The 50963-nt window shown below is 66.4% G+C and carries 51 protein-coding genes and 1 tRNA gene; 32 read left to right on the top strand and 20 right to left on the bottom strand.

All coding sequences use genetic code 11. The features are described from left to right. Positions 1-186 precede the first annotated feature (186 nt). Positions 187-684 carry a methylated-DNA--[protein]-cysteine S-methyltransferase gene (locus tag A5779_RS22390; protein WP_064885720.1) on the bottom strand — a complete coding sequence of 166 codons (498 nt, stop codon included), beginning with the start codon at positions 682-684 and terminating at the stop codon, positions 187-189. Continuing rightward, the gene (locus A5779_RS22385) at positions 681-2174 is read right to left on the bottom strand and encodes a DNA-3-methyladenine glycosylase 2 family protein (RefSeq protein WP_064885741.1); all 1494 of its coding nucleotides are present in this window, start codon (positions 2172-2174) and stop codon (positions 681-683) included. The genes A5779_RS22390 and A5779_RS22385 overlap by 4 nt, the downstream gene beginning before the upstream one ends. 87 nt (positions 2175-2261) lie before the next feature. On the opposite strand from A5779_RS22385, the gene glsA reads away from it, so the two are divergent. Next, a complete protein-coding gene (gene glsA, locus A5779_RS22380) occupies positions 2262-3545 on the top strand; it encodes a glutaminase A (protein WP_064885718.1) in 1284 nt (427 codons plus the stop codon). Here glsA and A5779_RS22375 read toward each other — a convergent pair. After that, positions 3542-5146: an adenylate/guanylate cyclase domain-containing protein gene (locus A5779_RS22375; RefSeq protein ID WP_064885716.1), complete on the bottom strand. Its 1605-nt coding sequence runs from the start codon at positions 5144-5146 to the stop codon at positions 3542-3544. The two genes, glsA and A5779_RS22375, sit on opposite strands and share 4 nt — an antisense overlap. 46 nt (positions 5147-5192) lie before the next feature. On the opposite strand from A5779_RS22375, the gene nucS reads away from it, so the two are divergent. Next, positions 5193-5864: an endonuclease NucS gene (gene nucS / locus A5779_RS22370; RefSeq protein ID WP_064885740.1), complete on the top strand. Its 672-nt coding sequence runs from the start codon at positions 5193-5195 to the stop codon at positions 5862-5864. After that, positions 5864-6145 carry an Rv1322 family protein gene (locus A5779_RS22365; RefSeq protein WP_064885714.1) on the top strand — a complete coding sequence of 94 codons (282 nt, stop codon included), beginning with the start codon at positions 5864-5866 and terminating at the stop codon, positions 6143-6145. The genes nucS and A5779_RS22365 overlap by 1 nt, the downstream gene beginning before the upstream one ends. Here A5779_RS22365 and mce read toward each other — a convergent pair. Then, the gene (mce, locus tag A5779_RS22360; protein WP_064885712.1) at positions 6142-6618 is read right to left on the bottom strand and encodes a methylmalonyl-CoA epimerase; all 477 of its coding nucleotides are present in this window, start codon (positions 6616-6618) and stop codon (positions 6142-6144) included. The genes A5779_RS22365 and mce overlap by 4 nt on opposite strands. An 82-nt stretch (positions 6619-6700) precedes the next feature. Here mce and A5779_RS22355 point away from each other — a divergent pair, with 82 nt between their 5' ends. From A5779_RS22355 to A5779_RS22345, 3 genes are read left to right on the top strand one after another with little or no spacing between them, the layout of a single operon-like run. Further along, positions 6701-7882: an acetyl-CoA C-acetyltransferase gene (locus tag A5779_RS22355; protein WP_064885710.1), complete on the top strand. Its 1182-nt coding sequence runs from the start codon at positions 6701-6703 to the stop codon at positions 7880-7882. 55 nt (positions 7883-7937) lie between these two features. Next, positions 7938-8321: a DUF3817 domain-containing protein gene (locus A5779_RS22350; protein ID WP_110777595.1), complete on the top strand. Its 384-nt coding sequence runs from the start codon at positions 7938-7940 to the stop codon at positions 8319-8321. 13 nt (positions 8322-8334) lie between these two features. Continuing rightward, positions 8335-9243 (top strand): tetratricopeptide repeat protein, encoded by a 909-nt coding sequence (locus tag A5779_RS22345; RefSeq protein ID WP_064885708.1) that lies wholly within the window; start codon positions 8335-8337, stop codon positions 9241-9243. A gap of 84 nt (positions 9244-9327) precedes the next feature. Here A5779_RS22345 and glgB read toward each other — a convergent pair whose 3' ends face one another. Next, positions 9328-11535 (bottom strand): 1,4-alpha-glucan branching protein GlgB, encoded by a 2208-nt coding sequence (gene glgB / locus A5779_RS22340; protein WP_064885736.1) that lies wholly within the window; start codon positions 11533-11535, stop codon positions 9328-9330. A gap of 7 nt (positions 11536-11542) precedes the next feature. After that, entirely contained in the window at positions 11543-13639 is a 2097-nt protein-coding gene (locus tag A5779_RS22335; RefSeq protein WP_064885706.1) for an alpha-1,4-glucan--maltose-1-phosphate maltosyltransferase, read from the bottom strand. A gap of 200 nt (positions 13640-13839) precedes the next feature. On the opposite strand from A5779_RS22335, the gene A5779_RS22330 reads away from it, so the two are divergent. The 3 genes from A5779_RS22330 (at position 13840) to A5779_RS22320 (ending at position 18100) form a co-directional block, all read left to right on the top strand. Then, positions 13840-16431 (top strand): glycosyltransferase family 1 protein, encoded by a 2592-nt coding sequence (locus A5779_RS22330; protein ID WP_064885704.1) that lies wholly within the window; start codon positions 13840-13842, stop codon positions 16429-16431. Further along, positions 16428-17276, top strand: a complete 849-nt coding sequence (locus A5779_RS22325) for a Vgb family protein (protein WP_064885702.1) — start codon at positions 16428-16430, stop codon at positions 17274-17276. Before A5779_RS22330 ends, A5779_RS22325 begins: the two co-directional genes overlap by 4 nt. Before the next feature lie 98 nt (positions 17277-17374). Next, positions 17375-18100, top strand: coding sequence for an MspA family porin (locus A5779_RS22320; RefSeq protein WP_064885699.1), 726 nt, complete (start codon positions 17375-17377; stop codon positions 18098-18100). A gap of 4 nt (positions 18101-18104) precedes the next feature. Here the strand turns inward: A5779_RS22320 and A5779_RS22315 are convergent, their stop codons facing one another. From A5779_RS22315 to A5779_RS22305, 3 genes are all read right to left on the bottom strand, one after another. Next, positions 18105-19547: a neutral zinc metallopeptidase gene (locus tag A5779_RS22315; RefSeq protein ID WP_064885697.1), complete on the bottom strand. Its 1443-nt coding sequence runs from the start codon at positions 19545-19547 to the stop codon at positions 18105-18107. 93 nt (positions 19548-19640) lie between these two features. After that, positions 19641-21683, bottom strand: coding sequence for an ATP-dependent DNA helicase (locus A5779_RS22310; RefSeq protein ID WP_064885695.1), 2043 nt, complete (start codon positions 21681-21683; stop codon positions 19641-19643). After that, on the bottom strand, positions 21680-22993 hold the full coding sequence (locus A5779_RS22305) for a nicotinate phosphoribosyltransferase (protein WP_064885693.1): 1314 nt from the start codon (positions 22991-22993) through the stop codon (positions 21680-21682). Before A5779_RS22305 ends, A5779_RS22310 begins: the two co-directional genes overlap by 4 nt. A gap of 65 nt (positions 22994-23058) precedes the next feature. Between A5779_RS22305 and clpS the strand changes: the two genes are divergently transcribed. The 11 genes from clpS (at position 23059) to rdgB (ending at position 30427) form a co-directional block, all read left to right on the top strand. After that, positions 23059-23373 (top strand): ATP-dependent Clp protease adapter ClpS, encoded by a 315-nt coding sequence (gene clpS, locus A5779_RS22300; protein ID WP_055116122.1) that lies wholly within the window; start codon positions 23059-23061, stop codon positions 23371-23373. 6 nt (positions 23374-23379) lie between these two features. Beyond that, positions 23380-23958: an oxidative stress transcriptional regulator AosR gene (aosR, locus tag A5779_RS22295; protein WP_064885691.1), complete on the top strand. Its 579-nt coding sequence runs from the start codon at positions 23380-23382 to the stop codon at positions 23956-23958. Positions 23959-23964: 6 nt separating this feature from the next. Beyond that, on the top strand, positions 23965-24999 hold the full coding sequence (locus A5779_RS22290; RefSeq protein WP_064885689.1) for a P1 family peptidase: 1035 nt from the start codon (positions 23965-23967) through the stop codon (positions 24997-24999). Positions 25000-25003: 4 nt separating this feature from the next. Continuing rightward, complete coding sequence (locus A5779_RS22285) at positions 25004-25420, top strand: M67 family metallopeptidase (protein WP_064885687.1); 417 nt, start codon at positions 25004-25006, stop codon at positions 25418-25420. A 20-nt stretch (positions 25421-25440) separates the two neighbouring features. Then, positions 25441-25713, top strand: coding sequence for a MoaD/ThiS family protein (locus tag A5779_RS22280; RefSeq protein WP_064885734.1), 273 nt, complete (start codon positions 25441-25443; stop codon positions 25711-25713). A gap of 2 nt (positions 25714-25715) precedes the next feature. Then, the gene (locus A5779_RS22275) at positions 25716-26687 is read left to right on the top strand and encodes a cysteine synthase (protein WP_064885685.1); all 972 of its coding nucleotides are present in this window, start codon (positions 25716-25718) and stop codon (positions 26685-26687) included. Positions 26688-26697: 10 nt separating this feature from the next. Next, complete coding sequence (locus tag A5779_RS22270) at positions 26698-27363, top strand: rhomboid family intramembrane serine protease (RefSeq protein ID WP_064885683.1); 666 nt, start codon at positions 26698-26700, stop codon at positions 27361-27363. A gap of 4 nt (positions 27364-27367) precedes the next feature. Beyond that, positions 27368-28192, top strand: a complete 825-nt coding sequence (gene murI, locus A5779_RS22265) for a glutamate racemase (protein WP_064885681.1) — start codon at positions 27368-27370, stop codon at positions 28190-28192. A gap of 64 nt (positions 28193-28256) precedes the next feature. Further along, positions 28257-29024: a cyclic nucleotide-degrading phosphodiesterase gene (locus A5779_RS22260; protein ID WP_064885679.1), complete on the top strand. Its 768-nt coding sequence runs from the start codon at positions 28257-28259 to the stop codon at positions 29022-29024. A 17-nt stretch (positions 29025-29041) separates the two neighbouring features. After that, on the top strand, positions 29042-29821 hold the full coding sequence (rph, locus tag A5779_RS22255; protein ID WP_055116103.1) for a ribonuclease PH: 780 nt from the start codon (positions 29042-29044) through the stop codon (positions 29819-29821). Then, positions 29822-30427 (top strand): RdgB/HAM1 family non-canonical purine NTP pyrophosphatase, encoded by a 606-nt coding sequence (gene rdgB, locus A5779_RS22250; RefSeq protein ID WP_064885676.1) that lies wholly within the window; start codon positions 29822-29824, stop codon positions 30425-30427. Between the two features lie 193 nt (positions 30428-30620). On the opposite strand, the gene A5779_RS22245 is transcribed toward rdgB, so the two are convergent. Further along, a complete protein-coding gene (locus A5779_RS22245) occupies positions 30621-31850 on the bottom strand; it encodes a multidrug effflux MFS transporter (protein ID WP_064885674.1) in 1230 nt (409 codons plus the stop codon). Positions 31851-31901: 51 nt separating this feature from the next. Between A5779_RS22245 and A5779_RS22240 the strand changes: the two genes are divergently transcribed. After that, complete coding sequence (locus A5779_RS22240; RefSeq protein ID WP_236734850.1) at positions 31902-32354, top strand: MarR family winged helix-turn-helix transcriptional regulator; 453 nt, start codon at positions 31902-31904, stop codon at positions 32352-32354. A 10-nt stretch (positions 32355-32364) separates the two neighbouring features. Here the strand turns inward: A5779_RS22240 and A5779_RS22235 are convergent, their stop codons facing one another. After that, positions 32365-32727, bottom strand: a complete 363-nt coding sequence (locus A5779_RS22235) for a DUF3817 domain-containing protein (RefSeq protein WP_064885671.1) — start codon at positions 32725-32727, stop codon at positions 32365-32367. Next, positions 32724-33104: a hypothetical protein gene (locus A5779_RS22230; RefSeq protein WP_064885670.1), complete on the bottom strand. Its 381-nt coding sequence runs from the start codon at positions 33102-33104 to the stop codon at positions 32724-32726. Before A5779_RS22230 ends, A5779_RS22235 begins: the two co-directional genes overlap by 4 nt. A gap of 79 nt (positions 33105-33183) precedes the next feature. Between A5779_RS22230 and A5779_RS22225 the strand changes: the two genes are divergently transcribed. Further along, complete coding sequence (locus A5779_RS22225) at positions 33184-33882, top strand: DUF6882 domain-containing protein (protein WP_064885669.1); 699 nt, start codon at positions 33184-33186, stop codon at positions 33880-33882. On the opposite strand, the gene A5779_RS34805 is transcribed toward A5779_RS22225, so the two are convergent. After that, positions 33879-34007, bottom strand: coding sequence for a hypothetical protein (locus tag A5779_RS34805; RefSeq protein WP_269085849.1), 129 nt, complete (start codon positions 34005-34007; stop codon positions 33879-33881). The two genes, A5779_RS22225 and A5779_RS34805, sit on opposite strands and share 4 nt — an antisense overlap. A 3-nt stretch (positions 34008-34010) precedes the next feature. Here A5779_RS34805 and A5779_RS22220 point away from each other — a divergent pair. Further along, positions 34011-34094, top strand: a tRNA-Leu gene (locus A5779_RS22220). 45 nt (positions 34095-34139) lie between these two features. On the opposite strand, the gene A5779_RS22215 is transcribed toward A5779_RS22220, so the two are convergent. Further along, positions 34140-34886 (bottom strand): potassium channel family protein, encoded by a 747-nt coding sequence (locus A5779_RS22215; RefSeq protein ID WP_064885732.1) that lies wholly within the window; start codon positions 34884-34886, stop codon positions 34140-34142. 201 nt (positions 34887-35087) lie between these two features. Between A5779_RS22215 and A5779_RS22210 the strand changes: the two genes are divergently transcribed. Further along, positions 35088-35717 (top strand): nitroreductase family protein, encoded by a 630-nt coding sequence (locus A5779_RS22210; RefSeq protein WP_064885730.1) that lies wholly within the window; start codon positions 35088-35090, stop codon positions 35715-35717. Positions 35718-35740: 23 nt separating this feature from the next. Here A5779_RS22210 and A5779_RS22205 read toward each other — a convergent pair whose 3' ends face one another. Further along, the gene (locus tag A5779_RS22205) at positions 35741-38569 is read right to left on the bottom strand and encodes a cellulase family glycosylhydrolase (RefSeq protein ID WP_236734849.1); all 2829 of its coding nucleotides are present in this window, start codon (positions 38567-38569) and stop codon (positions 35741-35743) included. A gap of 141 nt (positions 38570-38710) precedes the next feature. On the opposite strand from A5779_RS22205, the gene A5779_RS22200 reads away from it, so the two are divergent. From A5779_RS22200 to A5779_RS22185, 4 genes are all read left to right on the top strand, one after another. Beyond that, the gene (locus A5779_RS22200; RefSeq protein WP_064885668.1) at positions 38711-39391 is read left to right on the top strand and encodes a TetR/AcrR family transcriptional regulator C-terminal domain-containing protein; all 681 of its coding nucleotides are present in this window, start codon (positions 38711-38713) and stop codon (positions 39389-39391) included. Positions 39392-39498: 107 nt separating this feature from the next. Continuing rightward, on the top strand, positions 39499-39915 hold the full coding sequence (locus A5779_RS22195) for a hypothetical protein (protein ID WP_207549104.1): 417 nt from the start codon (positions 39499-39501) through the stop codon (positions 39913-39915). A gap of 54 nt (positions 39916-39969) precedes the next feature. Then, entirely contained in the window at positions 39970-40338 is a 369-nt protein-coding gene (locus A5779_RS22190) for a SpoIIAA family protein (protein ID WP_064885667.1), read from the top strand. 31 nt (positions 40339-40369) lie between these two features. Beyond that, the gene (locus A5779_RS22185; RefSeq protein ID WP_064885724.1) at positions 40370-41116 is read left to right on the top strand and encodes an alpha/beta fold hydrolase; all 747 of its coding nucleotides are present in this window, start codon (positions 40370-40372) and stop codon (positions 41114-41116) included. Between the two features lie 41 nt (positions 41117-41157). On the opposite strand, the gene A5779_RS22180 is transcribed toward A5779_RS22185, so the two are convergent. Both A5779_RS22180 and A5779_RS22175 read right to left on the bottom strand, forming a co-directional pair. After that, entirely contained in the window at positions 41158-42048 is an 891-nt protein-coding gene (locus tag A5779_RS22180; protein WP_064885666.1) for a hypothetical protein, read from the bottom strand. Continuing rightward, on the bottom strand, positions 42045-43826 hold the full coding sequence (locus tag A5779_RS22175; RefSeq protein WP_064885665.1) for an ATP-binding protein: 1782 nt from the start codon (positions 43824-43826) through the stop codon (positions 42045-42047). The genes A5779_RS22180 and A5779_RS22175 overlap by 4 nt, the downstream gene beginning before the upstream one ends. A 112-nt stretch (positions 43827-43938) precedes the next feature. Between A5779_RS22175 and A5779_RS22170 the strand changes: the two genes are divergently transcribed. Then, positions 43939-44868 (top strand): hypothetical protein, encoded by a 930-nt coding sequence (locus tag A5779_RS22170; RefSeq protein ID WP_064885664.1) that lies wholly within the window; start codon positions 43939-43941, stop codon positions 44866-44868. 100 nt (positions 44869-44968) lie between these two features. Here the strand turns inward: A5779_RS22170 and A5779_RS22165 are convergent, their stop codons facing one another. The 3 genes from A5779_RS22165 to A5779_RS22155 all read right to left on the bottom strand — a co-directional run bounded on the left by A5779_RS22165 (position 44969) and on the right by A5779_RS22155 (position 48903). Beyond that, on the bottom strand, positions 44969-46801 hold the full coding sequence (locus tag A5779_RS22165; RefSeq protein WP_064885663.1) for a fatty acyl-AMP ligase: 1833 nt from the start codon (positions 46799-46801) through the stop codon (positions 44969-44971). A gap of 92 nt (positions 46802-46893) precedes the next feature. Next, a complete protein-coding gene (locus A5779_RS34620) occupies positions 46894-47442 on the bottom strand; it encodes a DUF4333 domain-containing protein (protein ID WP_236734848.1) in 549 nt (182 codons plus the stop codon). Between the two features lie 27 nt (positions 47443-47469). Beyond that, positions 47470-48903, bottom strand: a complete 1434-nt coding sequence (locus A5779_RS22155; protein WP_064885662.1) for a neutral zinc metallopeptidase — start codon at positions 48901-48903, stop codon at positions 47470-47472. 98 nt (positions 48904-49001) lie between these two features. Here A5779_RS22155 and A5779_RS22150 point away from each other — a divergent pair, with 98 nt between their 5' ends. The 3 genes from A5779_RS22150 to ahpD all read left to right on the top strand — a co-directional run bounded on the left by A5779_RS22150 (position 49002) and on the right by ahpD (position 50895). Then, a complete protein-coding gene (locus tag A5779_RS22150; RefSeq protein WP_064885660.1) occupies positions 49002-49652 on the top strand; it encodes a nucleoside/nucleotide kinase family protein in 651 nt (216 codons plus the stop codon). Between the two features lie 119 nt (positions 49653-49771). Next, complete coding sequence (locus A5779_RS22145; protein WP_055116075.1) at positions 49772-50359, top strand: peroxiredoxin; 588 nt, start codon at positions 49772-49774, stop codon at positions 50357-50359. Between the two features lie 2 nt (positions 50360-50361). Continuing rightward, positions 50362-50895: an alkyl hydroperoxide reductase AhpD gene (ahpD, locus tag A5779_RS22140; protein ID WP_064885658.1), complete on the top strand. Its 534-nt coding sequence runs from the start codon at positions 50362-50364 to the stop codon at positions 50893-50895. Positions 50896-50963 lie beyond the last annotated feature (68 nt).

Below are 50963 nucleotides of genomic sequence, written 5' to 3'. Positions count from 1 at the left end.
CGGAAGCTAAGCCTGCCAGCGCCGATGATACTACCCTCTCGGGTGGAAAAGTAGGACACCGCCGAACACAAATTAAGTCCCGAGCCCTCCAATTTCGATTGGAGGGCTCGGGCATTTTTGTATGTCGGGACTTTTTACTAGAGGCGCGTTTTCAATTCGATAATCGAAAACGCGCCTCAGTGTCGGTTAATTGAAAAGTGCCGGCATTGTGCGGCTCTTCTCCAATTCCAGCAATGCTCGCTTGCGGTCGAGTCCGCCGCCGTATCCGGTGAGGCTGCCATTGGCGCCGATCACCCGATGGCACGGCACGATGATTCCGATCGGATTGTGCCCATTGGCCAGTCCGACCGCGCGTGATCCGCTCGGAGATCCGATCTGCCGCGCGATCTCGCCGTAAGAGCAGGTTTCCCCGTACGGGATGGTTTGCAGGGCCTCCCACACCCGGCGCTGAAACTGGGTGCCCACCATGTCCAGTTCCAGTTCGAATTCGGTGAGGTCGCCGACGAAGTAGGCGGTCAGTTGGTCGACGGCGTCGGGGAATGCTGCGTCGTCGCGCTCCCACCCTTCGCGGCTCGGTTCATACGTCTGATCGACCATCCGGAGATGCCTGAGCCGGCCATCGCGGCCGGCCAGCGTGAGTAGACCGACCGGGCTGTCCATCGTGCGGTACTGCAGTGTCGTCATGACTTCTCCTCTGGATCGTGCGGGGGCCATTCGTTCACCGCGTGGTCCAGGGTGGTCCACAGGTGTTGTGTCGCATAGGCGCGCCACGGGCGCCACTGCGTGCTGTGCTCCACGAGGCCGTTCGCCGGCATGCCCAAGTGTTCGGCAGCAGCGCGCACCCCGAGATCGGTGGCAGGGAAGGCATCTGGATCACCGAGGCCACGCATCGCGATCACCTCTGTCGTCCACGGCCCCACCCCGGGAAGCGCAAGCAACTGCTCGCGGGCGCGGTCCCAATCGCAGCCGGGGCCCAGGACCAGATCGCCGTCGGCGATGGCCTGAACCATGGCCGCCACCGTCCGTCTTCGTGAGGCCGGCATCGCGAGATGCGCTGGATCCAGCCCGACGAGATCCGTGACGTCGGGAAAGACGTGGGTCAAACCGCCCGTATCACCGGAGATCGGTGTTCCGTAACCGGCGACCAGGCGACCCACATGCGTACGTGCAGCCTTGATCGAGACCTGTTGGCCGATCACCACCCGGAGCGCCAGTTCGGTTTCGTCGACTGTGCGGGGAATGCGTTGTCCGGGCGCCTTGGCCACCACCGCCGCGAGCGCTGGATCCACCTGCAGCGCTTCCACGACCGCCTCCGGGTCGGCATCCAGGTCCAACAGCCGTCGACACCGCGCAATGGCAGCCGACAGGTCACGGAAATCGTCGAGCACCAACAGGCAGCGGACATGGTCTGGTTGAGGTGCCAGGCCGACCACGCCATGACCGTGCGGCAGTCGCAGGGTGCGCCGGAACTGCCCGTCGCGGACCTCCTCCAACCCCGGCACCGCACTGGCCGCCAGATGGCCGAACAAACCTTCGTAGGAGAACGGGGTCCGCACCGGCAGCCGTAGTGACACAACACCGGGAGCGGCGGACACCGCGGTGGTGAATTTGCTCCGGGCCCGTTGGCGAAGCTGGGTGGGCGTGAGATCGCACACCGCGCGGACGGTGTCGTTGAACTGCCGGATGCTGGCGAAACCCGCGGCGAACGCGACATCGGCGAACGGGATCTCAGTGGTTTCGATCAGGACCCGAGCCGTCTGGGCGCGCTGGGCCCGAGCCAGGGCCAGGGGATTGGCACCCAGCTCGGCCTGCAGGATGCGTTGCAGCTGCCGACTGGTGTACCCGACGCGGGCGGCGAGCCCCGTCACCCCTTCGCGGTCCACGATGCCGTCGGCGATGAGCCGCATGCACCGCGCGACGATGTCGCCGCGCACGTTCCATTCCGGGGAACCGGGCGAGGCGTCGGGACGGCACCGTTTACAGGCCCGGAACCCGGCCGCCTGGGCGGCCGCCGCGGTCGGATAGAACCGCATGTTCCGGGCGAAAGGTGGGCGCACCGGGCAGCTGGGACGGCAGTAGATACCTGTGGTGAGCACGGCGGTGACGAACCAACCGTCGAACCGTGCGTCCTTGGATTGGACTGCCCGGTAGCAGCGGTCGAAATCTTCGTGCATGCGTTCCACGATGGCACGGTATCCAGCGCTGCACTAGCGGAAAAACGACATGGTCGTGGGGCTTGGCTCGCGGTTAGACTTCGTCCTGTGGCCGAGCTGGTGCAGCAGTACCTGGACCGGATTCGTGCCGAGCAGATCGATACGCGGGATGGTGCCCTGGCAAACTACATCCCCGAACTCGCCAACGTCGACCCCGAGGGTTTCGGGCTCAGCCTGTCGTCCTCGGACGGCTATGTCTACGAATCCGGCGATGCTGCACTCGAATTCACCATCCAGTCGATTTCGAAACCGTTCACGTATGCCCTGGCGCTGGACCTGATCGGCCAGGATGCGGTGGACGCCAGGATCGGGGTGGAACCCTCCGGTGAAGCGTTCAACGAGATCAGCGTCGACGATGTGACCAAGACACCGAAGAACCCGATGATCAACGCTGGTGCGATTGCAGCGGTTTCGCTGGTCCCCGGAGCGGGTCCCGATGAGCAGTTCGACCGCATCCACGACTTCTACTCGGCATGTGCGGGCCGACGACTCGAGATCGACATGGATGTCTATGACTCGGAGAAGGCCACGGGCAATCGCAACCGCGCGATCGCCTACATGTTGGCCAGTTTCGGTGTGCTGGACGGTGATCCGGATGACGTGCTGGATGTGTACTTCCGGCAGTGTTCGGTCAAGGTGACCAGTACCGACCTGGCGCGCATGGCCGCCACGTTGGCGCGGGGTGGGCTCAATCCGTTGACCGGGAGACGGGTGATCGACGCACACGTGGTGCGCCGCACCCTCAGTGTGATGGTGACCTGCGGGATGTACGACGCGACAGGCGATTGGGTCAGTGCCGTGGGCATGCCCGCCAAGAGCGGCGTCGGCGGTGGCATCGTGGCGGTGCTGCCCGGCCAACTCGGCATCGGCGTCTACTCGCCGCGTCTGGATGCTCGCGGTAACAGTGTGCGCGGCGTACAGGTGTGCCGAAACCTGTCTTCGCAGCTGGGATTGCACTTCCTCAGCGTCACTCGTGAGTCGTCATCGACCTTGCGGGCCGTGTTCGACGCAGGCCCGGGCATCCGGGTCTACGAGGTCCAGGGAGACCTCTTGTTCGCCGGAGCCGAGCAGGTGCTGCGGACCGCCGACCATGACCGTGGTCGGTACGACGTGGCCGTGCTGGACGTCACCCGCGTCGACGACATCAACGACGCTGCCCGCGGCATGCTCACCGGGATGCGGGCCAACCTGACCGCAGCTGGCAAGGAGGCCTATCTCGTCGACCCTGACGGTCGTGTGGTGCCTGCCGACCGGCACGACGATTACGACGCCATCGTGTTCCGCACCCTCGACGAGGCGGTGAATGCGGCGCTGCGGAGGTGTGCAGGCTAGGTCGGCACGGCGACGCGGGTCGGCTCACCGAGGCCTCGCAGGGGGACCGACTCGCCCAGTGACCAACGAGCCCTTTCGGTTTCAGATGCGTTGGCGATGGTGTCCGATGAGGCCACCAGGTGCCCGGGCACCTGCTTGGAGAAATCGCACAACCGTGACGCCTCGTTGACCGGCTCGCCGATCACCGTGTATTCGAAGCGTTCCTTGGCGCCCACGTTGCCCGCCACCACCTGGCCCGCCGCGACCCCGATGCCTGCCTTCAGCTCGGGAACCTCGGCACGCAACCGTTGCGCGATCGCCCGTGCGGCTCCAAGGGCTTCGTCCTCGGCGTTGGGAAGAGAGACCGGCGCGCCGAACACCGCGAGGATGGCGTCACCCTCGAACTTGTTGACCAGGCCGCGGTGATTGTCGACTTCATCGACGATGACGGCGAAGAATCTGTTGAGCAGATCGACGACCTCGACCGCGGGCCTGGTGGTGACCAACTGGGTCGAGCCGATGACGTCGACGAAAATCACTGCGGCGTGGCGTTCCTCGCCGCCGAGGACAGGCTTCTCCTGTTCGGCCAGTGCGGCGACTTCCCGGCCGACATGGCGGCCGAACAGATCGCGCACTCGCTCGCGCTCGCGCAGCCCGTGCACCATGGAGTTGAATCCCCGTTGCAGCTGGCCGAGTTCGGTGCCGTCGAACACCACGAGGTTGGTGTCCAGATCACCCTGCTCGACGCGATTGAGCGCGGCACGCACCACCCGAATCGGGGTCGCGGTCAGGTAGGACAGGATCCACATCAGCAGGAATCCGAACACCAGCGCAAACGAGCCGAGACCGATGACGGCGTAGGCGAATTGGACCGGTGTCAGGTTGTTGAGCGTCACGGCGAACACCGCAGCCAGCATGATGCCCAGGATGGGAACGCCCGAGCTCAGCGCCCATACCACCATGGTGCGACCCATGATGCCCTGCGCCAGCCGGACCGGCGGCGGGCCCGCTTCCAGCGCCTGCGCGGCGACCGGCCGCAGTGCGAACTCGGTGAAGAGATGGCAGCTGACCGACACCACGATGCCGGGAAAACTGATGCCCAGCAGGAACTTCGGAATGTAATTGGTGTCGACCAGACCGTAGAGCGTCGTCAACAACGCGGTGCCCACGCCCCACAGGATCAGCAGCACCCGGGTGAGCCGGAACGGGGCGAGGAAGGTGTTCCGCTGATCCGCGACGGTCGGTGGGCGTTCCTCGATGGCCCAGCGCACGTTGTCGATCACCCGGGTCGTCGCCCAGAACACCCCGACGATCAACGCCGTTCCCATGTAAGCGGGTGCCACGATGAAGGTGATCCAGCGGACCGACGGGTCGAACACAGCCGGCGATGGGAACAACAGGGTGACGATGATCATCGAGATGCCGATACCGAGCAGGTTCCCGAGGATCACGAATGCCGTCAGGATGGCCTGAATGCGCACCCTGCGCCGACGCTGACTCTCCGATACCCGGCCCAATACCCACGATCCGTATTCCGGGGTGTCCGGGATCCGGCTGTTCTGGCGGGTGACACCCTCAAGGACGCGGCCCAGCCGTCGTGCCAGCGATTTGTCGGAGTTCATTGTGGCGTCAGCCTAGTTCGTTCGCCATGCCCTTAAGGTGGATCGGGTGCGCCTCGTGATTGCCCAGTGCACCGTCGACTATGTCGGGCGGCTGACCGCTCACCTTCCATCGGCCCGCCGGCTGTTGTTGTTCAAGTCCGACGGTTCGGTCAGTGTCCATGCCGATGATCGCGCCTACAAGCCGCTGAACTGGATGAGTCCGCCGTGCTGGCTCACCGAGGATGACGGCGACGGGGTGCCGGTGTGGGTGGTCGAGAACAAGGCCGGTGAGCAGCTGCGCATCACGGTCGAAGACGTCGAGCACGACTCCAGCCACGAACTCGGAGTCGATCCCGGACTGGTGAAGGACGGTGTGGAAGCGCACCTACAGGTGCTCTTGGCCGAACACGTCGAGCTGTTGGGCGCCGGCTACACGCTGGTGCGCCGGGAGTACCCGACCGCGATCGGTCCGGTGGATCTGATGTGCCGCGACGAGCTGGGCCGCTCGGTGGCGGTGGAGATCAAGCGCCGCGGCGAGATCGACGGGGTTGAGCAGCTGACCCGCTATCTCGAGCTGCTCAACCGCGATACCGTGCTAGCTCCGGTGGCCGGTGTGTTCGCTGCCCAGCAGATCAAACCGCAGGCCCGGACGCTGGCCACTGACCGCGGAATCCGCTGCGTGACTTTGGATTACGACCAGATGCGGGGTATGGACAGCGACGAATACCGGCTGTTCTGATGCGCCGTCGGCGTCGTGAGGATCGGCGGTTCGCGCCACCGCCGATGTCACGTCGCGTCGAGACGGGGCCCGACGGTTACGACTACGAGGTGCGGGTGGTTACCGCCTCACGTGCGGTGAAGGTCTATCGATGCCCCGGATGCGACCACGAGATTCGTGTGGCCACCGCGCATGTGGTGGTGTTGCCGGTCGATGTCGGCGATGTCGATGACCGCAGGCACTGGCACACCGCCTGCTGGGCGAATCGGGCCAATCGCGGCCCGACGAGAAAGTGGTCCTAGTGCTCTGAATCCGCGGCCGGTTCGACCAGTTCGATCAGCACGCCGCCGGCATCCTTGGGGTGGATGAAGTTGATGCGCGAGTTCGCCGTGCCCTTGCGGGGAGCTTCGTAGAGCAGCCGAACTCCCTGGCTCCGCAGGCGCTCACTCAGTGCGTCGATGTCGCTGGTCCGGTAGGCCAGCTGCTGCAGACCGGGGCCGCTGCGATCGATGAACTTGGCGATCGTCGACTTCTCGTTCAGCGGGGCCAGCAGCTGGATCTGGGCGCTGCCCTTGGCGGCGCCGCGAACCGAGAGCATGGCCTCACGCACACCCTGGTCTTCGTTGATCTCCTCGTGGAGGACAATCATGCCGAGGTGGTCGTGGTACCACTTGGCCGCGGCATCGAGATCGGGAACGGCGATACCGACGTGATCGATCGCCGTCACCAGCGCAGAAGCGAGTGCGGGACGGGCATCAACCTGTTCGGCGGTCATAACGCAACGGTAACCTTTACCTGAACGTTTGCGTATGTGTGATCGCCCACACAGCTCTTGGACCATGGCTTTGGAGGAAAGAATGACCACGTCGGTGATTGTTGCTGGAGCGCGTACTCCGGTTGGCAAGTTGATGGGCTCGCTGAAGGATTTTTCCGGCAGTGACCTGGGCGCGATCGCGATCCGCGGCGCCCTCGAGAAGGCGAAGGTCGACGCTTCGCTGGTGGACTACGTGATCATGGGCCAGGTGCTGACCGCCGGCGCCGGTCAGATGCCCGCTCGCCAGTCCGCCGTAGCCGCAGGCATCGGCTGGGATGTGCCGGCCCTGTCCATCAACAAGATGTGCCTGTCGGGCATCGATGCGATCGCGCTGGCCGACCAGCTGATCCGCGCCGGCGAATTCGAGGTCGTGGTCGCCGGTGGGCAGGAGTCGATGAGCCAGGCCCCGCACCTGCTGCCCAAGAGCCGTGAGGGCTACAAGTACGGCGATGCGACGCTGGTCGACCACTTGGCCTACGACGGTCTGCACGACGTGTTCACCGATCAGCCCATGGGCGCACTCACCGAGCAGCGCAACGACGTCGACAAGTTCACCCGCGCCGAGCAGGACGAGTTTGCTGCTCAGTCGCACCAGAAGGCCGCCGCGGCATGGAAGGACGGGATGTACGCCGACGAGGTGGTGCCCGTGTCGATCCCGCAGCGCAAGGGTGACCCGATCGAGTTCGCCGAGGACGAGGGCATCCGGGCCAACACCACCGCCGAATCGCTGGGCGGCCTGCGTCCGGCCTTCCGCAAGGACGGCACCATCACTGCCGGCTCGTCGTCGCAGATCTCCGACGGTGCGGCTGCGGTAGTCGTGATGAGCAAGGCCAAGGCGCAGGAGCTGGGCCTGGAGTGGCTGTGTGAGATCGGTGCCCACGGTGTGGTGGCCGGCCCGGACTCCACGCTGCAGAGCCAGCCCGCCAACGCGATCAAGAAGGCCGTCGAGCGCGAGGGCATCAGCGTCGATCAGCTGGACGTCCTCGAGATCAACGAGGCGTTTGCTGCGGTGTCGCTGGCCTCGACCAAGGAGCTGGGCGTCGACCCGGCCAAGGTGAATGTCAACGGCGGCGCGATCGCCATCGGCCACCCGATCGGGATGTCCGGTGCGCGCATCACCCTGCACGCCGCGCTGGAACTGGCGCGTAAGGGGTCCGGCTACGCGGTGGCCGCGCTCTGCGGTGCCGGTGGCCAGGGCGATGCCCTGATCCTGCGTCGCCCGTAGTTAACCGACGACTCAAAACGACGCTGCGTAGTAGCTGGCCGTCACTTCGGGCACAATGGCGGCCATGACACGCTCGTTCGACCTGCGCACGGTTGCCGGCTGGTTCCGGCTCATCGCCCTCGCTGAGGCGGTGAGCTGGGCCGGCCTGCTGGTCGGCATGTATTTCAAGTACCTGGGCAGTCCGCGCACCGAGATCGGTGTCAAGGTGTTCGGGCCGATCCACGGGGGCGTCTTCGTCGCCTTCGTGGTGGCCGCCCTGTTGGTTGGTATTGCCTGCAAGTGGGGCGTGGGCACCTGGTTTCTGGCGTTGCTGGCCAGCATCGTGCCACTGGGCAGTGTGATCTTTGTCATGTGGGCGGATCGGACTGCCCGCATCGAATCGGGCGAGGCTCCCGCGCTGGTGGCACAACCGGGCGGGACTGTTCCGGAAACGACGTGACAGACTTGATGGCGTGACTCGTCCACGACCTTCTGTGGGGCCGGCGCTGGCCGGCGCTGTTGACCTCTCGGCACTCAAGCAGCGGCCCGCGGCGGGCGCCGGCGGTGGCAGCCCCAGTGCGCCCGGCGGCCCGAATGTCACCGAGGTCAACGAAGCCAACTTCGAAGCCGAGGTGCTGGTCCGCTCCGGTCAGGTGCCGGTGGTGGTGCTGCTGTGGTCGCCGCGCAGCGATTCCAGTGCCGCGCTGGGGGAGACCCTGGCCGGTCTGGCTGACGCCGACAACGGCAAATGGTCCCTGGCGCTGGTCAACGTCGACACCACCCCGAGGGTGGCGCAGATGTTCGGCATCCAGGGCGTGCCCACCGTGGTTGCGCTTGCCGGAGGCCAGCCGATCGCCAGCTTCCAGGGCTCTCAGCCAGCCGACGAACTCCGTCGCTGGGTCGATTCGCTCCTCGACGCGACCGCGGGCAAGCTGACAGGGTCCGGTGACGGTGACGACGAGGCGGAGCAGGTCGATCCCGAGCTCGCTGCGGCCCGTGCCCACCTGGACGAAGGGGACTTCCCCGCCGCGGCCGCCGCGTATCAGGCGATTCTCGATGCCCAGCCCAACCATGCCGAGGCCAAGGGCGCGGTGCGACAGATCGCGTTCCTGCAGCGGGCCAGCGCGCAGCGCCCCGATGCCGTTGCCGTCGCCGACGCTGCTCCCGACGACATCGACGCCGCCTTCGCCGCGGCCGATGCCGAACTCCTGGCTCAAGAGGTGTCGGCCGCCTTCGATCGGCTCATCGCACTGATCAAGCGCACCGCCGGCGACGACCGGACCAAGGTGCGGACCCGTCTCATCGAGCTGTTCGACCTGTTCGACCCCGCCGATCCCGAGGTGGTGGCCGGCCGTCGCAATCTGGCCAACGCGCTCTACTGAGCACTTTCGCCGAGCAGACACAAAACTGCCCCTTTTCGCGTGAAAAGGGGCAGTTTTGCGTCTGCTCGGCGGTGGAGTCGCGCGTCAGGCGGGCTCGAACCACAGCATCGCCAGCGGCGGCAGAACCATCACCGCAGAGGCTGGGCGGCCGTGCCACGGCTCGTCTGTGGCCTGCACCGCGCCCATGTTCCCGATACCGGACCCGTTGTAGATCGTCGCGTCGGTGTTGAGCACCTCCTGCCAGTCACCGGCATGAGGTAGACCGAGCCGGTATTCGCTGTGCTCGCTGCCGGCGAAGTTCACCACGCAGGCCAGCACGGAACCGTCGGCACCGAACCGAAGGAAGCTCAGCACGTTGTTTGCGGAGTCGTTGGCGTCGATCCACGAATAGCCCTCGGGGCTGGTGTCGCGGCTCCACAACGCCGGGTGGCGCGCGTAGATCCCGTTGAGATCGCGCACCAGGCGTTGTACGCCGCCGGAGAAGCCTTGCTCGTCGAGCTGGAACCAGTCCAGCCCGCGCTCCTCGGACCATTCGGCCCGCTGTCCGAATTCCTGGCCCATGAACAGCAGTTGCTTGCCCGGATGGGCCCACTGGTAGGCCAGCAGGCTGCGCAGGCCGGCGGCCTTGGCGTGGTCGTCGCCGGGCATCCGGGTCCACAGCGTGCCCTTTCCGTGCACGACCTCGTCGTGGCTGATGGGCAGCACATAGTTCTCACTGAACGCGTACAGCATCGAGAACGTCATCTCGTGATGGTGGTAGCTGCGATGCACCGGGTCATGGCTGACGTAGTCGAGCGTGTCGTTCATCCAACCCATGTTCCATTTCATCGAGAACCCAAGGCCGCCGAGGTTGGTCGGGCGGGTGACGCCGGGCCAGGACGTCGACTCCTCGGCGATCGTGACGATTCCGGGGTTCGCCTTGTGCACGGTGGCGTTCATCTCCTGCAGGAACTGCACCGCCTCCAAGTTCTCCCGCCCGCCGTAGATGTTGGGCGTCCAACCCCCCTCGGGGCGGGAGTAGTCGAGGTAGAGCATCGAGGCGACGGCATCGACGCGCAGGCCATCGACGTGGTACTCCTGCAGCCAGTACAGCGCATTGGCGACGAGGAAATTGCGGACCTCGGGGCGACCGAAGTCGAAGACGTAAGTACCCCAGTCGAGCTGTTCCCCGCGGCGCGGGTCGGAATGCTCGTACAGCGGCGTGCCGTCGAAACGGCCAAGGGCCCAGGCGTCTTTGGGGAAATGGGCCGGGACCCAGTCGACGATCACCCCGATCCCAGCCCGGTGCAGTGAATCCACCAGGAACCGAAAATCGTCAGGTGTTCCCAACCGGGAGGTCGGGGCGTAATAGGACGTGACCTGGTAGCCCCACGATCCGCCGAACGGGTGCTCCGCCACGGGGAGCAGTTCGACATGGGTGAAACCCTGTTCCACAACATATTCGGTGAGTTCGGTGGCCAACTGCCGGTAGCTGAGCCCGGGACGCCACGACATCAGGTGCACCTCGTAGGTGCTCATCGGCTCGAACACCGGATTCTGTGCGGCGCGCTGGGTCATCCACTTGCCGTCGGTCCAGGTGTACGAGCTGGTGGTGACGCGCGACGCAGTTTGCGGCGGCACCTCGGTGGCGAAGGCCATCGGATCTGCGCGGTCGGTGGTGAACCCGCCGGCGCCGTGGACGCGGAATTTGTACAGGCCGTCGACCGGGAACCCCGGCCAGAACAACTCCCAGACCCCCGACGAGCCCAGCGCCCGCATCTGGGCCTCGTTGCCGTCCCAGTGATTGAAGTCACCGATCACGCTGACGCCCTTGGCATTCGGTGCCCACACGGCGAACGACACGCCCTCGACGACCCCGTCAGGGGTGGTGAAACTGCGCGGATGCGCGCCCAGGATCTCCCAGAGGCGTTCATGGCGCCCTTCGGCGAAAAGATGAAGGTCAAGTTCGCCGAGGGTGGGCAGGAACCGGTAGGCGTCGGCGGTGGTGAGGGTGAAGATGGATTCGTCGGCGCCGGGATAGCCGATCTCCAGGCGGTAGTCGGCCAGGCCGGCGAACGGAACGGCCACCGCAAAAAGTCCGGAGTCGATGTGCTGCATGGGGAATCGGTCGCCGCCGATCACCGCCACGACCTTGGCGGCGTGCGGGCGGTAGGCCCGGATCACGGTCCGGCCGTTGTACTCGTGGGCCCCCAGCACCGAATGCGGGTCGTGGTGTTGCCCGATCAGCAGTCGCTGGATGTCCGATGGGTCGGGCCGCAGATGTCTGTCGGTGAGGTGGTTGCTTCTCGTCATCTTGTTCTCATTCCCTGCGTAGCAAGCCCAGTCGTTGCTCATAGGGTACGAGCGGCATGTTCAGCACGTGTGCCACCGCCTTGGCGGGGTCGAGGCGGACGTAATTCGACTGTCCCCATTGATATTCCTCGCCGGTGATCTCGTCGCGTACCCAGAACCGGTCATGCGATTCCATACCCAGTGTCTCCATGTTCAACCACAACATGGCTTCTTCCGGGCCGAACGCGTTGAGCGTGACCACCACGAGCACGGTGTCTCCGGTGATCGGGTCGAACTTGCTGTAGGCGAGCAGTGCGTCGTTGTCGACGTGGTGGAAGGTCAGGGTCCGAAGCTGGCGTAGGGCCGGGTGCAGGCGCCGGATCTCGTTGAGGCGGGTCACGAACGGTTCGAGCGAACGGCCCTCGGCCATCGCCGCCGCGAAATCACGGGGACGCAGCTCGTATTTCTCCGAATCCAGGTATTCCTCGCTGCCCTCCCGGACGGCTCGGTGCTCGAACAGTTCGAAACCCGAATACATGCCCCATGACGGGCTCATGGTGGCGGCCAGCACCGCGCGGATCGCGAACATCCCGGGACCGCCGTGTTGCAGCGACTCGTGCAGGATGTCGGGCGTGTTGACCCACAGGCTGGGCCGTGCGCTGTCGGCGTTCGCGGTGATCTCGTTGCCGAACTCGGTCAGCTCCCACTTGTTGGTACGCCAGGTGAAGTACGTGTAGGACTGGGTGAAACCGCGCTTGGCCAGCCCGTAGAGCCGGGCGGGACGGGTGAAGGCCTCGGACAGGAACAGCACGTCCGGATCTTCGTTCTTGACCGCGGCGATCAGCCAGACCCAGAAGTTCGGCGGTTTGGTGTGCGGGTTGTCGACGCGGAACACCTTGACACCGTGCGAGATCCAGAACCGCACCACCCGCAGCACCTCGTGGTACAGGCCGGCGGGATCGTTGTCGAAGTTGAGCGGGTAGATGTCCTGGTATTTCTTGGGCGGATTCTCCGCGTACGCGATGGTGCCGTCGGGCAGTACCGTGAACCACTCCGGATGCGCTGCGGCCCATGGGTGATCCGGCGCGCACTGCAATGCGAGATCGAGTGCCACCTCGACACCTTGTTTTCGGGCGGCGGCCACGAAGTCGTCGAAGTCGTCGATCGTGCCGAGTGCAGGGTGCACGGCATCGTGGCCGCCCTCGTCGCTGCCGATGGCCCACGGTGACCCGACGTCGTCCGGTGCGGCGGTGACCGCGTTGTTGCGTCCCTTGCGATGCACCTTGCCGATCGGGTGGATGGGCGGCAGATACACGATGTTGAAACCCATGCGGGCGATCCGGGGCAGCTGCTCGGCGGCGGTGGCGAATGTCCCGTGCACGGGATGTCCGGCCTTGTCCCAGCCGCCCGTGGACCGCGGGAACATCTCGTACCACGACGAGAACCTGGCCAGCGGCCGGTCCACCCAGACACCGTATTGCTCACCGCGGGTGACCAACTCGCGCAACGGGTACTGCTCGAGCAGTTCGGTGACCTCTTCGGACAGTGCCGCCCCCGCACGGCGGAACGGGTCACCGGGGATACGCAGTGCCGCGGCGGCCTCGATCAGCGGATCACGCAGTTTGCGGGGCACCCCCGCGGCGGCGCGCTCGAGCAGACGCGCCCCGACCAGAAGGTCGTTGGACAACTCGGCTTCGCTCTGACCTGCGCCGAGCTTGGCCTCGACCGCGTGCCGCCAGGTGGACAGCGGATCGCCCCAGCCGTCGACCCGGTAGGTCCACAGGCCGACGGTGTCGGGCGTGAACTGGCCGTGAAAGACATCGGGGGTGTTTCCGGTGGACATCGGCAGGGCCTGGGGCTTGATGCGTTGCGAAGGACGCACCCCCGGGTTGGTGGGCAGCACGGTGTCGATGGGCACCGGCGCGGCCGCGGTGCCGGGTCCGGTCGCCAGCTGCGGGTAGTCCGTACCGAGATACCGCACGACCAAGGTGGCCGCGACCGCGTCATGTCCCTCGCGCCAGACGGTGGCGCGCACCGGCACCACCTCGCCGACGACGGCTTTTGCCGGGAACTGTCCGCCGAAGATCACAGGCGCGACATCGTCGATTCCGATTCGACCGGCCACCCATCCACTCCTCACGTCGTCTCGATCAAGCGGCTGTCTCTCGTGCACTCGCCTTGTCGCGTGTCTGATACCCACCGTAATGGGCTGCCCAATCTGGCGGGCGTTAAGCATGACCAGACCGCCGCTCGTACGGATAACACCGTCTGAACGGATATCGCTCACCGCTGCACGACCCGGAATTGTCAGTAAGGTTGGATCGCGTGAAAGCCCTCAGAAGGTTCACCGTCCGCGCGCACCTTCCCGAGCGGTTGGCGGCGCTGGAACGGCTGTCGATCAACCTGCGCTGGTCGTGGCACAAACCCACCCAGGATCTGTTTGCCATGCTCGACTCCGAGCTGTGGCAGCAGACCAAGGGGGATCCGGTGGCGTTGCTGGGGGCGGTCAGTCCGCAACGGCTGGACGAACTGGCGGGCGACGAATCCTTCCTGGGCCGGCTCGACGAGCTGGCCGCCGACCTGGACAACTATCTGAGCCGCCCGCTGTGGTACCAGCAGCAGATCGACGACGGCGTCGCCATGCCGAAGGGCATCGCGTACTTCTCGATGGAGTTCGGCGTCGCCGAGGTGCTGCCCAACTATTCGGGCGGCCTGGGCATCCTGGCCGGCGACCATCTGAAATCCGCGTCGGATCTGGGGCTGCCGTTGATCGCGGTCGGTCTCTACTACCGCTCGGGTTACTTTCGGCAGTCGTTGACTGCCGACGGTTGGCAGCACGAGACCTATCCGTCGCTGGACCCGCAGGGCCTGCCGTTGCGTCTGCTCACCGACGCGTCCGGGGCACCGGTACTGGTGGAGTTGGCGTTGCCGGAGGCCCGGGAACTGCGGGCTCGGGTCTGGATCGCGCAGGTGGGCCGGATTCCGCTGCTCCTGCTCGATTCCGATGTTCCGGAGAACGAGCACGAACTGCGCGGGGTCACCGACCGCCTCTACGGCGGCGATCAGGAACACCGGATCAAGCAGGAGATACTGGCCGGCATCGGCGGTATTCGTGCGATCCGGGCGTTCACCGAGATCGAAAACCTGCCTGCCCCTGAGGTTTTCCACATGAACGAGGGTCACGCCGGATTTCTTGGCGTGGAGCGTATCCGCGAACTGGTCGCGGCGGGACTGGATTTCGACACCGCACTGACGGTGGTGCGTTCCTCGACGGTGTTCACCACCCACACTCCGGTGCCTGCCGGGATCGACCGGTTCCCGGTCGAGATGATCAGGAGCTACTTCGGCAGCCCACCCGGTGGCCCCGCCGACTCCCGGCTCCTGCCCGGTGTGCCGCTGGACCGGGTTGTCGCGTTCGGTGCCGAGGACGATCCGTCGAAGTTCAACATGGCACACATGGGTCTGCGGCTGGCGCAGCGGGCCAACGGGGTGTCGCTGCTGCACGGCCGGGTCAGCCGCGCCATGTTCAACGACCTGTGGCCGGGGTTCGACCGGGCCGAGGTCCCGATCGGCTCGATCACCAACGGTGTGCACGCCCCGACCTGGGCGGCGCCGCAGTGGTTGGCACTGGGCCGCGAGCTGATCGGCTCCGAGGCGGCCGAACCGGCGGTGTGGGAACGCCTGCAGGAGGTCGAACCCGGCCATATGTGGTGGATCCGTTCGCAGTTGCGCGAGACGCTCATCACCGATGTCCGTGACCGGTTGCGCCGTTCCTGGCTGGAACGCGGCGCATCCGAGGCCGAACTTGGCTGGATCGCAACGGCTTTCGACCCGTCGGTGCTGACGGTCGGGTTCGCGCGGCGCGTGCCGACCTACAAGCGGTTGACGCTGATGCTGCGTGACCCGGAGCGGCTGGAGAAGCTGCTGCTCGACGAGAAACGGCCGGTGCAGCTGATCGTGGCCGGTAAGTCGCACCCGGCCGACGACGGGGGCAAGGCGCTGATCCAGCAGATCGTGCGGTTCGCCGACCGTCCGGAGGTGCGCCATCGCATCGCGTTCCTGCCCGATTACGACATGTCGATGGCCCGGTTTTTGTACTGGGGTTGTGACGTCTGGCTGAACAATCCGTTGCGGCCGCTGGAGGCGTGTGGCACGTCGGGCATGAAGAGCGCGCTCAACGGCGGGCTGAACCTGTCCATCCGGGACGGCTGGTGGGACGAGTGGTACGACGGCGAGAACGGATGGGAGATCCCGACCGCCGACGGCGTGGAGGACGAGGCGCGTCGTGACGATCTGGAGGCCGCCGCCCTGTACGACCTGCTCGAGCATGCGGTCACACCCAAGTTCTACGAGCGCGACGAGCATGGCGTCCCGACGCGGTGGGTCGAGATGGTGCGCCACACGTTGCAGGTGCTGGGGCCCAAGGTGCTGGCCTCGCGCATGGTGCGCGACTACACCGAGAAGTACTACATGCCTGCGGCGCTGTCGTTGCGCGAGACCGTCGAGGCCACCTCGGGTGAGCCGTTCGGTGCAGCCAGGGAACTGGCCACCTACCGGCGCCGTGCCCAGGAGGCCTGGCCGAAGATTCAGATCACCGATGTGGACAGCTATGGCCTGCCGGATACGCCGCTGTTGGGGTCACAGCTGACGCTGACGGCCACAGTGCAGTTGGCCGGGCTGAGGCCCGACGAGGTCACGGTGCAGGCCGTGCTGGGCCGCGTGGACGCCGGCGACGTGATCCTGAATCCGGTGACCGTGCCGATGACGCACACCGGATCGGCAGAGGGCGGCACCGAGGTGTTTTCCACGAGCACGCCGCTGCCGGTGGCCGGACCGGTGGGGTACACCGTCCGGGTGTTACCGCACCATCGGTTGCTGACCGCGGACAACGAGTTGGGCCTGGTGGCACTGGCTTGAGTAACGCGCTCAAAGTTCAGCTCGACGGTGGACCGTACGCGCTGGCGGCCGGAAGCGACGGCGCGATGTGGGTGACGCTGGTGCATGCCGGCGCCGTCGCCCGGGTCTCGGCCGCCGGTGAGGTGACCACGTATCCGGTCGCGGAGTGTGCGCGTCCGTCGATCATCGCGGCCGGGCCGGACGGGGCCCTCTGGTTCACTCGCTCCGGTGACGATCGCATCGGCCGGATCACCACGGCCGGGGAGCTGAGTTCGTTCGAATTGCCCGAGGGCAGTTCACCATTCGGCATCACCGCGGGCCCAGACGATGCCATGTGGTTCACCACGATGTCGTCGGGCGAGATCTGCCGGATCGGCATCGATGGGGAGATCAGCAGCCAGGCCGTGGTCGGCGGGATGCCGTCGATGATCACCAAGGGGCCCGATGACGCGTTGTGGTTCACCCTCAACGAGACCGGCAAGGTTGGCCGGCTGACCGCCGACGGAAATCTCACGGTTCGCGAACTGCCCACTGCCGCAGCCGGTCCGGTGGGCATCGCGGCCACCCACGACGATGCGGTCTGGTTCACCGAGATCCGCGCCGACAAGGTGGGCAGGATCCCGGTCCACGACGCGATCCAGGAGCTCGACCTGCCGGGCAAACCGCACGCGGTGGTCGCCGACCCGACCGATGGCGTCTGGGTCAGCCTCTGGGGTGCCGACCAGGTCGCCCGGATCAGTGGCGACGGTGAGGTGGTGACCATCGACTTGCCGTCCGGAAGCGAACCGCACGGGTTGGCGATCGGTCCCGACGGGGCCTGTTGGGTGGCGCTGGAATTTGGATTCGTCCTGAAAATGCCGACCTGAGTGACCGCCGCCAGCAACGGTCAGGTAAGTACATAGGCAGGTTCCCTTCGGGAACGTGGCGATACGTTCCCGCGGGGAACTGTAACGAGAGGCCGCCTGTGTTGATTCGCTCGTTGGGACTGCTCACGGCCGCGGCCCTGGGATGCACGGTGTCGGTTGCCCCGGCCTGGGCCGATCCCGTCGTCGCCCCCGAAATCGAGGTGGTGGCCGATGTGCTGCCCAAGCCGGGTGAACCGGCCGATGCCGATCTGGTCGAGTCGACCCCGCCGGCCACCCTCAAAACCCCGGATGGCTGGGACCTCACGGTGTCGGCCAGTGACGAGACGCGGGCCACGGTGCCACCTCTGACGACGGCAATCTCCTCCCGCGAGTATGTCGTCGGTGGTACCTACCGCGGTTTGATGGCGGGCCCCGGCGGCGACGAGCCGCGGGGCACGCTGGAGGCCGGCTACCAGATCGGCTGCGGCATCGACATGAGTACCTCCAACGGCGTCGCGCTGACCGGCACCGTTGGACTCAACTCATCTGTCGGCATTCTCGGCACCGATGTGGTCACGCCCTGGCCCGAGGGCATCCTGCCGGGAGTCGGCTCCAACATCGGCGGCGGCATCACCATCGGACTCAAACCCGGCATCATCAACCTCATCCCGGTGACCGAGAAGGAATTCAAGGGCACCGAGCCATGGGTGATGATCAGCAACTTCAGGGTGAAGATCGACGGCTGCGTGGGGCAGTCGTTCATCCGGTCCTATGCGGTGCTGACCCGGTCGACCGACGAGTCCGAGGCGGTCCTTGCCTGGTACGGCACCACGAAGGTGGTCTGAGCCGTCACGGGAAGCGCTTCAGGCAGCGCGGCTCGTCACCGAGGATGCCGACCCGGAACGCATCGATGCGGGCGAACCCGGAGGGCACCGACTCTCCGTTGACGTCACTGGCCGCCAACCCGTTGGTGAGGATGCCCGATACCGCCTCGTCGATGTCGCCCGCGGTCAGCAGGATGGTGTCGCCGTTGGGCAGGTTCACGGGCTTGATCATCTTGGCGGTGGCCACGCCGGTCAGGCAGGCGGTGCGCAGCGCCGCCTCGGCGTTGTCGAGCACCAGGCCCCGGGCATGCTGAAGGGCCAGGGTGTAGCGCGAGATCAGCACCGAGAACGCGGTGTTGTCGCCACCGGCCAGATCGCCGACGTCGACCTCGTCGGAGGGTGTTGCCAGTGCTTGCATCTCGGCCAGGTCGACCACGATGGTGTTGGTGTCAGGGCAGTAGGAGGCCGGGGGGCTGGGCTGTGCGTTCGCGCAGTCCGCCGCCGCCTCGGGCCGGAAGCTGAGCTGCGGGGGGCTCGCCGGTTCGAAGAGGATGTTGAGTGCGTCGACCATCGAGCGCACCCAGTGCTCGGTGATGTCCAGGTCGCCGCTCTGGTCTTCGGGTAGCAGGACCGGAAGGTCGCCGCGCCGCTGGTTGATCTCCTTGCCGTCGATCGCGGCGCAGGCCGCGGGCCCGTCGGTGAACCCGAATTGGAAGGCCGAGATCCGTTCGAACGCCGACCCGTGCTCGTCGATCCCGACCCGGGCCTCGGCCTCGGTGAGCAGCGGGTCGCGGAACGCGATCACTGCAGCGAGCAGTTTGTTGAGCCCGTCGGCGGTACTGAGTGAGAACCGCGGCGAGTCGCCTTGGGCCACCCATCGCATGTAGCTGCCTGCCAGACAGTCGGCCTGCTGTTCGGCGACCAGGGTGGGCGTCTTACGGTTGACCAGTCCGGCCTGCTGCTGGATGGCATGGCCGTACTCGTGGGCGAGCACCATGACGGCGCCCATGTCGCCGTTCTGCCGGCGCAGCCCGGGCATCAGCACGCCTCGGTCCCAGCCGATGGTCCGATCGGGTTTGCAGAACGCGGCGTTGACGAGCCCGTAGGTCTCCATCCCGCAGAACCCACCGTCGAAACTCTCGGCGTCCCACGAGATCAGCGCGCGCACCGGCTGGAAGTCACCTTCGAACGCCTCGGAGTAGGCATCCGACCAGTACTCCTCGAGGTCGCTGACGGCGCTGGCGGCGAGGTTGTCGATCTTGCCGCCATCGGAGTTGGTGACCTTGCGTGAGGGCTTCTCGGCGTCGGGGCGCAAACCGCTCGAACCGTCGGTGGCGGGCATGCCGGCAACCGAGAAGGGGTCGCTGAACACCGACACCGCCGTGCCGTCCACCAGAGACGAGCAGCCCGCCAGCGGCAACACCGTGCAGACGGCAAAAGCGAAGCCGAACAGGGCGCGTCGGCTCATGTTGCCGCCTTCCGGTGCACTCTGGCGGCCTTAACCATCCGCGCGGGTAATTGCCGCACACACTAGTTAACCGAGCGAGCGCAGGGTGCGATATCAGCTCGCGCCGCGCAGCCGCTTCAGCGACTGACGTACCCGTTCGGGGTCGGTGGTGGACCAGAACGGCGGCAGTGACGAGCGCAGGTACCCGCCGTAGCGGGCGGTCGCCAACCGGGAGTCGAGCACCGCGATGACGCCGCGGTCATCGGTGTGGCGCAGCAGCCGGCCGGTGCCCTGGGCGAGGAGCAGCGCGGCGTGGTTGGCGGCGATCGCCATGAAGCCGTTGCCACCGTGTGCGCTGATCGCCCGCTGCCGGGCGGTCAACAACGGATCGTCGGGACGGGGGAACGGAATCCGGTCGATCAGCACCAACGAGAGCGACGGCCCGGGCACGTCCACCCCCTGCCACAGCGAAAGGGTGCCGAACAGCGACGTCTCCGGATCGTCTGAGAACTTCTGCACCAGAGCCGAAGTGGTGTCCTCGCCCTGGCACAGGACCGGCGTGGACAGCCGTCCGCGCATGACCTCGGCGGCGGCCTTGGCTGCGCGCATCGATGAGAACAGGCCAAGGGTGCGACCACCGGCCGCGGTGATCAGCCCCTCGATCTCATCGAGTGTCCTGCTGTCGGTGCCGTCGCGCCCCGGAGGCGGTAAATGCTTGGCAACATAGAGGATTGCGGATTTGGCGTGGTCGAAAGGTGATCCGACATCGAGGCCGCGCCAGCCTGGTTTGGCCGGCTCATTGTCGTCGGAGAAACCGCCGAGACCCCAGTTGCGCGCCATCGCGTCGAAGTTGCCACCGAGGGTCAGCGTTGCCGAGGTCAACACCGCGGTGGTGTTGGCGAACAGCCTGGTGCGCAACAGTCCCGATACCGACATCGGTGCCACCCGCAGCAGGCTGCGTCCGGGCCGGGGAGCTCCGGTGTTTCCGGCGTTCGGCCCGTCCGACTGTTCCACCCACACCACATCGACGCGGTCGGGTATGGGCGGGACGAACGACGTGAGGATCCGGGTGGCGGTGTCACTGACGTCGCTCAGTGCGGTGACGGCCTCGGTGCGGGCCGAGGCGGCCTGCGGATCGCTGGGCGTGGTGTCGATGGCAGTGCGTGCCGCGTTGGCGGCGTCGCGCAGTGCGGTCAGGTAGGTGCCCAGTTCCTCGTCGAGCACATCGATGCGGCCGGCGTCGAGCTCGTGCAGCATCGAGGACAGCGTCGCAGTCGCGGCCTCGAACCGTTCTGCCAGTTCGTCATCCACCAAACGGGACATCCTGCGGTGTGCCACCGCCATTGAGGTCGCCGACAATTCGGCGGTGGCCACCCCGGTCACCCGGTCGGCCAGTTCGTGAGCCTCGTCGACCACCAGTTGCTCGTACTCGGGCAGCACCGAGAAATCGGAGAGTGCGTCGATGGCCAGCAGTGCGTGGTTGGTGACGATGACGTCGGCGGCCCCGGCCTTCTCCCTGGCGCGCTCGGCGAAGCAGTCGGTACCGAACTGGCAGCGCGACACCCCGATGCACTCGCGTGCAGAGACACTGACCTGCGACCACGATCGGTCGGGCACGCCGGGGGTCACCTCGTCGCGATCGCCGGTCTCGGTGTCCGAAGACCATTCCGTCAGCCGTTGCACATCGCGGCCCATGGCGCTGACCGCCATGGGGGAGAACAGCTCGTCCTGAGGCCGGTCCGCCGGCTCCTCGGCTGATCCGTTGTGAATCTTGTTCAGGCACAGATAATTTCCGCGGCCCTTCAGCAGCGCGAAGGTGGGCTTGCGGGGCAGCGCTTCGGCCAGTGATTTCACCAACCGCGGCAGGTCCCGGTCGACCAGTTGGCGTTGTAGGGCGATGGTGGCCGTCGAGACGACCACCGGTTGCTCGGTCTGCAGCGCGCGGGCGATCGACGGCACCAGATAGGCCAGCGATTTGCCGGTGCCGGTGCCGGCCTGCACGGCCAGGTGTTCCCCGGACTCGAAGGCGTTCGCGACGGCCTCGGCCATCTGGACCTGACCGGGGCGACTGGCACCGCCGAGCCCTTTGACGGCGATCTTGAGGAGATTGGTCACCACATTGGCCACCTCGCGGGATGGCTTCGATTTGGTCGTCATGTCTGGGCCGACGCCATGACCCGGGTGGGAATGGCCGGCTCGCCACGAGAAAGTTTGAGGCCATCCCACGGCAGGCTGTGCAGACCCGCGGCCACCCGTTGGCGCGCGGTGGGCAGGTCGGCGGACGGGTGGTGCCCTTCGGCGGGGACGCCGTCGGTGACCAGTGGCACCGTCAGCCGGCGCGCGGTGAGCCCCGTGGGCTCCGAGGGAGCCTGGCCGTGCGGGTAGACCACTTCCTCGACGACCGTGCCCGAGGCCTTGGCCAGCCGGAGCGCCTGTTTGCGGCCACCGTGGGATTCCTTGCGGCTGCTGCGCTTGGCCACCGGGATCCCGTCGACCTCGACCAGCTTGTAGACCATCCCGGCGGTCGGTGCGCCCGATCCGGTGACAACCGAGGTGCCGACGCCATAGCTGTCGACGGGCTCGGCGCGCAGGGCAGCGATCGCGAACTCGTCGAGGTCACCGGAGACCACGATCTGGGTTCCGGTGGCCCCGAGGCCGTCGAGCTGCTGGCGCACCTGACGGGCCAGCACCCCCAGATCGCCCGAGTCGATGCGGACGGCGCCCAGCCGCGGTCCGGCCGCGGCGATCGCGTTGGCCACCCCGGTGGTGATGTCATAGGTGTCCACCAGCAGGGTGGTGTCGACGCCGAGCGCGGCCACCTGGCCGCGGAACGCGGCCTGCTCGTCGGGGCCGGACTCGGTGGTGTGCAGCAGCGTGTAGGCGTGCGCCGCGGTGCCCAGCGCGGGGACGCCGTAGCGCTGCTGGGCGGCCAGATTGGAAGATCCGGTGAACCCGGCCAGGTAGGCCGCCCGCGCTGCGGCCACGGCCGCCAACTCGTGGGTACGTCGTGAGCCCATCTCGATCATCGGGCGGCCCTGGGCGGCGCTGGTCATCCGGGCAGCCGCCGAAGCGATCGCCGTGTCGTGGTTGAGGATTGAGAGCACCAGCGTCTCGAGGACCACACACTCGGCGAAGGTTCCGTGCACCGAAAGCACCGGTGAACCCGGAAAATAGAGCTCGCCCTCGGCGTAGCCGTCGACGTCACCGCTGAACCGGTAGTTGGCCAGATAATCCAGAGTCGCGGGGTCGAGGAACTCGGAGAGCCCGGTCAATTCCTCCGGCGAGAAGCTGAACTGTGCCAACGCTTCCACAAACCGTCCGGTGCCGGCGACCACGCCGTACCGGCGCCCTTCGGGGAGGCGGCGGGCAAAGACCTCGAACGTGGTGCGGCGGTACGCCGTGCCGTCGCGCAGCGCGGCGGCGAGCATCGTCAGCTCGTACTTGTCGGTGAGCAACGCGACGGTCACACCAGCAACCGTAGCTGTTCGCAGCTGCTTCAATAGCGCGGCTCCCCGGCCGGTATTGTGGGCCCATGGTTACACCGGCGAAGGCCCGTCCGGGGACCCGCGAGGAGCGCAGCGTCGAGGCGGCGCCCCGGGAAGAGACAGCCACCGAAAGCCCATGGGTGACCATCGTCTGGGACGATCCGGTCAACCTGATGACCTACGTCACCTACGTGTTCCAGAAATTGTTCGGATACAGCGAGCCGCACGCGACCAAGCTGATGTTGCAGGTACACAACGAAGGCAAGGCCGTGGTGTCGGCAGGCAGTCGCGAGTCGATGGAAACCGATGTGTCCAAACTGCACGCCGCAGGGCTGTGGGCCACGATGCAACAGGACCGCTGATCGACTGTGCGTAAATGGAAAAGGGTCGAGACCGCCGACGGTCTGCGCTTCCGCTCGGCGTTGGAGGCCCACGAGGCCGCGCTGCTGTCAAGCCTTGGCACCTCGATGCTGGGCATGCTCGACGAGCGTGGATCGTCTGGGCCCACAGACGAACTCGAGATGATCACCGGCATGAAGACCGGCAATCCGCAGCCGCCCGAGGACGCCACGATGAAGCGTCTGCTCCCGGATTTCTATCGACCGCAGACCGAGCATCCCGCGGGTTCGGGCACCGCCGAGAGTCTCAACAGTGCGCTGCGCGGACTACATGAACCGACCATCATCGACGCCAAACGCGAAGCGGCCCAACGTTTGTTGGACACCATCCCGGACGGCGGCGGCAAACTCGAGCTGACGCAGGACGACGCCGAGTCGTGGGCCGCGGCGGTCAACGACATCCGGCTGGCGTTGGGAACCATGCTCGACATCGGTGCGCAGGGCCCCGACCAGCTGCCCGCCGAGCATCCGATGGCCGGGCACCTCGACGTCTATCAGTGGCTGACCGTGCTGCAGGAGTACCTCGTCCTCGGCCTGATGGGGAGATAGGACCAGATGGGCTCGATCACCGACGTCGGCGGCATTCTGGTCGGCCACCATCACCGCATCGATCCGGATGTGTCGCTGGGCTCGGGTTGGGCCTCGGGGTCGACCGTGGTGCTGGCCCCGCCGGGCACCGTCGGTGCCGTCGACGGGCGCGGGGGCGCCCCGGGCACCCGCGAGACCGACCTCCTGGACCCGATCAACACCGTGCGCCATGTCGACGCCGTGGTGCTGACCGGCGGCAGCGCCTACGGGCTGGCCGCCGCAGACGGCGTGATGACCTGGCTGGAGGAGCAGGGCCGCGGGGTGGCGATGGACGGCGGCGTGGTGCCGATCGTGCCCGCCGCGGTGATCTTCGATCTGCCGGTGGGCGGCTGGGCGAACCGGCCGACCGCCGACTTCGGATATGCGGCGGCCGCGGCTGCCTCCACCGAGTTCGCCCTGGGCACCGTCGGCGGCGGGGTCGGCGCCCGCGCCGGAGTGCTCAAGGGCGGTGTGGGCACCGCCTCGGTGACGCTGGACTGCGGCGTGACGGTCGGTGCCCTGGTCGTGCTCAACGCCGCCGGTGACGTGGTCGACCCGGCCACCGGTCTGCCGTGGATGGCGGGGCTTATCGAAGAGTTCGGGCTCACCGCCCCGCCCGCCGACCAACTCGCGGCCTACGCCGACCATCACACCGAGCTGAGCGCGTTGAACACCACGATCGCGGTGGTCGCCACCGATGCGGCGCTGAGCCCCGCCGGGTGCCGCCGGGTGGCGGTCGCCGCCCACGACGGATTGGCCCGGACCATCCAGCCGTGTCACACCCCGATCGATGGCGATACGGTGTTTGCGCTGGCGACGGGTGCGGTGACCGTCGAACCGGACGAAAAGACCCCGGTGGCGATGTCACCGGAAACGGCGTTGGTGACCAAGGTCGGGGCTGCCGCGGCCGACGTGCTGGCCCGCGCGGTAATGGTCGGGCTGCTGGCTGCCGAGCCGGTGGCCGGAATACCGACCTACCGTGGCATGTTGCCGGGAGCGTTCGCTGTGAAGGAATGGGAGTGATCAAGTGCTGGTGATCCGCCGGGATCTCGTCGAGGCCATGGTGGCGCATGCCCGCGCCGACCATCCTGACGAGGCGTGTGGAGTGATCGCCGGGCCGGAAGGCTCCGATCGGCCCGAGCGCTTCATCGCGATGGCCAACGCCGAGCGTTCGCCGACGTTCTACCGATTCGATTCGGGCGAGCAGCTCAAGGTGTGGCGCGGGATGGACGATGCCGACGAAGTGCCCGTCGTCATCTACCACTCGCACACCGCGACCGAGGCCTATCCGAGCCGCACCGACACGTCGTTGGCCTCCGAACCCGACGCCCACTACGTATTGGTGTCCACCCGCGACCCCGACGAGCATGAACTGCGCAGCTATCGCATCATCGACGGCGTCGTCACCGAGGAACCCGTCGACATCGTCGAGCAGTACAACTAAGGAGCGACATGGCCGAGCCCATTTCTGTAACAGTCTCGATCCCGACCATCCTGCGACCGCACACCGGCGGGCAGAAACGCGTCAGCGCGTCCGGCGACACCTTGTCGGCCGTGATCAGCGACCTGGAGGCCAACTACTCCGGCATCTCGGACCGGTTGGTCGATAACGGCAAGCTGCACCGTTTCGTCAATATCTACGTCAACGACGAGGACGTGCGGTTCTCCGGTGGTATGGATACGACGCTGTCCGATGGTGATTCGGTCACCATCCTGCCCGCGGTCGCCGGCGGATAACAATGACCCGGCACGACTCACTGCTGCAGGCGCTCGGCAATACCCCGCTGGTCGGGCTGCAGAACCTCTCGCCGCGTTGGGACGATGGTGAGGACGGGCCGCACGTGCGGTTGTGGGCAAAGCTCGAGGACCGCAACCCGACCGGGTCGATCAAGGACCGGCCCGCGCTGCGCATGATCGAGCAGGCCGAGCGCGACGGCTTGCTGAGCCCGGGCGCCACCATCCTGGAGCCCACCAGCGGCAACACCGGCATCTCGCTGGCCATGGCCGCGATGCTCAAGGGCTACAACATGATCTGTGTGATGCCCGAGAACACCTCCATCGAGCGGCGTCAGATCCTGGAACTCTACGGCGCGAGGATCATCTTCAGCGCGGCCGAGGGCGGCTCCAACACCGCGGTGGCGACAGCGAAAGAGCTTGCGGCGGAAAACCCTTCATGGGTGATGCTGTATCAGTACGGCAACCCGGCCAACTCCGATGCGCACTACTACGGCACCGGTCCCGAGCTGTTGGCCGACCTGCCCGAGATCACCCACTTCGTCGCCGGGCTCGGCACCACCGGCACCCTGATGGGTACCGGCCGATTCCTGCGCGAGAACGTGCCGGGTGTGCAGATCGTGGCCGCCGAACCGCGCTACGGCGAGGGCGTGTACGCGCTGCGCAACATCGACGAGGGGTTCATCCCTGAGCTGTACGACGCCGACGTGCTGACCACACGGTTCTCGGTGGGCTCGTACGACGCGGTGAAGCGCACCCGTGATCTGGTGACCCGCGAAGGCATTTTCGCCGGCATCTCCACCGGCGCGGTCCTGCACGCCGCGCTGGGGATGGCGGCCAAGGCGATCAAGGCGGGCGAGCGCGCGGACATCGCGTTCGTGGTCGCCGACGCCGGTTGGAAGTATCTGTCGACTGGTGCCTACGCCGGTAGCCTTGATGACGCAGAGGATGCGTTGGAAGGGCAGCTATGGGCGTGAGCGGGCAGGAATGACGAACCTCCCTTCGAACGCACCGAAAAGACGCCCGGCGTGGATCGTCGGCGGCGTGACGATCGTCAGCTTCGTGGCGCTGTTGTACGTGATCGAGATCGTCGACACCGCGATGGGTCATCGGCTCGACCAGGACGGCATCCGGCCGCTGCAGACCGACGGCCTGTGGGGGATCCTGTGGGCGCCCCTGCTGCACGGCGGCTGGCCGCACCTGATCGCCAACACCGTGCCCGCGCTGGTGCTCGGCTTTCTCATGACCTTGGCCGGGATGGGGCGATTCATCGCAGCGACGGCGATCATCTGGATACTCGGCGGCTTCGGCACGTGGCTGATCGGCAACATCGGCCTGCACTGTCCCTACGTGACCGTGCAGTGCACGAGCACTCACATCGGCGCGTCCGGCTTGATCTTCGGCTGGCTGGCATTCCTGATCGTCTTCGGATTCTTCACGCGCAAGGTGTGGGAGATCGTGATCGGTGTCGTCGTGCTGTTCGTCTACGGCGGTGTGCTGTTCGGAGTGCTGCCGGGTAATGCGGGGGTCTCCTGGCAGGGCCACCTCAGTGGGGCCCTTGCCGGTATCGTCGCCGCATATCTGCTGTCCGGACCGGAACGTAAGGCGCGGGAAGCGAAGAAGAGTTCCGTCCAGCCGCGTCTGAGTGCATGACCGTATGAACGACCCACTCGCACCCGTCGGCATCTTCGACTCCGGCGTCGGTGGGCTGACCGTGGCCCGCGCGATCATCGACCAACTGCCGGACGAGGACATCATCTACGTCGGTGACACGGGCAACGGTCCCTACGGGCCGCTGACCATCCCCGAGATCCGGGCGCACTCCCTGGCCATCGGTGACGACCTGGTGGCCCGCGGGGTCAAGGCTCTGGTGATCGCCTGTAACACCGCGTCCTCGGCGTGCCTGCGCGACGCACGCGAGCGCTACTCACCGGTGCCGGTGGTCGAAGTGATCCTGCCCGCGGTCCGGCGTGCGGTGGCCGCGACCCGCAACGGACGCATCGGTGTGATCGGCACTGCCGCCACCATCGCCTCGGGCGCCTATCAGGATGCGTTCGCCGCGGCGCGTGACACCGAGGTGTTCGGGGTGGCCTGTCCGCGGTTCGTCGACTTCGTCGAGCGCGGGGTCACCAGCGGTCGCCAGGTGCTGGGTCTGGCCGAGGGGTATCTCGAACCGCTGCAGCGCGCCGAGGTGGACACCCTGGTGTTGGGGTGCACGCACTACCCGATGCTGTCCGGTCTGATCCAGTTGGCGATGGGCGACAACGTCACGCTGGTGTCCTCGGCCGAGGAGACCGCCAAGGACCTGCTCCGGGTGCTCACCGAGCTCGATTTGCTGAAGCCGCACGAATCCGGCCCGGCCCGACGGGTGTTCGAGGCCACCGGCGATCCCGAGGCGTTCACCACGCTGGCCGCCCGATTCCTGGGGCCGGGGCTGGACGGGGCGCGGCAGGTCCGGCGTCACGCGGGGGCCGGAAAATGATCTCCGTCGCCCAAACCGGCGATGTCTTGGCAACGCGCACAGCAAGCATGGCAAGCTAGACACTGTGCGATTGACCATCCTGGGATGCTCCGGCAGCGTTGTCGGCCCGGATTCGGCAGCCTCCGGCTATCTCGTCACCGCACCTGACACGACTCCGATGGTCGTCGACTTCGGCGGGGGCGTCCTGGGTGCGCTGCAGCGCTACGCCGATCCGAATTCGGTCAACGTGTTGCTGTCCCATCTGCATGCCGACCACTGTCTGGATCTGCCCGGCCTGTTCGTGTGGCGGCGTTATCACCCGATCCCGGCCACCGAGCGCGGTCTGATGTACGGGCCGGTCAACACCTGGGCCCGCCTCGGTGCGGCCTCTTCGCCCGAGGGCGGGGAGATCGACGACTTCACCGACATCTTCGAGGTGCGCAACTGGGAGGACGGCACCACGGTGCAGTTGGGCACACTCAACGTGACTCCCCGGCTGGTGTGCCACCCGACCGAATCCTTCGGCATGCGCTTCACCGATCCGTCCGGGGCGACCCTGGTCTACAGCGGCGACACGGGGTACTGCGACGCGCTCGTCGAACTGGCCCGCGGGGCCGATGTCTTCCTGTGCGAGGCATCGTGGACACACGATCCGTCCCGTCCGCCGCACCTGCACCTGTCGGGAACCGAGGCAGGGCGCGCGGCCGCCGAAGCCGGCGTCGGTGAGCTGCTGCTCACCCACATTCCGCCGTGGACGTCGCGCGAGGATGTGATCAGCGAGGCCAAGGCCGAGTTCGACGGCCCGGTGCATGCCGTGCTCAGCGGCGAGACCTTCGACGTCACCCGGCGGTGACCCGCTAGGGTTGGCGGGTGTCCAAGCGAGAAGACGGTCGTCTCGACGACGAACTGCGCCCGGTAACCATCACCCGCGGATTCACATCGCATCCCGCCGGATCGGTGCTGGTGGAGTTCGGCCAGACCCGTGTCATGTGCACCGCCTCGGTCACCGAAGGGGTGCCGCGCTGGCGTAAGGGTTCCGGGCAGGGCTGGCTGACCGCGGAGTACGCCATGTTGCCCGCCGCCACCCACGACCGTTCCGACCGGGAATCGGTCAAGGGGCGCGTCGGCGGCCGGACCCAGGAGATCAGCCGCCTGGTCGGGCGGTCACTGCGCGCGTGCATCGACCTCGGTGCGCTGGGGGAGAACACCATCGCGATCGACTGCGACGTACTGCAGGCCGACGGCGGTACCCGCACCGCTGCCATCACCGGCGCGTACGTGGCGCTGTCCGATGCGGTCACGTATCTGGCTGCGGCCGGGCGGCTTTCCGATCCGCGTCCGCTGTCCTGCGCCATCGCGGCGGTGTCGGTGGGCGTGGTCGACGGTCGCGTGCGTCTGGACCTGCCCTACACCGAGGACTCACGTGCCGAGGTGGACATGAACGTCGTCGCCACCGACACCGGCACCCTGGTGGAGATCCAGGGCACCGGCGAGGGTGCGACGTTCCCGCGCTCAACCCTGGACAAGATGCTCGATGCCGCGCTGGCGGGTTGCGAGCAGTTGTTCGTGGTCCAGCGCGAGGCACTGGAATTGCCGTATCCGGGTGTGCTGCCGGAAGGGCCCGCGCCAAAGAAGTCGTTCGGAAGCTGAGTGCCTGAGCTGTTGGTGGCCAGCCGCAACGCCAAGAAGCTGGCCGAGTTACGGCGGGTACTGGATGCCGCCGGGATCACCGGGCTGGACCTGGTGTCCCTGGCCGATGTCGCCCCGTTCGACGAGTCGCCCGAAACCGGCGCGACCTTCGAGGACAACGCTCTGGCCAAGGCGCGAGACGGGTTCCGTGCCACCGGATTGGCCTGTGTGGCAGACGATTCCGGTATCTCGGTGGATGCCCTGAACGGCATGCCGGGCGTGCTTTCTGCGAGGTGGTCCGGTTCTCACGGCGACGACGCGGCCAACACTGCGTTGCTCCTGGGGCAGCTGGCCGATGTACCCGATGAACGGCGGGGCGCGGCGTTCGTGTCCGCGTGTGCTCTGGTGTCTGCGTCGGGTTCGACGGTGGTGCGCGGGGAGTGGCCGGGAACGGTGATCCGCGAGCCCCGCGGCGACGGCGGGTTCGGGTACGACCCGGTGTTCCTGCCCGAGGGATCTACGTTGACGGCCGCCGAGCTGTCACCCGCCGAGAAGGACGCGGCATCGCATCGCGGCCGCGCGCTGGCGTTGCTGGTGCCGGCGTTGCGGGAACTGGCCGGGGCTTAGCCAGCTCGCCACGGCGGGCGTTCGTCGCGCCGCTCGTTTGTCACCTGCTCGTTTGTCATGCTGCTCGTTTGGCACGCTGGAGTGGCTGTCGCGCCCGAGTGTCACGCTAGCGTGCACAGAATCGACTGCGGCCCAGCCGTTGTCACGCTGGAGTGGCGCCCGGGCCCGGGGCCACGCTGGCGTGACAAAGCGGTCAATCGACGGCAACAACCTGACGCCGACGGGTCAGCAGCAGTGCTCCAGCGCCGATGCAGGCACTGACCAACATGGCCCCCGCCATGGGCAGCGCGGTGTGGTCCCCGCCGAGCCCGACGATCGGTGACACCACCGCCGCCAGGCCGAACTGCAACGCGCCCAATACCGCAGAACCGGTGCCGGCCGCATGGCGGACCTGATCGAGTGCCAGCGATGTCGCATTGGCGGCTACCAGGCCGAGGCTCGCGACCGCACCCCACAACAGCAGCAGCGACGCCCACAGCACGGGACCGAGCATCGCGTCCACCAACAACAGGACCGAAAAGAGGACGAGCAGGCCGACGCCGAGGTGCAGCAGCCGGTGCTGCCCGAATCGGCCGACGATTCTGGCGTTGACGGCATTCACGATCACGATGCCCGCGGCGTTCGCGGCGAAGGCGAACGAATAGTGCAGCGGGGAGAGTCCGAGCACGTTCTGAAGCACGAACGGCGAAGCTGCGATGTAGGCGAACATCACGGTGAAGCTGAACGCGAATGCCAGTGTGTAGCCGAGGTAGCCGCGATTGGTCAGCACCGACCGGGCATCGCCGAGCATGGCGCTCACGCCGCCGGTGTGACGACGGTCCTTCGGATGGGTCTCGGGGAGTACGGCGACGACGCCGATGAACATCGCCACGGCGAGCACGGCAAGGATCCAGAAGACTCCGCGCCAGCCGATCACACCCATCAGCGATCCGCCGATGAGCGGCGCCAGCACCGGTGCGGCGCCGTTGATGATCATCATCAGGCTGAAGGCCCGTGCCGCCACGGCGCCATGGGCGCGATCGGCCACCACAGCGCGGCTCAGCACCACGCCGGCGGCACCGCTGAACCCCTGGACGAACCGGAATGCCGTCAGCGCAGCGATGTTTGGCGCCACCGCGCAGGCCACACCGGCCAGGATGCACACGAAGGTGCCGGCGAGCATCAGAGGGCGCCGGCCGAATCGGTCCGAGAGTGGACCGATGATCAACTGCCCGCTGGCCAGCCCGACCATGAATGAGGTGAGGGTGAACTGAACGGCCGAGGCTGATGTGCCGAACTCGGCGGCCATCGCCGGGAAGGCGGGCAGGTACATGTCGATCGACAGTGGGGCTACGGCGGTGAGCAGGGCCAGCACACCCAGCCAGCTCAGTGGCAGCGCAGGTGTCTGAGGTGGCGTTTCGGTATTTGTGATTCGAGTACTCATACAGCCTTACATCAATGATTTATATATAAAGTTATATGTAATATAGCTGATATGACGGCCCCTCGAGTACCCAGGGCGATGCGTGATGTGCGTGACACCGCAGCCGCGCTGCGGACGCTGGTCTGGTCACTACGGCGGTTCGGTGAGAGGCAGGTCGGCCTGGAACCGTTGCCACACTCGGAGTTCGAGGTCATTCGCACGGTGGGTGACCACCCGGGGATCAGTGTCTCCGAGGCCGCCAAAATGCTGGCGCTGCAGCCCAGCAACGTCAGCACCACGGTGCGGAAACTGGTCGAGCGCGGTTTGGTCGATCGTGCTCCCGACGAACACGACCGTCGCTGCACCCGGCTGCACCTGACGGCCAAGGCCGCCGAGCACAAGAAGATGATCGACGCGGCCTGGACCGGCGCCGTCCATGAGCAGTTCGCTCAGATGACCGACGAGGAGGTGGCGACCTTGGTCAAGGCCGGGCCGTTACTTCAGCGGCTCGCTTCGATGGCATAGCCGGCAGAGCCTAGAGTTCGAAGCGCTTCTTGAGATCAAGGGTATTGAAGTGCTCGACGATGATGCCCAACAGCGGGATCGTGCCGGCGAGCAGCACACCGATGGTCTTGCCGATAGGCCAGCGGACCTTGACCGCGAGGTTCGCCGTGAACAGCAGGTAGATGAAGTACACCCATCCGTGCACGATGCCGATCCAGCCCGGAGGATTGTCCACCTGCACGATGTACTTGAGCACCATCTCGTAGCACAGCGCGATGAGCCAGATGCCCGTCGTCCAGGCCAACACGCGGTAGCCCAGCAGCGCCTTACGGAGGGTCTCCTTGGGAGTCGAAACCGCCGGCGTGACCTCGGCGCCCGGTTCTGGTGCGGTCATCTATCGGTCCTGTCTTTCTTCTCGGGCTGGTCGGACTTGGCCAGCTCGGCGAGGTAGGCGTTGTATTCGGAAAGTTCGTGGTCGCCGGCATCGGTGGCCGCGGCCGTGGGACGCTCCGGCAGCAGCCCCGCGGGAATCTCGGTGACATCGCCGCTGGGCCGTTCCGGTGGGGCGTCCTCGTAGCGGACGAACTTGTAATAGGCGTAAAAACAGAACCCGGCGAACATCGGCCACTGCAGGGCGTAGCCCAAATTCTGGAAGGTGCCGGAGGCGGATTCGTAACGCGTCCACTGCCACCACGCCAGCGCCAGGCAGCCTGCGGCGCCAAGGCACACCAGCGCGATGAGGGCTGGTCTCCTACGCCGTGTAGTGGACATTCGTCCATGGTACGGCGCGGGTGACGGGCGTCGAAAATACGTGCCTGAAAGGGTGGTTAGCGCCACTTAGGCTTTTCGGATGCTGCTCTATGACCTGCTTCTCGACGCTGCGATCGTCCAAGCGGAAACGCAAGCTCATCTGTCCGACCTCATCGGCGAGAATTCGCCGTATGACGGGGACTGGAGCCTCGATCTCAGCGCCGGCGTGTTCTCGAAGGCTTCGACCAGCGGTGCCGACCCATTTGTTGCTCGGGCTGAACTGCTCGGCTCCGCGGCGCAGGGACCTGGCACCTGGCTGTGGGCATGGGCGAATTCCGCCTACCCGCCCTCGATCGTGGAGAGCAGCGCACTGATCCGTAACTTCGGAGAGCAGTACGAAGTCGCCGAGTTGCGTGACGCGGAAGTGCCACTCGGTGAAGCTGAGCCGCGTGAGTACGCATGGTGGATGGGTGGGGTAGCGGCGCTTCTTCTCGGGCAATTGCCCACCTACACCTTCGACGCCGACGGCTCCACCATCGGCGCAATTGTTCTCGCGGATGATCGGCTGCGGTTGCCCGAGCCGACCGTGCCCCGGCTGATGCGTAGCGTGGGAGAGGCGTTGCAGGCGCTGCCGGTCGCGCCCCGCAGCGTGTGGGCATGGGGTGACGTGCGTGGGGTCCAGGTCGACGAGATTCCGGGAGGCCTGCGGATCGCATTGCCCGACGGCCATGCCGAGTTCCGGTTCGACGAACAGGACAGGCTGATCGACATGTCTGGTCAGGCGCGCCCGTCCGATTAGACCTTGGGGCCGATGAACTCGTCGAGGCGAGCGATGGCGTCGTCGTCTCTCTCGACCGCCGACGAATCAAACGTATCGGCGACCTCCGACAGATCTGGCTGTGCTTCGGGCTGTAAGATCGGCACGCCGCGGGCGTGATGAAATTGGCATACATGCCGGCTTTAGGTGCCGGTGCTCGAGAGAGCGTGTGGGTTCGAGTCCCACCGCCCGCACTCTTCAGGCGTTCTCATACCCGGTACCGCACGCGGGACCAGGGTTCACGGTTGGTGGTCGCTCGCAGAACCGTCGCCGGTGGGCTCCCGACGCAGTTCGTCCCGCAGCGACGCGATCTCGGCGCGCAGGTCATTGATGTGGGCCGCCGTCACGGCTGCGCTGGCGGCGTCGTCGACGGCCACGGTCTGCACGATCCACGACGCGATCGTCGCGGTGATCGAGCCGACCAGGCTGATCCCGCCGATCATCAGCAGCGCGGCGATGACTCGCCCGGTGGTGGTCACCGGGTACATGTCGCCGTAGCCGACGGTCGTGATGGTCGTGATCGCCCACCAGACCGCGTCACCGAAGTTGGTGATGTGGGCATCAGGGGCGTCGCGTTCGGTCTGGAGGACGGCCAACGATGCGACGTACACGAGCAGGATCGCGCCCGAGATCGTGTACAGAATGACCTTGCCACGGATCGCGTGGCCGACAGCTTTCTGAAGCACACCGATCAACACGATGAGGCGCAACAGTCGCAGTGGCCGCAGCAAGGGCAACACCACGATCGCCAGGTCGACCAGATGGGTCCGGAACCAGTGCTTGCGGTCGTCGGCCAGATACAGCCGGGCCACATAGTCCACGGTGAACACAGCCCAGGTGATCAGAGTCGCCAGCTCGACAGCCCGCGCCGCCACCCCATGCGGCTGCACCAGCACCTCCACCGAGTATGCGGCGAGAAACACCGCGGCCACCGAGGCCAGCGGCCACTCGGCACGTGCCTCCCACCTGTCGAGGCGCTGTTGCATGGTCACCGCAAAAGTGTGCGGCACAAATCCGCGGCTAGGTCAGGCAACCCCGTAGATCAGGCCGAAGAGTTGCTCGATGCCCGTCGGCGATCATCCAGGAGCACCGCGCCTACAAACGGACTGAGCCTTCTTCCGAGAATGGCTTCTGAGGTGACTGGCCATGTTGAAATTGTGGCCATGACGCAGCACGAGGCTTTGGCCATGCCACTCGAAGAGGCGATGCGTACTCAACGGGCGATCCGTCGACTCAAGGTTGATCCCATCGATGACACGCTTCTGCTTCACATTCTGGAACTCGCGATGAAGGCGCCGACGGGCTCGAACGCTCAGAACTGGGAGTTCATCGTCGTCAAGGACCGCGAAGTCGTCGCGAAACTCGGCCGATTGAATCGCCGAGCCTTGAAGTTCGGCGGACCGATCTACAAGCGCTTCGTTGTGCGCAATATGAATGACCAGATGCTCCGGATAGAGAAGGCGGTGCAATGGCAGGCAGATCATTTCGACGAGATCCCCGTCGTGGTCGTCGCCTGCCTGAAGGGTGTCATTCCGCTGTGGCCATCGGTGGCGGTGAGCAGCGCCTACGGTTCAATTTTCCCCGCGGTGCAGAACCTCTTGCTGGCGGCACGCGCAGCCGGGTTGGGCGCGGCGCTGATCACCCTGCCGTTGTGGAGCAAGCTGTTGGCGCGGCGCGCTCTGGGCCTGCCGTGGAACGTCACTCCGTGTGCGGTCATCCCGCTGGGCTGGCCCAAGGGCAAGTACGGGCCGACGACACGTCGGCCGGTCGGAGAATTCGTCTCGCTCGATCGCTACGGCAATAGAGCGTTTCTGTAGGCAGCGCGACCGGCCGGCACGGATTACACCGTCGTCACCGCGGACCCGTCGGGGTTGGCGGTGACGACGACGTGAACCTCGCTTGCGCCTTCATCCGACGCGATCACCAACTTGGTGGTGTTCGGGGCAGAGACGACGTGGCCTCCGGTGACCGTCACCTGATAGCCGTGGGGGAACTGGACGGCAGGGGTCGCGATCGTGGTTTCCGATCCCGCGGCGAAGTTTCCTGTGCCGTCGGCTCTTTGGGTGGAGTAGGTGTAGTCGAACGCGCCGTCGTCGAACGACCATGACTGCGGGGTACCGGATGTGACCTGCGGATACGGTTGCGCGAGCGTCTTCAGGTTCGCGGTGTTGACGTTGTCACCTTCCGGCGGCAGGCTCGGGTCGTACACCAGCGCCTCTTCCTCCGGGGGAGCGAAGGTCGTGATGTCGCCGACGCCCGTGTAGCTCCACTCGGTCCAGCCGAACATGTGCTGGTCTGCGGGATCCATGGATCCGATGATGCGTGCGCTGTCCGAACTGCCGCCGAACTCGCTCATGAATGCCGGGATGCCATGGGCCGCCGCGTAAGCCTGTGCATTGTCGGAGATCAGTTGGGCGTTCGGGAAGGAGCCCAGCGGCCCCAGCGAGACATAGTCGTAGGCGTGATACGACAGGACGCTGTTCGGGTCGTCGATGGTCCCGAGGTACACGGGGAAGCCCAGATTGGTGTCGGCGTCGGGTTCGAAGTACACGGTCGTGTTCGGATCGGCGGACCGGATCGCGGCATCCACCTGGTTGTAGAACGGGGTCAGCTGCTGAGCTGAGAAGAACGGGCTGCCGAACATGGTCGGCAGCATCTGGGAGGCGCCCGGGTATGGCTCGTTCATGATCTCGTAGCCGACGACGCCGGGCTCGTCCTTGAAGTAGTACGCCACGTGCTGCCAGGTTTGGGCGTAGTGGTTCTCCAGACCGACTCCATCGGATGCTGCGGAGTTGGACCAGAACGCATCCCAGGCGTGCTGTTCGGCCGGGTTGAGGAACTGGGTGAGCGGAAAGCCCAGAATGGGGTTGGGAAGTCCGCCGGTCTGGGTCGCCCACTCGGGCGCGCCCTCGCCGCCGAATGTGGTCCCGTAGGTGTCCTGGTGCATGTCGAGGATGACGTAGACGCCATGGGCGTTCAGCGTCTGCACGGTCTGCTGGATCGAGGCCAGGTATTCGTCGTCGTAGACGCCGGGTTCGGGTTCCACGGCAGCCCAGTTGATGCCGAGCCGCACCACGTTGAAACCGTTGTCCGCCAAGAACTGTGCGTCGTCGTCGCTGAATCCGGACGCGGACGGCTCGTACGGCGGCACCTTGTAGACCATGTTGACCCCGTGCAGAATGACGACCCTGCCCTCGCTGTCGGTGATCCACTTGCCGGTGGTGCCGAGTGAGGTGTCGCCACGTGCCGGCGTGTCGGCCCGGGTCCCGTAGTGGCCGACCGTTCCGTGCTCGCCGAACAGGCCGCCGTTGCCGCCCGCTCCGCCCAATGCTGCGAGTCGTGTTGAAGCGCCACCGATTCCGCCGTCACCTGCATTCCCGCCGTCACCGCCGCTGCCCAGCAGGGCCGCGCCGTCGCCGCCGTCACCACCCCGGCCTCCGTCGGTGCCGCTGCCTCCATCGCCGCCGGCGCCCCCGATACCGAACGCCAAACCGGTAGCCGAACCACCTTCGCCGCCGGCACCACCGGCACCGCCCGCGACGCCGTCGCCACCATCACCGCCGGCACCACCCAGGCCCATCAGGAATCCGCCGGTGCCGCCGGTCCCGCCGTCGCTGCCGGCGCCTCCGTCACCGCCCCTCCCGCCGTCGCCCAGGAAGCCGGCCGTGCCGCCGTTGCCGCCGCCGACACCTGCGGCCGTGCTGCTCCAGCCGTCTCCTCCGTCACCCAGCAGCCATCCGCCGGCGCCGCCGTCGGGATTGGCGGCGGTTCCGTCGGCACCGTTGCCGATGACGTAGGACCCGGCCACGGTGTTGATGGCGCCGTCGACCTGCCGACCCAGGTCACTGTCGATCCAGTTCTGGATACCATCGTGCACCGGTGTGTACACGGCCTGCTGGAACCATGCGGTTGCATCAGTGGGGGCTGGCTGTGCCTTGGCAGCAACAGTTTTCGCCGAAGTTGAGGAACCGGAGAGCTCGCGACGTGCTGCCGCCAGCATCACCCAGGACAGTGGGGGGTCGGCCGGGGCGGTCGGGGTGTTGCCGACGGCCGGGCTGTTCACCGCCGCGAACAAGTGCGAGATCGCCGTTGCGACGGCCCTGATCGGATCGTGCGGGGGCGTGGTGGTCGGTGTTGTCGTCGTCAGTGGCTTCGTCACGGGTTCTGCGGTGCCGGCCGGGGCAGCGGCCTGCGTCGGTGCGGGGGCCTTCATGCGCGACGCAGGCTTGGATGTGTCGGTCGCAGTGGGCGTTGCCGTGTTCGGTGCCACCTCGGCGCGCGGGGCGTCAGGCCGGGTTGCGGTTCTCGGAGCCGACGACTCAGTCGAGGGCCGGCCGGTGGTCTTCTTCTTTTTCGGCGTCGTCGCCGTGGCGTGCTTGCTCTTGCCGGAGGCTGCTTGTACACGGTTCTGCAGCTCGTGCGTGAGCCCGGTGAGGGTGCGCGACGCCTGATCTTCGGCGCGTTTGATCCGGACTCGCGGACCGGGATCTGCGGCACCCTCACCTGTGGTGCCGCCGGTGCGACTACTCGTCGAGCCGGCGGATGAATCGCTTGTTGTCGAGCCGTGGGGGTCGGCCCATGCCGCCCCGATTCCCGAGGTCATGGCCACGCCGACCCCTAACGCGATGGCCAAACCGCCGACCCGACCGATGTACGCAGACGCTTTCACGGGGTCTTGTATACGTCGCCGAAACCGAAGGTGGAGCGGAATCCGAGAAATTTTTTCCCGCGACGGGTAAAAATGCCCGGTTCATGCCCGCCGATGGTTGTCGACCCCGACCCCACGGCGCGGGTAACTAGGCTGGCTGATGTGAGTGCCCACGATCTCGACAGCGGCGACGCTGCCGCAGCGCGAGTTCGGCGAGGGCGTCCGGCGCGGATCAACCGCGAGCAGATCGTTGCTGCCGCTCTCGGTGTCCCCCCGGCGGCGTTGACCATGCAGGCGGTCGCCGACGTTCTGGGCGTCGACCGGAAGTCGGTCAAATACCACATCGGCAATCGAGAAACCTTGTTGGCGCTCATGGCATCAGCGGTGTTCGAGGCGGAGTTCGATCGTGTCCCACCACCGGTCGACGGCGACTGGCGTGATGTGTTGCGGTGGTATGCGTACCGGGCGCGCAATGCGATAACTCAACTCGGTGTTCACGACGCGTTCCCGATGGAGGGCGCGATCGGCCTCGCGGCGTTGGACCAAGCCGAATTCGTCCTGCACGCTCTGGTCGACGCGGGCTTCGCCGTCGAGCAGGCAGGCCGGGCCGCCAACACCATCGCCGAGTTGGCACTGTCCGCGGCCCGCGATTCTCTGTTGCGCGCCGGAAGAGGCATGCATCCGCAACACGAAGAGGCCTTGGCGGCCATACACATTGGCGACGGAAACACCTACGAGTTACTGCAGCAGGTTCTGGCGGCGATGTCGGCGGAACCTGACGAGGACGCGCAGCTGGAGTTCAACCTCGACGTGGTCATCGCCGGGCTGACGACGATGCTGTGAGCAAGCTGCCGGGGTGCTGATCGGTTCTGGCGTACAGACCGTATCGTTCCATCTCGTCAAGCGGCGAAGGCGCGGCGCGCGCTCGTCAGCACCGAAGGAGTCGATACATGGGCAAGCGGTTGATCGCAGTGATTCTGGCAGTGATGGCGGTCGCCGTGGGCTGCGGCAAAAGTAACGATGCGGCCGCCGCGGTCGTCACACCCGGCCACGACCAGACATCGCCGTCGGACGCCTACACCGCCTCCGCCCAGGAGGGGCCCGACGAGAACGGTGGGAAGACCTGGGTCCCCGTGATTCGCGACGAAGCCGGTCAGGAGGTCTTCCACGACCATTCCTCCTACCGCACCCCCGGGGTGATGATCACCTGGTTACCCACCGAACCTGAACAGCTCTGGGTGTATTCAGACGAAGATGGGATCTACCGGATCGCTCCCGGCAGCCACGGTGGGTGGACCAGGAGCGCCGTCAAACGCGAGAACGTGCCGTCGGAGATATCCAACCTCTGGGAGTCTTCCCGTTCCTGAATCAACGCACCGCCGATCGGGTGCAGACTCGAGTGCGAGACGGAGGGAGAACCAATGATCGATGTCCTTCCCGACATGCCCGAGGGCGTGTTCGGTATTCGGGTGTCAGGCCGGGTGCGCGGTGATGACCTGCGCGACTTCCGGCCGACGATGGACGAATTGCTGAAGACCGGAGAGATCCGGATCGTCGAGGTCATCTCACCGGACTACGAGGGCTTCGGGCCCGGTGGGCTGGTCGAGGATATGAAGCTCGGCTTCGGCGCGCTGCTCGGGCACCACTCGGCATTCAAACGGATCGCCGTCGTGTCCGACAGGGAGTGGGTTGCCCATGCGATGCACGCGTTCGCCTGGATGATTCCGGGAGACCTCAAGGTCTTCGGGCTGGGTGAGCTCGATGCCGCCAAGGAGTGGGCTGCGGGCTGAGATCGACGCCAGTCGTGCCACCATGTCGGGCATGACGATCGTTCTGGTGCACGGTAATCCGGAGACTGACGCGATCTGGGGTCCGCTGGTCGATGCGCTTGGACGCAAGGATGTCGTGCGATTGTCACCGCCGGGATTCGGGGCTCCGCTACCTGACGGCTTCTCGGCGACATATGCGGCCTACCGGGACTGGCTCGAAAGCGAGCTTGAAGCCATTGACGAGCCGGTTGACCTTGTCGGACACGACTGGGGTGGTGTGCACGTGGTGAACGCGATGATGCATCGACCCGACCTGGTGCGCAGCTGGGCAAGTGACATCGTCGGAGTGTTCGACGCCGAATACCAGTGGCCTGACATGGCCCAGGCATGGCGGACGCCCGGCAAGGGCGAGCGGCTCGTCGAGAACATGCTGGGCGGCACGGTCGAAGACCGGACCGCGGTGTGGGCCGCGCTGCTGCCGGAGGACATCGCAGCGTCGATGGCACGAGCTCAGGGACCGGATATGGGGCAGGCGACCCTGCGGCTGTACCGCTCGGCGGGAATGCCCGGTGACATGGCCGAAGCGGGCGGCGGGTTGGAGCGGGCCGGTGCCCGCCCGGGACTTTCGCTACTGGCGACGGCGGACCCATACGTCGGGTCCGAAGAAATCCGGCGTCGTGCAGCCAGCCGAGCCGGCGCCTCCACCGAGGTGCTCGACGGACTGGATCACTGGTGGATGCTGCAGGATCCAGCCCGCGGTGCGGCTGCACTTTCACGCTTCTGGGAATCACTCGATTAGCCGGGGATCCGTGCAAGCGGCGAGTCGGCGACCGCCAGTGTTCATTCGTCGCCTGCTCCGGCGGACAAGTCGATCCGGATGTCCCAGAGGTGGACGTGGCCGGGAATCTGCTGCTCCATGAACGCTGACCAGTCCTCGTACTTGTCTGCCTCGGCTTGCCACTGATCTGCCTCGACATCGCGGCCGACGCACCGCAAGGTGTCGGCCACGTGGCGTTGCAGTGCTTGCCCCGAGTCGTGCATGCAGATTTCGTCGAGCATCTCGATTGCTTGCCGCGCGACGCCCTCGATCGCGTGATCCACTCGGTGTCGTGCCACCTCTGCGAACTTCAGCTCGGCGACCGCCCAGTGGAACGCCGCGTCGCCGGCCCGCATCGGGTGGTACATCTCCTCGCGCTCGATCAAGTTGGCGGCCAGTTCCTGGGCGAGGGTTATCGACTCCTCTGACGGCGCAAGGAATTCGATCAACCTGCGAAACGTCCAGAGCATCAACTCGGGCATGGCGGCATCGACCTGCCGGGCGAGCGCCACGGCCTGCCGATAGGCGGATTCCGCGCCGTCGACGTCGTCCAGCTCCGCCAGGATTTCGCCGAGATCGATACACAGCTCTGCGGCATGAACAATGCGGCCACCCTCCATGGACACATCCACCGCAGCGCGAAGGTCCGCCGCCTGTTCCTCGAGCGGCTTCGGTGGTGGTTGCGTCGCTCGCGCGAGGTCGTCGCGCTTCCTGCTGATCCGGCTGAGCTCGTCGGCGATCTCTGACACCGTGTCGAAATCAGTACCCTGCACCAGCCCCGGATCGAGCATGTCGAAGACAAGCCGGCGTGCCTCGCTGTAGTGATGCAGTGCCGCTTGCAGCTCTCCCGCAGCGAGCGCCTCATCGCCCAGCCGTTCGAGCTCATCAGCTGACAGGGGCATCGGCTCGGTCATCGGGCGACCTCCGTCCCGTCGACGCCGGCGGCCAGCACGATGATGTCATCGAGCGCCTCCGACAACAGGATTCGATCCTCGGGGCCATCGCACTGCGCGGCCATCCGGGCCTGGACGAACAGCAGCTGCATGAGCCGACTGAACACGAGGGCGTCGGTTGTGCGGGTCAGCGCCTGCACCGCCCGGTTGTCCCAATTCACCACCAGATGCGGGAGGTCGCCGCACCCCGGCGAATCGGCGTCGATCTGGCCGTGACCGATGAAGACGGCAGGCAGGTCCGTCGATGGAAACCGGCGCACCACCACCCGACTACCCGACGCCTGCAGCGCGTGACTGCCACGCCGTTCCAATGCCGCCACGGCAGCGCCGGCGTCGGCGGACGGCACCGTCAGCGCCGCCACCTCGGACGCCGGATAGGCCCGTGTGACGGTGACCCCGGACATCACCTGCGGCAGCATGAGCAACACTTCCTGGTCGAGAGCGTGGCCCGCGTTGACGACGATCCGACCACCTGGGTTGAAGCTCGCGATAGTGCGAAACTCCTTGACCGACGCGGCGAAAAGGACGTTCGGGTTCCGGTTGACGATGTCGACCAAACGCAGGTGTCCTTCTGTTGTCTGCATGGTCAGCATCGGCAGCACCACTTCGGCCAGCTCACGATTCTCCGCGTCGATGCAGTGCGTCGCAGCGGATCTGAGCTCGAGTTCGTTGTCGGTGACGAACTCGGCGAAGCGCTCGGGATCGGTGTCGGCCAGGGAATGCAGCCACTTCAGCGCCGTGGTTGCGAGCGCGCGCCGAGTCCCGGCCTGTACTGCGTTGTTCATGATGGCCTCGCGGCTGGCGGTCGGCTCCAGCTTGGTGGAGTTGACCACCGCCCAGGCGAAGAACGCCCATGACGGCAGCAGCGCACCTTCGGCGTCATCGACAAGCATGTCGTTGACATAGACGCGATTGCGGCGGACGGACGTGGTCCGGCGCGACGGAGTTCCGATGTACACCACGCCTTCTAGTCCCAGGTCTTCGTCGGCAATCTCGATGGCATCGAACTGCCTACCCACCCCGACGCCGCCGTAAACGGGCGAGACACCCTGCAACACACCAGATCGGTGAGCGCCGAAGTCGCGTACCCACGGATATTCACGCGAAACTTCCTTCGGACCTGGGCTTGTCAGCACCTTGATGGCCACCGGAAGGAACTCGGCATACTTCTGCACGAGCGGGCTCACCTGCTCGGCCCGCGCCCACCCGATCATGTCCGGGCGCGGCCGCAACCGCACAGTGGTACCGACCGCCGATTCGTCGGTGGCGGTTCGGATCGTGTAGGTGCCGTCGCTGCGGCCGACCCACTCGATCGGGTCCGCGACTGTCGCGCTACGCGAGGCGACGGTGATCTCGTCGGCAATCAGGAAGCAGCTCAGCAAGCCTATTCCGAACTGGCCGATGTACGTCCGACGACTCCGCTGCAGTTCGTCGCTCTTCGAACTGGCGCCGACGGTAGCGAGGAACTGTTCGACCTGTGCCGGGCTGACCCCGATTCCGGCGTCGGTGAGTGCGAACTCGTCGGCGGGTGAGTGCGGCGAGGCCACTCCGTAGGGAGAGATCGTGATGACGCGTGGCGCGGGTACGTCGTCAAAGGCGTCTCGGGCCGCGATGGCATCCACCGCGTTCTGGATCAGCTCCCGCACATAGACGCCGGGGCTGGAATACAGGTTCTTGCTGAGTAGTGCGATCACCCCGCCGAGATTCACTCGGAAGTTCTGTTGCTGAAGCTCGGACATCCCCGGGCCCTCCTGTGTCGGCTCGTTTGAGAACCGGACAGATTCGCATGGGGTACCGACATGTCGGGGCGCTCCGAACTGGTGCCGAGACGGTGCCCGCGACGGTGCGATCATGGATGGGTCGATCAGCATCATCACGGGGGGCAGCATGGGGGAGTCGTCGACGAGCGGGAGCGAGCCGACTGTCAGCACCGATGACCGGCATCGGTACGTGCGCCGGCTGGCGTTGGAATCGTTGGAACGTCGCGGTGTACGGGTGCGTCCGGCTCCCCAGGACGCACTGGGCGACGACTGTTTCATGGACCAGACGGGAAATCACTACCGGCTGTACAACCTTCAGCTCCAATGTGCGCAGCGTCCGCCGGTCGAGTGGGCAAGCGCTGTCGAGTTTCATTTCGATCAGCAGTTCGCCAGTCGCTCGGATCCCGGGCCGGCCGAACTGACGGAGGGCGAATTTCTGGCGCAGGTTCGCACACGCCTGCAGACGCCGGACACCTCGGGCATGACCTCGATGCGGTACGCCCGCCCGGCGTTCGACGGTCTGGTCGCCGAGCTGAGTCGTGACCTGCCGACGGTGGTGAAGACGGTGGGTGACGACGACGTCGCCGGCCGCGACCTGAATTTCCTCTACGAGGTGGGTCAGCGCAACACCGATGCCGAGCCCGTGACCGTACAGGCGTTGGACCGCAACGTGTTTGCGTTGACCGGAGATTCCTTCTTCATCGCCTCGAAAGCTCTGAACATGCCCCGGCTGATCGAGACGGTGCTCGGGGGAGTGGCACCGCTGGGGGTGGTGTTCAGCGTGCCGCATCGCAGTCTGCTGTTCCTGCATGGCGTCGGTGAGTCCACGGCTGATGCAGTCGGTTGGCTCGCGTCGGTGACGGTAGGGCAGACCGAGAACCCGCCCGGCGGGGCCGTCAGTCGCGACACCTATTTCTGGCACGGCGGCGCGGTGCAGCGGATCACCGAGATCGACACACGGGTCCGAAGCATCAGTCTGCTGCGCGACGGGGCGTTCGCTGAGGCGATGGGGCAGCTGTAGCCGAGATCAGCGCCATGGTCGCGCCAGGCGCCGGATAACGACAGTAGCGTCGCATTCGGCGCGGCCGACGCTCAGGCGTCAACCTCGCCGAGCGCGAACCCTACTTGTCGAACTTCCCACTCAAATACTCAACGCGGCAAGCGTTTCGGGCGAGCTTGCCGCTCGTCGTCCGGGGGATCACGCCGGCGGCGACCATGCGCACATCGGCGACCCGGATCTGGTGGTGGCGGGACACTGCCGCGCGCACCGCGTCGACGATCGGGCCGGGCTCGGCGCGTCCGGCTCCGGCGGCCCGCTCGGCGACGATCACCAGTTCTTCACCGCGGTCCCCGTTGACCGAGAAGGCGGCGACATAACCCGAGCGCACCGCGGGCGATGATGCGCTGACCGTCGTCTCGATGTCGTGGGGGTAGTGGTTGCGTCCGTCGATCAGGATCATGTCCTTGATCCGGCCGGTGAGGTACAGCTCGCCATCGATGTAGACGCCGAGGTCGCCGGTGGCCAGCCAATGGCCGTTGTCGGGCACCTCTTCGGCGTGGCTGCCGGTGGTGAGTCGGGTCTGCAGCTTGTTGGCGAACACCCGCTCGCTCTCGTCGACGCGACCGAAATAGCCCTGGCCGACGTTGTTGCCGTGCAACCAGATTTCGCCGACGGTGCGGTCGGGCAGTTCGTCGCCGTCGGGACTGGCGATCACTGCCCACTGGTTCGGAATCGGCTGTCCGCAGGACACGTGGGCCACGGCGCCTTCGTCGGTGGCTGCCACGGTTACCGCGCGCCCGGCGCTGAGCTGGTCGCGGTCGAGGTACACCGCGCTGGCCGCGGCGCTCGGCGCGATGCTGGCCACCGACAGGGTGGCCTCGGCCATGCCGTAGGACGGCTTGATCGCGGTCGCGGGAAGCCCGTACGGGGCGAACGCGGTCGTGAACTTCTCGACGGCGGCCATCGTGACCGGTTCGGATCCGTTGAGGAGGGTGACGACGTTGGACATGTCCAGCGTCTCCCCTTCGGGCGGCAGGCCCCGTTCGGAAGCCAGCTCGAAGGCGAAGTTGGGGGCCGCGGCGAAAGTGCGTCCGTGGGCGGCCTCTTCGGCCAACCGCTTGATCCAGCGGTACGGGCGGCGGACGAACGCCATCGGGTCCATCAGGCTGATGTGGCCACCGCACAGCGCCGGGAACATGATCATGATCAGGCCCATGTCGTGGTAGAGCGGCAGCCAGCTGACACTGCGGATCCCCGTGTCGAGGTCGCCGGCCAGGATCATCTGGATGACATTGGTACACACGTTGCGGTGGGTGATCTCCACACCGGCCGGAGTGCGCGTCGACCCGGATGTGTACTGCAGGTAAGCGATGTCGTCGGAGTCGACCGACGGGCTGACATACATCTCGGCCAGCGTGTCCGGCACAGCATCGACGGCGATCATGCGAGGCCGCTCGGCGGCGGGCAGCGTCTTGATGAAGTTGCGGACCGATTCGGCCGCTGCGGTGGTGGTGAGCACGACGGTGGGCTTGGCGTCGGCCAGCACCGCGGCCAGTCGTTCGGTATGGCCGGCCAGGGCCGGCGCGAACAGCGGGACGGCGATGTTGCCGGCGTGCACGGCGGCGAAGAAGGCTGCGACGTACTCGACACCTTGCGGGGCCAGGATCGCGACCCGGTCGCGGGGCTGGGTGACCTGCTGCAGTCGGGCGCCGACGGCGCACACCTGCGCCCACAGAGCGTTCCAACTGAGCTCGACGGCTTGCCCGTCCGGATTGGTCGAGTAGTCGAGGAATCGGTAGGACGGCTCATCTCCGTAGATGAACCGGTTGCGATCCAGGAACGACGTCAGGGTGACGCCGTCGGGTACGACAATCGTGCCGTCATCGCTGACGTAGTTCTCGATGTTCGACGTCGACGTATCAACGGCACTGGTTGCGAAGGGATCCCGACCCATGCCGTAAGACTAATAGTGACTCTAATAAAGCCTGGCAGCGCGGTCCGGTGTGGGTTGTCACGAGGTCTGCAAAATGTGTCGTGCGTCTCTTTTTACCGCGGCCCATCCACGGCATAAGTGCCGTTATCGTCGGTGAACTCGACGATCACCCTGCGCAGCGTGTCATTTATCTCAACTGCGCATGTGAACGTCGCTCCGGCCCGCACGACCGGATTCCGGCCGTTGTTGCACGCGACCGCGACGACGCGGTTGGCGCCGTAACCGTTGATCGGATCGGACAGGATCTGTGCCACTCCGGACTCGGCCTGATGGACGTCGAGTCGGGCGCTGTTGGTGTCCGCCCGGCTCCACGCCCACAGCCCGGTGCCGATCACCGCGACTGCCACGACGGCGACGGCCGCACCGATGAGCAGACGCCGGTCGGGTTGGCGGGGCTCGGGCCGCGGAGTCGGTGGCGGTGCGGGTCGCGGTTGGTGTTGGGGCGACGGCGCGGGCCACGGGTGGTGCTGAGGCGACGCCGGTTGTCGCGGGGGTGGTGGCGTCCAACCCCGCCGCGGCGGCGGAGCGCCCGGTGGCGGCGTGCCGCCGGGCAGGGGTGCGCCGCCCGGCCGCGCCCACCACGGCTGTTCGGGACCGCTCATCGGTCCTCCTCGACTGGACTCATCGGCTCACGGGAACCTCTGGTAGCACTGTGCGTCATCGCCTTGCAGGCCGGACCGGTAGGCCAGGATGCGGGTGAACCCCGCAGGCAGCACCCTGCCGTTGACGTCGCTGGCGGCCAGCCCGTTGGTGAGCAGGCTGCTGATCGCCTCGTCGGTGTCTCCGGCCGACAGCGTGATCGGCAGACCGGGCTCGGCCATCCTGGCCTGACCCACGCCGGTCAGGCAGCCGGTGCGCATCGCGGCCACGGGAGTGTCGAGCGTCAGGCCCTTCTCGTGTTGTACCGCCATGGCGTACCGCGATGTCAGGACGGAGATCGCCGAGTTGTCGCCTTGGAGGAGCTCCTGTTCGTCATTCTCGTTTCTGGCTTCCCCCAGGGCTTTCAGCCCCGCCAGGTCGACCACGATGGTGTTGGTCGCCGGGCAGTAGGACGCCGGCGGAGACGGTCCGGCGTCGGGGCATGCGCTCGGCTCGGTGGTCAACGTGGGTGGGTTGGTGGGTGCGTAGACCTGCCGCAGCGACTGCATGGTGTGGTCAAGCAGATTCGCGGTGATCGTGCTGTTGGCGCTCTGCGGGCCGCCGAAGAAGTCGAGAAATTTGGGCAGATCGCCGCGGCGCTTGGTGATCTCGTCGGAGTCCATGGCTGCGCACTGGTCGACGTTGCCGCTGAAGCCGATCTGGAAGGCGCTGACCCGGTCCAGCGCCGAACCGTGCTCGTTGCCGGTGAGCGTTGCGTCGACCCGGGTCATCAGGGGATCGCGGATGTAGATCAGCCCGGCCAGGACATGGTTGAGACCGTCGCCGGTGCTCAACTCGAAGCGCGGAGACTTTCCGGCGGCCACCCAGCGCAGGTAGACCCCGGCCAGGCAATCCGCCTGCTGCTCGGCCACCAGCACGGGCGTGCTCTCGTTGATCAGCCGCGCCTGTTGCTGGACGGCGTGGCCGTATTCGTGGGCCATCACCCCGACCACGCCCATCTGGCCGAAGTACTGCGCTGCCACCGGAATCGCGACGCCGCGGTCCCATGCCATCACGTCACTCTTGAGGCAGTAGAAGGCGTTGGTCAGCCCGACGGTGCTTTCCCCGCAGATCTCGAGTCCGGGGGAGGCATCGGAGTTGTAGGACACCAGGCGGGAGACGGGGGTGAAGGTTCCCGGAAGGGAACCGCCGCTGTAGTTCTGCGACCAGAAATCCTCGATGTCGTCGACGGCCAGCAGGGCCAGGTCATCGATCTGGCCGCCATCGGTGTTCTCGGCCCGGCGGGTCGGCGCGGGGGCATCGGGCCGGGTGCCGCTGTGGCCGTCGGTCACCGGCAGTCCACCCACCCGGTCGGGTAGGAACAGCATCGAGGTCGCCCTGCCCCCGATCACGGGGGCGTTCCCGCAACCGGCCAGCAGCGCCGCACAACAGGCCAGACCGAGCCACCAGCGAAGCCTCGCCAACTGATCCGCCTTCCACGCGATCCACCCCAGCCAGTTCTACCTGTTCGCGACGACGTTCGGCGCGGGCCGCCGATGACCTGCGGGACAATGGCGGCGCTATGTACACCTTCGAGGATCTGGTGACTCGGGTATTGGCCCGTGCAGCAGATCCGGGGACGGCCGTCATCGGGATCGCCGGGGCGCCGGGGGCGGGTAAATCCACGCTGACCGAGGCGCTCGTCGTCGCCGTCCGGGCCCGGCTCGGCGACGACGCGGTGGCGCACGTTCCGATGGACGGATTCCACCTCGCCGATGTGGAATTGCGCCGGCTTGGCCGATTGGACCGCAAGGGCGCGCCGGACACCTTCGACGTTGCCGGATATGCCGCGCTGTTGCGCCGTATCCGCGGACCCACCGACGTGGTCTACGCCCCCGGTTTCGAGCGCGACATCGAGCAGCCGGTGGCCGGTGCGATCCCGGTGTTCCCGGGAACGGCGGTGGTGCTCACCGAGGGCAACTACCTGCTGCTCGACGATCCGGCGTGGTCGGCGGTGTCCGCGGAGATCGACGAAATCTGGTTCTGTGTAACAGAAGACGATCTCCGCGTCGCCCGTCTGGTGGCTCGCCACATCGCCTTCGGAAAGCCGGCCGGTGCCGCGCGGCGCTGGGTTGCCGAGGTCGATGAACCCAATGCCCGGTTGGTGGCGGCGACCGCGGAGCGGGCCGATCTGGTAGTCCCGGCGGCGGCCGTGAGGCCCAGCTCACACTGACGTCGTCTGTGTGCATAATCACGGTTCAGTGAGTTGCTATAAGCCTCGGTGAGAGCCATGATTGTGGTGGTAAATCTGGAATCATTCCAGAAAATCAGCGCGAGATTGGATAGGTTGCAATGGCACTTTTGTCGATTGGTTCTCAGTTCCCGGAATACGACCTGACGGCCGTGATTGGTGGAGATCTGTCCAAGGTCGACGCCAAGCAGCCCGATGACTATTTCACCCGCGTCACCAACAAGGACGACGAGGGCAAGTGGCGGATCATCTTCTTCTGGCCGAAGGACTTCACCTTCGTGTGCCCCACCGAGATCGCCGCGTTCGGAAAGCTCAACGAAGACTTCGAGGATCGCGACGCCAAGGTGATCGGCGTTTCGGTGGACAACGAGTTCGTCCACTTCCAGTGGCGTGCACAGCACGAGGACCTGAAGAAGCTGCCTTTCCCGATGGTCTCGGACCTCAAGCGTGAACTCACTGCGGCGGCCGGCGTGCTCAACGCCGACGGTGTCGCCGACCGGGCCACCTTCATCGTCGACCCCAACAACGAGATCCAGTTCGTCTCGGTGACCGCCGGTTCGGTTGGGCGCAACGTCGACGAGGTGCTGCGGGTTCTCGACGCACTGCAGTCCGACGAGCTGTGCGCGTGCAACTGGAAGAAGGGCGACCCGACGCTGAACGCCGGCGAGCTGTTGTCCGAGGCGGTCTAGTCATGAGCATCGACAACATCAAGGAAGCGCTGCCGGAGTACGCGAAGGATCTCAAGCTCAACTTCGGCAGCATCGTGAAGTCCACGGAGCTCACCGAGCAGCAGTTGTGGGGAGCGTTGGTCGCCACGGCCGCCGCGACCAAATCGCAGCAGCTGCTGAAGGAGATCTCCGAGGATGCCCTCGGCGTGCTGAGTGCGGAGGCGTACCACGCCGCCCTCGGCGCCGCGTCGATCATGGGGATGAACAACGTCTTCTACCGGACCAAGGGGCAGCTCGACGGCCGCTACGACGACCTGCGGGCCGGTCTGCGGATGAACATCATCGCCAATCCCGGTGTGCCCAAGGCTGACTTCGAGCTGTGGTCGCTGGCGGTGTCGGCCATCAACGGCTGCTCGCACTGCCTGTCCGCGCACGAGACCGTCCTGCGCGACGCCGACGTCTCTCGCACGACGATCTTCGAGGCCATCCGGCTGGCGTCGATCGTGTCCGGGGTGGCCCAGGCGTTGCTCACCGCGGATGCGCTCGCCGGAGTCTGATACGTAAGGCCCAGAAATGGGCTTACGCGCATAACTCGACAGATAAACTCGCCTCTCAGAATCGCGAG

The organism is Mycolicibacterium peregrinum (assembly GCF_001665625.1).
In the GTDB taxonomy this organism is placed as follows: Bacteria; Actinomycetota; Actinomycetes; order Mycobacteriales; family Mycobacteriaceae; genus Mycobacterium; species Mycobacterium peregrinum_B.
This window is presented reverse-complemented; position numbering and strand designations above follow the sequence as displayed.

Coding starts and splice junctions, on each gene's coding strand:
- A5779_RS22315 (WP_064885697.1), bottom strand. CDS start 19,547: ATGAGCCGACGCGCCCTGTTCGGCTTCGCTTTTGCCGTCTGCACGGTG.
- A5779_RS22225 (WP_064885669.1), top strand. CDS start 33,184: ATGCTGCTCTATGACCTGCTTCTCGACGCTGCGATCGTCCAAGCGGAA.
- A5779_RS22270 (WP_064885683.1), top strand. CDS start 26,698: ATGACGAACCTCCCTTCGAACGCACCGAAAAGACGCCCGGCGTGGATC.
- clpS (WP_055116122.1), top strand. CDS start 23,059: ATGGTTACACCGGCGAAGGCCCGTCCGGGGACCCGCGAGGAGCGCAGC.
- A5779_RS22215 (WP_064885732.1), bottom strand. CDS start 34,886: ATGCAACAGCGCCTCGACAGGTGGGAGGCACGTGCCGAGTGGCCGCTG.
- A5779_RS22185 (WP_064885724.1), top strand. CDS start 40,370: ATGACGATCGTTCTGGTGCACGGTAATCCGGAGACTGACGCGATCTGG.
- A5779_RS22145 (WP_055116075.1), top strand. CDS start 49,772: ATGGCACTTTTGTCGATTGGTTCTCAGTTCCCGGAATACGACCTGACG.
- A5779_RS22170 (WP_064885664.1), top strand. CDS start 43,939: ATGGATGGGTCGATCAGCATCATCACGGGGGGCAGCATGGGGGAGTCG.
- A5779_RS22190 (WP_064885667.1), top strand. CDS start 39,970: ATGATCGATGTCCTTCCCGACATGCCCGAGGGCGTGTTCGGTATTCGG.
- A5779_RS22365 (WP_064885714.1), top strand. CDS start 5,864: ATGCGCCGTCGGCGTCGTGAGGATCGGCGGTTCGCGCCACCGCCGATG.
- ahpD (WP_064885658.1), top strand. CDS start 50,362: ATGAGCATCGACAACATCAAGGAAGCGCTGCCGGAGTACGCGAAGGAT.
- A5779_RS22385 (WP_064885741.1), bottom strand. CDS start 2,174: ATGCACGAAGATTTCGACCGCTGCTACCGGGCAGTCCAATCCAAGGAC.
- glgB (WP_064885736.1), bottom strand. CDS start 11,535: ATGACGAGAAGCAACCACCTCACCGACAGACATCTGCGGCCCGACCCA.
- A5779_RS22350 (WP_110777595.1), top strand. CDS start 7,938: ATGGCGGCCATGACACGCTCGTTCGACCTGCGCACGGTTGCCGGCTGG.
- A5779_RS22210 (WP_064885730.1), top strand. CDS start 35,088: ATGCCACTCGAAGAGGCGATGCGTACTCAACGGGCGATCCGTCGACTC.
- A5779_RS22355 (WP_064885710.1), top strand. CDS start 6,701: ATGACCACGTCGGTGATTGTTGCTGGAGCGCGTACTCCGGTTGGCAAG.
- mce (WP_064885712.1), bottom strand. CDS start 6,618: ATGACCGCCGAACAGGTTGATGCCCGTCCCGCACTCGCTTCTGCGCTG.
- murI (WP_064885681.1), top strand. CDS start 27,368: ATGAACGACCCACTCGCACCCGTCGGCATCTTCGACTCCGGCGTCGGT.
- A5779_RS22230 (WP_064885670.1), bottom strand. CDS start 33,104: ATGTCCACTACACGGCGTAGGAGACCAGCCCTCATCGCGCTGGTGTGC.
- A5779_RS34620 (WP_236734848.1), bottom strand. CDS start 47,442: ATGAGCGGTCCCGAACAGCCGTGGTGGGCGCGGCCGGGCGGCGCACCC.
- A5779_RS22245 (WP_064885674.1), bottom strand. CDS start 31,850: ATGAGTACTCGAATCACAAATACCGAAACGCCACCTCAGACACCTGCG.
- A5779_RS22180 (WP_064885666.1), bottom strand. CDS start 42,048: ATGACCGAGCCGATGCCCCTGTCAGCTGATGAGCTCGAACGGCTGGGC.
- A5779_RS22275 (WP_064885685.1), top strand. CDS start 25,716: ATGACCCGGCACGACTCACTGCTGCAGGCGCTCGGCAATACCCCGCTG.
- A5779_RS22195 (WP_207549104.1), top strand. CDS start 39,499: ATGGGCAAGCGGTTGATCGCAGTGATTCTGGCAGTGATGGCGGTCGCC.
- A5779_RS22375 (WP_064885716.1), bottom strand. CDS start 5,146: ATGAACTCCGACAAATCGCTGGCACGACGGCTGGGCCGCGTCCTTGAG.
- A5779_RS22235 (WP_064885671.1), bottom strand. CDS start 32,727: ATGACCGCACCAGAACCGGGCGCCGAGGTCACGCCGGCGGTTTCGACT.
- A5779_RS22310 (WP_064885695.1), bottom strand. CDS start 21,683: ATGACGACCAAATCGAAGCCATCCCGCGAGGTGGCCAATGTGGTGACC.
- A5779_RS22175 (WP_064885665.1), bottom strand. CDS start 43,826: ATGTCCGAGCTTCAGCAACAGAACTTCCGAGTGAATCTCGGCGGGGTG.
- A5779_RS22290 (WP_064885689.1), top strand. CDS start 23,965: ATGGGCTCGATCACCGACGTCGGCGGCATTCTGGTCGGCCACCATCAC.
- A5779_RS22165 (WP_064885663.1), bottom strand. CDS start 46,801: ATGGGTCGGGATCCCTTCGCAACCAGTGCCGTTGATACGTCGACGTCG.
- A5779_RS22150 (WP_064885660.1), top strand. CDS start 49,002: ATGTACACCTTCGAGGATCTGGTGACTCGGGTATTGGCCCGTGCAGCA.
- A5779_RS22240 (WP_236734850.1), top strand. CDS start 31,902: ATGACGGCCCCTCGAGTACCCAGGGCGATGCGTGATGTGCGTGACACC.
- A5779_RS22390 (WP_064885720.1), bottom strand. CDS start 684: ATGACGACACTGCAGTACCGCACGATGGACAGCCCGGTCGGTCTACTC.